This window comes from Erwinia sp. 2186, assembly GCF_057812255.1.
Genome location: NZ_CM173824.1, coordinates 2,067,452 through 2,125,122, shown reverse-complemented (window position 1 = coordinate 2,125,122; position 57,671 = coordinate 2,067,452). Strand labels below are relative to the sequence as shown.

At 55.4% G+C, this 57,671-nt stretch carries 55 protein-coding genes (2 of these 55 running past the window's edge); 21 read left to right on the top strand and 34 right to left on the bottom strand.

Features of this window, described 5'->3' with window-relative positions:
* The 4 genes from ACXKZG_RS09760 to ACXKZG_RS09745 all read left to right on the top strand — a co-directional run.
* Positions 1-556, top strand: the 3' portion of a protein-coding gene (locus tag ACXKZG_RS09760; RefSeq protein ID WP_488876109.1) for a pyridoxal phosphate-dependent decarboxylase family protein. Its footprint begins 998 nt before the window's first position; 556 of the gene's 1,554 nt are visible here — the last part of the coding sequence; the start codon falls outside the window, past its left edge; its stop codon occupies positions 554-556.
* Between the two features lie 10 nt (positions 557-566).
* Positions 567-1,856 carry a lysine N(6)-hydroxylase/L-ornithine N(5)-oxygenase family protein gene (locus ACXKZG_RS09755; RefSeq protein WP_013202517.1) on the top strand — a complete coding sequence of 430 codons (1,290 nt, stop codon included), beginning with the start codon at positions 567-569 and terminating at the stop codon, positions 1,854-1,856.
* A 1-nt stretch (position 1,857) separates the two neighbouring features.
* Positions 1,858-4,209, top strand: a complete 2,352-nt coding sequence (locus tag ACXKZG_RS09750; RefSeq protein WP_488876108.1) for a GNAT family N-acetyltransferase — start codon at positions 1,858-1,860, stop codon at positions 4,207-4,209.
* Between the two features lie 163 nt (positions 4,210-4,372).
* Complete coding sequence (locus ACXKZG_RS09745) at positions 4,373-5,608, top strand: MFS transporter (RefSeq protein ID WP_053142703.1); 1,236 nt, start codon at positions 4,373-4,375, stop codon at positions 5,606-5,608.
* Positions 5,609-5,681: 73 nt separating this feature from the next.
* On the opposite strand, the gene lpxM is transcribed toward ACXKZG_RS09745, so the two are convergent.
* The 3 genes from lpxM to znuA form a co-directional block, all read right to left on the bottom strand.
* Positions 5,682-6,653, bottom strand: coding sequence for a lauroyl-Kdo(2)-lipid IV(A) myristoyltransferase (gene lpxM / locus ACXKZG_RS09740; RefSeq protein WP_134824312.1), 972 nt, complete (start codon positions 6,651-6,653; stop codon positions 5,682-5,684).
* Positions 6,654-6,786: 133 nt separating this feature from the next.
* On the bottom strand, positions 6,787-8,115 hold the full coding sequence (gene mepM, locus ACXKZG_RS09735; RefSeq protein ID WP_013202521.1) for a murein DD-endopeptidase MepM: 1,329 nt from the start codon (positions 8,113-8,115) through the stop codon (positions 6,787-6,789).
* Between the two features lie 13 nt (positions 8,116-8,128).
* On the bottom strand, positions 8,129-9,076 hold the full coding sequence (gene znuA, locus ACXKZG_RS09730) for a zinc ABC transporter substrate-binding protein ZnuA (protein WP_488876246.1): 948 nt from the start codon (positions 9,074-9,076) through the stop codon (positions 8,129-8,131).
* A 77-nt stretch (positions 9,077-9,153) separates the two neighbouring features.
* Here znuA and znuC point away from each other — a divergent pair, with 77 nt between their 5' ends.
* Both znuC and znuB read left to right on the top strand, forming a co-directional pair.
* Complete coding sequence (gene znuC / locus ACXKZG_RS09725; protein WP_134824314.1) at positions 9,154-9,906, top strand: zinc ABC transporter ATP-binding protein ZnuC; 753 nt, start codon at positions 9,154-9,156, stop codon at positions 9,904-9,906.
* On the top strand, positions 9,903-10,688 hold the full coding sequence (gene znuB / locus ACXKZG_RS09720; RefSeq protein WP_013202524.1) for a zinc ABC transporter permease subunit ZnuB: 786 nt from the start codon (positions 9,903-9,905) through the stop codon (positions 10,686-10,688). The genes znuC and znuB overlap by 4 nt, the downstream gene beginning before the upstream one ends.
* 94 nt (positions 10,689-10,782) lie before the next feature.
* Here the strand turns inward: znuB and ruvB are convergent, their stop codons facing one another.
* From ruvB to aspS, 6 genes are all read right to left on the bottom strand, one after another.
* Complete coding sequence (ruvB, locus tag ACXKZG_RS09715; RefSeq protein ID WP_013202525.1) at positions 10,783-11,787, bottom strand: Holliday junction branch migration DNA helicase RuvB; 1,005 nt, start codon at positions 11,785-11,787, stop codon at positions 10,783-10,785.
* 7 nt (positions 11,788-11,794) lie between these two features.
* Positions 11,795-12,412 carry a Holliday junction branch migration protein RuvA gene (ruvA, locus tag ACXKZG_RS09710; protein ID WP_013202526.1) on the bottom strand — a complete coding sequence of 206 codons (618 nt, stop codon included), beginning with the start codon at positions 12,410-12,412 and terminating at the stop codon, positions 11,795-11,797.
* 69 nt (positions 12,413-12,481) lie between these two features.
* On the bottom strand, positions 12,482-13,006 hold the full coding sequence (gene ruvC, locus ACXKZG_RS09705; protein WP_013202527.1) for a crossover junction endodeoxyribonuclease RuvC: 525 nt from the start codon (positions 13,004-13,006) through the stop codon (positions 12,482-12,484).
* Between the two features lie 40 nt (positions 13,007-13,046).
* Positions 13,047-13,790: a YebC/PmpR family DNA-binding transcriptional regulator gene (locus ACXKZG_RS09700; RefSeq protein WP_488876107.1), complete on the bottom strand. Its 744-nt coding sequence runs from the start codon at positions 13,788-13,790 to the stop codon at positions 13,047-13,049.
* A 22-nt stretch (positions 13,791-13,812) separates the two neighbouring features.
* Entirely contained in the window at positions 13,813-14,247 is a 435-nt protein-coding gene (nudB, locus tag ACXKZG_RS09695) for a dihydroneopterin triphosphate diphosphatase (protein ID WP_013202529.1), read from the bottom strand.
* Positions 14,247-16,037 (bottom strand): aspartate--tRNA ligase, encoded by a 1,791-nt coding sequence (gene aspS, locus ACXKZG_RS09690; RefSeq protein ID WP_488876106.1) that lies wholly within the window; start codon positions 16,035-16,037, stop codon positions 14,247-14,249. The genes nudB and aspS overlap by 1 nt, the downstream gene beginning before the upstream one ends.
* A gap of 262 nt (positions 16,038-16,299) precedes the next feature.
* On the opposite strand from aspS, the gene ACXKZG_RS09685 reads away from it, so the two are divergent.
* The 5 genes from ACXKZG_RS09685 (at position 16,300) to cmoB (ending at position 20,130) form a co-directional block, all read left to right on the top strand.
* The gene (locus tag ACXKZG_RS09685) at positions 16,300-16,863 is read left to right on the top strand and encodes a hydrolase (protein WP_053142683.1); all 564 of its coding nucleotides are present in this window, start codon (positions 16,300-16,302) and stop codon (positions 16,861-16,863) included.
* Positions 16,864-16,980: 117 nt separating this feature from the next.
* The gene (locus ACXKZG_RS09680) at positions 16,981-17,805 is read left to right on the top strand and encodes a DUF72 domain-containing protein (protein WP_488876105.1); all 825 of its coding nucleotides are present in this window, start codon (positions 16,981-16,983) and stop codon (positions 17,803-17,805) included.
* A 105-nt stretch (positions 17,806-17,910) separates the two neighbouring features.
* Complete coding sequence (locus ACXKZG_RS09675; RefSeq protein WP_013202533.1) at positions 17,911-18,306, top strand: MAPEG family protein; 396 nt, start codon at positions 17,911-17,913, stop codon at positions 18,304-18,306.
* Positions 18,307-18,421: 115 nt separating this feature from the next.
* Positions 18,422-19,162, top strand: coding sequence for a carboxy-S-adenosyl-L-methionine synthase CmoA (gene cmoA / locus ACXKZG_RS09670; RefSeq protein ID WP_488876104.1), 741 nt, complete (start codon positions 18,422-18,424; stop codon positions 19,160-19,162).
* Positions 19,162-20,130, top strand: a complete 969-nt coding sequence (cmoB, locus tag ACXKZG_RS09665) for a tRNA 5-methoxyuridine(34)/uridine 5-oxyacetic acid(34) synthase CmoB (RefSeq protein WP_488876103.1) — start codon at positions 19,162-19,164, stop codon at positions 20,128-20,130. Before cmoA ends, cmoB begins: the two co-directional genes overlap by 1 nt.
* Positions 20,131-20,208: 78 nt before the next feature.
* On the opposite strand, the gene ACXKZG_RS09660 is transcribed toward cmoB, so the two are convergent.
* On the bottom strand, positions 20,209-20,832 hold the full coding sequence (locus ACXKZG_RS09660) for a LysE family translocator (protein WP_479994811.1): 624 nt from the start codon (positions 20,830-20,832) through the stop codon (positions 20,209-20,211).
* 204 nt (positions 20,833-21,036) lie between these two features.
* Here ACXKZG_RS09660 and ACXKZG_RS09655 point away from each other — a divergent pair, with 204 nt between their 5' ends.
* A complete protein-coding gene (locus ACXKZG_RS09655; RefSeq protein ID WP_134824321.1) occupies positions 21,037-22,134 on the top strand; it encodes a glycerol dehydrogenase in 1,098 nt (365 codons plus the stop codon).
* A 61-nt stretch (positions 22,135-22,195) separates the two neighbouring features.
* On the opposite strand, the gene ACXKZG_RS09650 is transcribed toward ACXKZG_RS09655, so the two are convergent.
* Together ACXKZG_RS09650 and cutC are read right to left on the bottom strand one after the other, a co-directional pair.
* Positions 22,196-23,029: a hypothetical protein gene (locus ACXKZG_RS09650; protein WP_105759801.1), complete on the bottom strand. Its 834-nt coding sequence runs from the start codon at positions 23,027-23,029 to the stop codon at positions 22,196-22,198.
* Between the two features lie 156 nt (positions 23,030-23,185).
* The gene (gene cutC, locus ACXKZG_RS09645) at positions 23,186-23,941 is read right to left on the bottom strand and encodes a copper homeostasis protein CutC (protein ID WP_053142666.1); all 756 of its coding nucleotides are present in this window, start codon (positions 23,939-23,941) and stop codon (positions 23,186-23,188) included.
* Between the two features lie 100 nt (positions 23,942-24,041).
* On the opposite strand from cutC, the gene ACXKZG_RS09640 reads away from it, so the two are divergent.
* Positions 24,042-25,202 (top strand): MalY/PatB family protein, encoded by a 1,161-nt coding sequence (locus ACXKZG_RS09640; protein WP_488876102.1) that lies wholly within the window; start codon positions 24,042-24,044, stop codon positions 25,200-25,202.
* On the opposite strand, the gene ACXKZG_RS09635 is transcribed toward ACXKZG_RS09640, so the two are convergent.
* Positions 25,197-25,763, bottom strand: coding sequence for a VOC family protein (locus tag ACXKZG_RS09635; protein WP_488876101.1), 567 nt, complete (start codon positions 25,761-25,763; stop codon positions 25,197-25,199). The two genes, ACXKZG_RS09640 and ACXKZG_RS09635, sit on opposite strands and share 6 nt — an antisense overlap.
* 304 nt (positions 25,764-26,067) lie before the next feature.
* On the opposite strand from ACXKZG_RS09635, the gene ACXKZG_RS09630 reads away from it, so the two are divergent.
* Both ACXKZG_RS09630 and argS read left to right on the top strand, forming a co-directional pair.
* Positions 26,068-26,205 carry a hypothetical protein gene (locus ACXKZG_RS09630; RefSeq protein ID WP_013202542.1) on the top strand — a complete coding sequence of 46 codons (138 nt, stop codon included), beginning with the start codon at positions 26,068-26,070 and terminating at the stop codon, positions 26,203-26,205.
* 213 nt (positions 26,206-26,418) lie between these two features.
* Positions 26,419-28,149: an arginine--tRNA ligase gene (gene argS / locus ACXKZG_RS09625; protein WP_488876100.1), complete on the top strand. Its 1,731-nt coding sequence runs from the start codon at positions 26,419-26,421 to the stop codon at positions 28,147-28,149.
* A 69-nt stretch (positions 28,150-28,218) separates the two neighbouring features.
* Here argS and flhE read toward each other — a convergent pair whose 3' ends face one another.
* From flhE to ACXKZG_RS09530, 19 genes are all read right to left on the bottom strand, one after another.
* A complete protein-coding gene (flhE, locus tag ACXKZG_RS09620; RefSeq protein WP_013202544.1) occupies positions 28,219-28,608 on the bottom strand; it encodes a flagellar protein FlhE in 390 nt (129 codons plus the stop codon).
* Complete coding sequence (gene flhA, locus ACXKZG_RS09615; RefSeq protein WP_134824325.1) at positions 28,608-30,686, bottom strand: flagellar biosynthesis protein FlhA; 2,079 nt, start codon at positions 30,684-30,686, stop codon at positions 28,608-28,610. Before flhA ends, flhE begins: the two co-directional genes overlap by 1 nt.
* Entirely contained in the window at positions 30,686-31,831 is a 1,146-nt protein-coding gene (gene flhB, locus ACXKZG_RS09610; protein ID WP_013202546.1) for a flagellar biosynthesis protein FlhB, read from the bottom strand. Before flhB ends, flhA begins: the two co-directional genes overlap by 1 nt.
* A 150-nt stretch (positions 31,832-31,981) precedes the next feature.
* On the bottom strand, positions 31,982-32,626 hold the full coding sequence (gene cheZ, locus ACXKZG_RS09605) for a protein phosphatase CheZ (protein ID WP_134824326.1): 645 nt from the start codon (positions 32,624-32,626) through the stop codon (positions 31,982-31,984).
* A 9-nt stretch (positions 32,627-32,635) separates the two neighbouring features.
* Positions 32,636-33,025: a chemotaxis response regulator CheY gene (gene cheY, locus ACXKZG_RS09600; RefSeq protein WP_013202548.1), complete on the bottom strand. Its 390-nt coding sequence runs from the start codon at positions 33,023-33,025 to the stop codon at positions 32,636-32,638.
* A 42-nt stretch (positions 33,026-33,067) separates the two neighbouring features.
* Positions 33,068-34,117 carry a protein-glutamate methylesterase/protein-glutamine glutaminase gene (locus tag ACXKZG_RS09595; protein ID WP_013202549.1) on the bottom strand — a complete coding sequence of 350 codons (1,050 nt, stop codon included), beginning with the start codon at positions 34,115-34,117 and terminating at the stop codon, positions 33,068-33,070.
* Positions 34,117-34,989 carry a protein-glutamate O-methyltransferase CheR gene (cheR, locus tag ACXKZG_RS09590; protein ID WP_134824327.1) on the bottom strand — a complete coding sequence of 291 codons (873 nt, stop codon included), beginning with the start codon at positions 34,987-34,989 and terminating at the stop codon, positions 34,117-34,119. The genes ACXKZG_RS09595 and cheR overlap by 1 nt, the downstream gene beginning before the upstream one ends.
* Positions 34,990-35,033: 44 nt before the next feature.
* A complete protein-coding gene (locus ACXKZG_RS09585) occupies positions 35,034-36,620 on the bottom strand; it encodes a methyl-accepting chemotaxis protein (RefSeq protein WP_455863815.1) in 1,587 nt (528 codons plus the stop codon).
* A 47-nt stretch (positions 36,621-36,667) separates the two neighbouring features.
* Entirely contained in the window at positions 36,668-38,347 is a 1,680-nt protein-coding gene (locus tag ACXKZG_RS09580; protein WP_488876099.1) for a methyl-accepting chemotaxis protein, read from the bottom strand.
* A 124-nt stretch (positions 38,348-38,471) separates the two neighbouring features.
* Positions 38,472-40,142 carry a methyl-accepting chemotaxis protein gene (locus ACXKZG_RS09575; protein WP_488876098.1) on the bottom strand — a complete coding sequence of 557 codons (1,671 nt, stop codon included), beginning with the start codon at positions 40,140-40,142 and terminating at the stop codon, positions 38,472-38,474.
* Between the two features lie 196 nt (positions 40,143-40,338).
* Positions 40,339-40,836 carry a chemotaxis protein CheW gene (gene cheW / locus ACXKZG_RS09570; protein ID WP_013202554.1) on the bottom strand — a complete coding sequence of 166 codons (498 nt, stop codon included), beginning with the start codon at positions 40,834-40,836 and terminating at the stop codon, positions 40,339-40,341.
* Positions 40,837-40,860: 24 nt separating this feature from the next.
* Positions 40,861-42,834, bottom strand: a complete 1,974-nt coding sequence (gene cheA, locus ACXKZG_RS09565) for a chemotaxis protein CheA (RefSeq protein ID WP_209215572.1) — start codon at positions 42,832-42,834, stop codon at positions 40,861-40,863.
* Between the two features lie 10 nt (positions 42,835-42,844).
* Positions 42,845-43,885 carry a flagellar motor protein MotB gene (motB, locus tag ACXKZG_RS09560; protein ID WP_013202556.1) on the bottom strand — a complete coding sequence of 347 codons (1,041 nt, stop codon included), beginning with the start codon at positions 43,883-43,885 and terminating at the stop codon, positions 42,845-42,847.
* A gap of 3 nt (positions 43,886-43,888) precedes the next feature.
* Positions 43,889-44,776, bottom strand: coding sequence for a flagellar motor stator protein MotA (gene motA, locus ACXKZG_RS09555; RefSeq protein WP_013202557.1), 888 nt, complete (start codon positions 44,774-44,776; stop codon positions 43,889-43,891).
* Positions 44,777-44,905: 129 nt separating this feature from the next.
* Positions 44,906-45,484, bottom strand: a complete 579-nt coding sequence (flhC, locus tag ACXKZG_RS09550) for a flagellar transcriptional regulator FlhC (protein ID WP_013202558.1) — start codon at positions 45,482-45,484, stop codon at positions 44,906-44,908.
* Positions 45,484-45,837: a flagellar transcriptional regulator FlhD gene (gene flhD / locus ACXKZG_RS09545; RefSeq protein ID WP_041692028.1), complete on the bottom strand. Its 354-nt coding sequence runs from the start codon at positions 45,835-45,837 to the stop codon at positions 45,484-45,486. The genes flhC and flhD overlap by 1 nt, the downstream gene beginning before the upstream one ends.
* Before the next feature lie 940 nt (positions 45,838-46,777).
* Positions 46,778-48,208 carry an alpha,alpha-trehalose-phosphate synthase gene (gene otsA, locus ACXKZG_RS09540; protein ID WP_041692029.1) on the bottom strand — a complete coding sequence of 477 codons (1,431 nt, stop codon included), beginning with the start codon at positions 48,206-48,208 and terminating at the stop codon, positions 46,778-46,780.
* Positions 48,183-48,992 carry a trehalose-phosphatase gene (otsB, locus tag ACXKZG_RS09535; RefSeq protein ID WP_013202561.1) on the bottom strand — a complete coding sequence of 270 codons (810 nt, stop codon included), beginning with the start codon at positions 48,990-48,992 and terminating at the stop codon, positions 48,183-48,185. The genes otsA and otsB overlap by 26 nt, the downstream gene beginning before the upstream one ends.
* A gap of 323 nt (positions 48,993-49,315) precedes the next feature.
* On the bottom strand, positions 49,316-50,497 hold the full coding sequence (locus ACXKZG_RS09530; protein ID WP_053142637.1) for an HD-GYP domain-containing protein: 1,182 nt from the start codon (positions 50,495-50,497) through the stop codon (positions 49,316-49,318).
* Between the two features lie 257 nt (positions 50,498-50,754).
* Here ACXKZG_RS09530 and umuD point away from each other — a divergent pair, with 257 nt between their 5' ends.
* The gene (umuD, locus tag ACXKZG_RS09525; RefSeq protein WP_013202564.1) at positions 50,755-51,174 is read left to right on the top strand and encodes a translesion error-prone DNA polymerase V autoproteolytic subunit; all 420 of its coding nucleotides are present in this window, start codon (positions 50,755-50,757) and stop codon (positions 51,172-51,174) included.
* A 10-nt stretch (positions 51,175-51,184) separates the two neighbouring features.
* Here umuD and ACXKZG_RS09520 read toward each other — a convergent pair whose 3' ends face one another.
* Positions 51,185-52,141 (bottom strand): D-2-hydroxyacid dehydrogenase family protein, encoded by a 957-nt coding sequence (locus ACXKZG_RS09520; RefSeq protein ID WP_151037190.1) that lies wholly within the window; start codon positions 52,139-52,141, stop codon positions 51,185-51,187.
* Between the two features lie 127 nt (positions 52,142-52,268).
* Here ACXKZG_RS09520 and ACXKZG_RS09515 point away from each other — a divergent pair, with 127 nt between their 5' ends.
* The 3 genes from ACXKZG_RS09515 to cui all read left to right on the top strand — a co-directional run bounded on the left by ACXKZG_RS09515 (position 52,269) and on the right by cui (position 54,760).
* Complete coding sequence (locus ACXKZG_RS09515) at positions 52,269-52,886, top strand: TetR/AcrR family transcriptional regulator (protein WP_488876097.1); 618 nt, start codon at positions 52,269-52,271, stop codon at positions 52,884-52,886.
* A gap of 79 nt (positions 52,887-52,965) precedes the next feature.
* Positions 52,966-53,901 carry an alpha/beta fold hydrolase gene (locus ACXKZG_RS09510; RefSeq protein ID WP_488876096.1) on the top strand — a complete coding sequence of 312 codons (936 nt, stop codon included), beginning with the start codon at positions 52,966-52,968 and terminating at the stop codon, positions 53,899-53,901.
* 325 nt (positions 53,902-54,226) lie between these two features.
* Positions 54,227-54,760: a colicin immunity protein Cui gene (cui, locus tag ACXKZG_RS09505; RefSeq protein ID WP_488876095.1), complete on the top strand. Its 534-nt coding sequence runs from the start codon at positions 54,227-54,229 to the stop codon at positions 54,758-54,760.
* An 18-nt stretch (positions 54,761-54,778) separates the two neighbouring features.
* Here cui and ACXKZG_RS09500 read toward each other — a convergent pair whose 3' ends face one another.
* Positions 54,779-56,353 carry a colicin-like pore-forming protein gene (locus tag ACXKZG_RS09500; RefSeq protein WP_488876094.1) on the bottom strand — a complete coding sequence of 525 codons (1,575 nt, stop codon included), beginning with the start codon at positions 56,351-56,353 and terminating at the stop codon, positions 54,779-54,781.
* Between ACXKZG_RS09500 and ACXKZG_RS09495 the strand changes: the two genes are divergently transcribed.
* Positions 56,291-56,830, top strand: coding sequence for a TetR/AcrR family transcriptional regulator (locus tag ACXKZG_RS09495; protein ID WP_488876093.1), 540 nt, complete (start codon positions 56,291-56,293; stop codon positions 56,828-56,830). The genes ACXKZG_RS09500 and ACXKZG_RS09495 overlap by 63 nt on opposite strands.
* A protein-coding gene (locus tag ACXKZG_RS09490; protein WP_488876092.1) for an MFS transporter crosses the window boundary here: on the top strand, positions 56,827-57,671 show its 5' portion. The gene runs 280 nt beyond the window's last position; 845 of the gene's 1,125 nt are visible here — the first part of the coding sequence; the start codon lies at positions 56,827-56,829; its stop codon lies beyond the right edge, outside the window. Before ACXKZG_RS09495 ends, ACXKZG_RS09490 begins: the two co-directional genes overlap by 4 nt.

Here is a 57,671-nt window from a genome sequence, read left to right as displayed (position 1 = left end):
CGTCAGCTGTGGTGCCTTCTTCGTTCGCGACAAGCAGCACCTGAGCCATGTAACTCACCACGCAGACTACCTGAATCCGCTCAGCGCGCAGCAGGAAGGCACGCCTAACCTGGTGAACAAAAGTATCCAGACCACCCGTCGTTTCGATGCGCTGAAGATGTGGATGACGCTGCGCATTATGGGCCCTGCCGCCCTGGGTGAAGCGTTCGATTCGATCATCGACCTGACGCAAACCGCGCACACCTTGTTGAGCGCTCATCCGGCGATTGAAGTGCTGCATACGCCGGAACTGACCACCCAAATCTTCCGCTATGTGCCACGTCCCGGCATGAGCGAGGCCACCGTCGATGAGATCAACGCCAATATCCGTAAAGCGCTGTTCCGCTCCGGTAATGCGGTGATTGCTGGCACCAAAGTCGACGGCCGCCAGTACCTGAAATTTACCCTGTTGAACCCGACCACCACAGCCGCAGACCTGGAAGATGTTATCGCGCTGATCGTTCATTACGGTCGCGAACAGGTTCGCCATTCTGCGCTGAACGCGGCTAATCAGTGAGATCCCTACTATGACTACGATTTATGATTTTGTTGGTATCGGCATCGGCCCCTTTAACCTTGGTCTGGCCTGCCTGAGCGAACCGGTTGAAGGCCTGAACGGGGTGTTCCTCGACCAGAATCCTGGCTTTGACTGGCACACCGGCATGATGCTGGAAAGCGCCCATCTGCAAACGCCGTTTATGGCCGATCTGGTGACGCTGGCCGATCCGACCAGCCGTTACAGCCTGCTGAATTACATGAAGCAGAAAGGCAAGCTGTACTCTTTTTATATCCGGGAAGACTTTTTCCTGATGCGCAAAGAGTACAACCAGTATTGCCAGTGGGCCTGTTCGCAGCTGAGCAACCTGCGCTGGAACACCCGTGTGGAATACGTCAGTTATGACGACAGCCAGCAGTGCTATCGCATCCGTTCGGTGGATTCGCAAAGCGGAGAGCCGAAGGAGTGGCTGGCACGCCATCTGGTACTGGGCACCGGTCCTGCGGCGTGGATGCCAGACTGCAGCCGCCCGTATCGCGAACGCTTTACGCACTCCAGTGAATACCTGGTGAACAAAGCGGAGTTGCAGAAGAAGAGCTCAATTACCGTCTTGGGCAGCGGCCAGAGCGCGGCAGAGATCTATTACGACCTGCTGACGGATATCGACAGCCACGGCTACCAGCTGAACTGGGTGACGCGCGCCCCGCGCTTTTACCCGCTGGAGTACACCAAGCTGACGCTGGAGATGACCTCGCCAGAGTGGATCGACTACTTCCACGATCTGCCGCCAGAGAAACGTGACGCGCTAAATGCACGCCATAAAAACCTCTATAAAGGCATCAACAGCAGCCTGATCAATGACATCTATGACCTGATGTATGTGAAGCAGCTGGATGGTGAGCTGAACGTCAACCTGTTCACCCATTCCGAACTGAAGGATATGCGCTGGCTGCCGGGCGGTGAGTTTGAGCTTTCCTTGCATCAGCAGGAGCAGGACCGGCCGTTTACCCGCCGGACGGAAGGTCTGGTGATGGCGACCGGGTATCACTACCGTCCGCCGATGTTTATTGAAGGCATTTCCAGCCGCTTACGCTGGGATGAAAAAGGCCGCTACGACGTGCAGCGCAACTACAGCATCGACCACAACAATCAGGTCTTTGTGCAGAACGCCGAGCTGCATACCCACGGATTTGTCACACCAGACCTCGGCATGGCGTGCTACCGCAACTCCGTTTTACTGCGCGAACTGGCTGGCCGGGAAGTCTACCCGGTTGAACGCCAAATCGCTTTCCAGACCTTCCCGGCCAAATCGGAACGTTGATATGTCTCAAATACTGTTTAGCAAAGCCCGTCCGGCGGGCCAGTTCACCCTTCGTCCGATGCAGGCTGACGATGCGTCCTTAATCCACAGCTGGGTCACGCGTGATTATGCGCGCTTCTGGGGAATGCAGAGCGACAGCCTGGAGCAGGTCGCCACCTTCTATCGCAACCTGACCGCCAACAATCCGCGTGCGGCGTTGATCGGCTGCTGTGATGACAAGCCGGTGTTCCTGATGGAGTTCTATCAGGCGGGTGAAGATGAGGTCGGTAAGTTCTATCCGGCGCAGCCGGGTGACTACGGGATGCATATCCTGATCGCGCCGGCTAATCGTCCGGTCCGTCATTTCAGCTGGCAGGTGTTCAGCGTGGTGATGGACTACATGTTCAGCCAGCCGGAAGTGCAGCGCGTGGTGGTCGAGCCTGATGTGCGCAATGACAAAATCCATCCGCTGAACAAGCGTGCCGGCTTCCGCTACCAGCACACCATCGATATGGGCCACAAAACCGCCTGGCTGGCTTTCTGCCAGCGCGATGATTATCAACACGCTTTATTGCAGGAAACCCTGACTATGACCAATGACAACCCGCTTCTCTCAGGATCGCATCTTTCCGGTGACAACTGGTCGCTGGCAAACCGTATGCTGATCCGCAAAGCCATTGCCGAGTTCGCCCATGAGAAAATCATCGCGCCAACCGATCTGGGCAACGGTCGCTTCAGTCTGGCCGTTCCGGGCGGCGAAGCTGACTATCAGTTCAAGGCACGTCGACTGGCGTTAGATCATTGGGAAATCGCCGCCGATTCCCTGATCAAGCAGGAGAACGGACGTCCGCTGACGCTGGATGCGCTGCAATTTATCGTCGAGTTTAATCAGCAGATTGGTATCCCTCCGGCGATGCTGGCCACCTATATGGAAGAGATCACCAGCACACTTTGCAGCAGCGTGTTCAAGCTGCAGAAGAACAACCCTGACAGCATCGCGCTGGTCAGTGCGGATTTCCAGACGGTGGAAGCCTCAATGACCGAAGGCCATCCGTGCTTCGTGGCGAATAACGGCCGTATCGGTTTTGATGCGCGCGATTATCTGGCCTTTGCTCCCGAAGCGGCGACACCGATCAATCTGGTGTGGGTGGCGGTTCATCTGCGCAATGCGCATTTTTCCAGCCTGAGCGATCTGGAGTATGAGCAGCTTATGCGTGATGAGCTGGGTGATTCGGTGATTAACGGCTTTAACCGCCAGCTGACCGAAAAAGGCCTGGCGACCGATGACTATCTGTTTATGCCGGTGCACCCATGGCAGTGGCAGAACAAACTGCTGACCGTCTTCGCGCCGGATATCGCCAATAACGACATCGTTTACCTCGGTACCGGCGACGATCACTATCAGGCCCAGCAGTCGATCCGCACCTTCTTCAACCGCAGCCAGCCGAACAAGCGCTATGTGAAAACCGCGCTGTCGGTATTGAATATGGGCTTTATGCGCGGCCTTTCGCCGTATTACATGGCTACGACGCCGGCGATTAACGAATGGCTGGACGGTCTGGTGGCGAAGGATGAATGGCTGCAACGCTGTGACTTCCGTATTCTGCGCGAGGTGGCTGCGGTCGGTTATCACAACCGTTATTATGAAAAAGCCATCACCGGCGACTCGGCGTATAAAAAGATGTTTGCCGCACTGTGGCGTGACAACCCGGTTGCCCAGCTTCAGGCCAATCAGCGTTTGATGACCATGGCGTCCTTCCTGCATGTCGACCAGCATCAGAAAGCCCTGCTGCCGGCCCTGATTGCGGATTCTGGCTTGCCAGCGGACCAGTGGATTGCCCGCTATCTGACCTGCTACCTCAGCCCGCTGCTGCACTGCTTCTATCAGCACGATCTGGTGTTTATGCCGCACGGCGAAAACCTGATCCTGCTGCTGGAAAATAACGTGCCGGTCAGCGCCTATATGAAAGACATTGGCGAAGAGATTGCGGTGATGAACCCGGACGCGGTATTGCCTGAAAAGGTACAGCGTCTGGCGGTGGACGTGCCGGAAGAGCTGAAGCTGCTGTCGGTCTTTACCGACGTGTTCGACTGCATTTTCCGCTTTATCAGCGCCATCCTCGACGAGTCCGGCACCCTGCCAGAAGAGAAATTCTGGCAGGCGGTGGCTAACTGCGTGAAAGAGTATCAGCAGGCGCATCCGCAGCTGGCCAGCAAGTTCGAGCGTTACGATATGTTCACGCCGGAGTTCACCCGCTCCTGCCTTAACCGTCTGCAGTTGGCGAACAATCAGCAGATGATTAACCTGTCCGATCCGGCGGAAAACCTGAAGTTTGCCGGCACGCTGGTTAACCCGATTGCGGCGTTTCGTTAAGGGTTGCGTGCTTCGGGCAAGTGCAGCGTCAGGCGGTGAGCAACCTGACGCTGCGCCTTGTCCGAGATAATTCATCAATCCGGCATAAAACTGGTGTATGTTGGCGCGGTCGCTTCGGTGACCGCGTCTTTTGTTTTTCTTATCCTTGCTGGAAGGAGCCAGAATGGCCTCATTTATTCCGGTGTCGAGCCTGACACGCCGACATCTGATTTTCCCTCTCTCCCTGGTACTGTTTGAGTTTGCTACCTACATCGCCCACGACATGATCCAACCCGGCATGTTGCTGGTCACCAGCGAATTCAACGTCGGACCCGAATGGGTTTCCGCGTCGCTAACGGCCTATCTGATCGGTGGCATCGTGCTGCAGTGGTTACTGGGCCCGCTTTCCGACAAGCTGGGTCGCCGCCCGGTGATGCTGTCTGGCGTGGCGTTCTTTATGCTGACCTGCTTCGCCACCCACTGGGTGCAAAGCATCGAACAGTTTATCCTGCTGCGATTTTTACAGGGGATAAGCCTGTGCTTTATTGGCGCGGTGGGTTATGCCGCCATCCAGGAAGCCTTTGATGAGTCGCTGAGCGTGAAGATTATGGCGCTGATGGCCAACGTGGCGCTGTTAGCGCCGCTGGCCGGACCGTTGGCCGGCGCGGCGTTTCTGTCGGTGGGCGAATGGCGCACCATGTTCTGGCTGTTTGGTGGCGTAACGGCGGTGGCGTTGATCGGCCTGTGGCGCACCATGCCGGAAACCTCGGGCGATCGGAACACGTCACTTTCGCTGAAATCCCTCGCCAAAGGCTATTACGCGCTGCTGACAGACCGTCAGGTGATGAGCGGATCGCTGGCTATCGGCCTGGTGACCATTCCCTGCCTGGCCTGGGTGGCGCTTTCACCGGTGATCCTGATCCATGACGAAGGGTTAACCCGCATGGATTATGCACTGCTGCAGCTGCCGGTCTTTGTGGCGATGATTGCCGGAAATCTGACGCTCGGTCGGCTTTCTGGCCGCATGGCGATTGAGCAGCCGCTGAAGCTGGGCGCATGGCCGATTGTGATTGGCCTGGCGCTGGCTGCGCTGTGCACCTCCATCAACCCGCACAGCTATCTGTGGCTGACGGCCGGTCTGAGCCTGTATGGCTTTGGCACCGGGCTGGTCAACGCCGGGCTGTATCGCCTGACCTTATTCTCCAGCACCGCCGGAAAAGGCAGCGTGGCGGCAATGCTGGGCATGGTGAGTATTGTGGTGTTTGCGTTGGGGATTGAGCTGGCGAAAAGCGCCTACTTCGGTGGCGGAAGCTTTATGTTCAGCGTGGTGAACCTGGCGTGTGGGCTGGCATGGTTGCTGCTGGTGCGTGCTTTCCTGCGTGAGCGCAAGCGCCGGACAACCATCACTGCGGTGAACTGATACAGCGCCGGGACGTAATAAACAAAAAGAGCGGAGTGTTCATCACCCCGCTCTTTTTTTATGCTGCTCAACCTTACTTTTTACCGTAGAGATCTTTGCGTTTATACGGCTCGATATCGCCCTCTTTACGCGTCTTCAACAGTTTCAGGATCCAGGTGTATTGCTCCGGATTCGGCCGCACCAGCATTTCCACTTCTTCGTTCATCCGGCGCGCCAGCGTATGGTCATCGACATTGACCAAATCATCCATCGGTTCACGCAGATAAATATCCATCTGATGGGTTTTGCTGTTATACACCGGGAACAACGGGATCACGCGCGCGCGGCAGACCTTCATCAGGCGACCCACGGCGGGCAGCGTGGCTTTATAGGTGGCAAAGAAGTCGACAAACTCGCTTTGCTCCGGGCCGTGGTCCTGGTCCGGCAGATAATAGCCCCAGTAACCCTGACGGATTGAACTGATAAACGGCTTGATGCCGTCATTACGCGCGTGCATCCGGCCACCAAAGCGGCGACGGATGGCATTCCACACGTAGTCCATCAACGGATTGCGCTGGTTATGGAACATTGCCGCCATTTTCTGGCCCTGATAAGCCAGCACCATCGCCGGGATATCCACAGCCCAGCCGTGCGGCACCAGGAAGATCACGTTGCCACCCTGCTCACGGATATCGTCGATAATTTCCTGATTGTGCCAGTGGATGCGGCCGATCGCTTTGTCCGGGCGTAACGCCAGCTCGGCCATCATCGCCATTGACTGAGGCGCCGTGGCGAACATCTCATCAATGATCGCTTCCCGCTGTGCTTCAGGCACTTCGGGCATGCAATACAACAGATTAATCTGCGCGCGCCTTCTGGCACTTTTGGCCATCTTTCCTGCCAGACGCCCCAGTGCGCCAAGCAACGGATCGCGCATCCCTGCAGGTAACCATGCCAGTCCGGCAAAGGCGCCAATGGTCAGCCAGTTGCCCCAATATTTCGGCAACAGAAAGGATTTCTGAAAGGTAGGAATGAACTCTATATTACTTTTTTTGCTGTTTTCCATGCACTCGCCTCAAACAATAACGGGCTAATGATAGTGCTGACGGGCAATTTTGCAATCCCCGTATCATTCCGTCGATAAAATGAAAAAGCCGGCGGGAGATCCCGTCGGCTTAAAGATGAACGATTGAACTGACTTAGTTAAAGCGTAACTGCGGCATAACCTCACGCACCTGTTTCAGGTAATCGCTGCGATCTTTGCCACTCAGACCTTCCATCCGCGGCAGTTTCGCCGTCAGTGGGTTAACCGCCTGGTTGTTGATCCAGATTTCAAAGTGCAGGTGCGGCCCGGTGGAACGCCCGGTGCTGCCGGACAAACCAATACGCTCGCCACGCTTCACTTTTTCGCCGGGTTTCACCAACAGCTTCTGCATGTGCATATAGCGGGTCATATACTGACGACCGTGGCGGATTGCCACATAGTTACCCGCACCCCCGCTACGCTTGGAGACGATCACTTCACCGTCGCCGACCGCCAGCACCGGCGTGCCAATCGGCAGGGCAAAATCGACGCCTTTATGCGGCGCAATACGGCCGGTCACCGGGTTAACGCGACGCGGATTAAAGTTGGACGACACGCGATACTGTTTAACGGTCGGGAAGCGCATAAAGCCTTGCGCCAGCCCGGAACCGGTGCGGTCGTAAAACTTACCGTCATTGGCGCGGATAGCGTAATAGTCTTTGCCGCCAGACTGCAAACGAACGCCGGAAAGTTGGCTTTGCTCGCTCTTGCCTTCCAGCATTTCGCGCGACATCAATACCGAGAATTTGTCGCCATTGCGCAATTTTCGGAAATCCATCTGCCACTGCAACGCTTTAATTACCGCGCTGATTTCCCCGCTGGTAAGGCCAGCCTGTTTTGCACTGTTAACAAAACTGCCGTTCACCGTGCCCGACAGAACGGCATCTTTCCACTCGCCCTTCTGCACTTCAGAAGAGGATTTAAAGGTGTCGCCAGAACGATCATAAGTGCGGGTTTCGCGGCGGGAGGCTTCCCAGGTCAGACGTTGCAGCTGACCATCATCAGTCAGCGTCCAGCTCAGCTGTTGGCCCACACCGAGGTTGCGCAGATCCTTATCGACCTTAGCCAGTTGGTTGATATCACTCATATCAATGCCATACTGATTTAAGACGCTGCTTAAGGTATCGCCGGAAGAAACGACATAGTCATGGGTGCCGGTTTCATTCGGCACATCCTCATCTATCTCATCTTTTGGCACATCATCTTCTGGCGCGGGCGTGTCCTGATCGAGCGGTTCGCTGGCATCGGGCGTCACGGTGCGCAACTGGCTCTTGTCGAGGATAATGCTCTTAACGATAGGGTTAGTTTCACCGGTTTGATGATAAACAAATGGCCGCCAGACGGAGACGGCCAGTGTCACTACGGTGAGCGAACCCAGCATGATGCGGTGGGTTCGCGGTAATGTGTTAAACGCCATGCTGACAGCGCGGGCAATCTGCTGCACTTATGAATTTCCTCTAGGCTCCTTTCAGGCAGCTCGTGTACTGGCTGGACAACTGTGAGAGGAATTTCACATAGCTGTCTCTGGCTACAGTAATGTCCGTTCCCAGTGGATCCAGCGTACCTGAACGGACGTTGGTGCCTCTGGCAACCGCATTTATCACGGCCGGCCTGAACTGTGGTTCAGCAAAGACGCAGACGGCCTTCTGCTCAACCAGCTCTGTTCGAATTTGATGTAATCGCTGGGCGCCCGGTTGGATCTCAGGGTTGACGGTAAAATGACCTTTTGGGGTCAAACCGAAGTGTTTTTCAAAGTAGCTATAAGCATCGTGAAAAACGAAATACCCTTTACCTTTAACCGGCGCAAGCTGAGTTCCTATTTGCGTATCGGCCGATGCCAATTCATCCTCAAAATGTTTGAGGTTCGCGTCTAGTTTGTCTCTGCTTTGGGGCATAAGTTCCAATAATTTTGCATGGATTGCAACCGCCGATTGCCTTGCGATCTCTGGGGACATCCACAGGTGCATATTATACTCGCCGTGATGATGGTGATCCTCAGCCGCATCATGGCCCTGAGCGCTTTCCCCATGGGCCTCTTCATCCTCTTCTCCACCCTTGATCAGCAGGGGTTTTACGCCCGGTAATTCGGCTAATTCTATTGATTTTTGGGCCGGTAATTGCGCGACCGCTTTCGGCATAAACGCTTCCATTTCTGGCCCTACCCAGACCACCAGATCCGCGCCCTGCAAGCGTTTAATATCGGATGGACGCAGAGCATAATCATGCTCGGAGGCACCGTCTGGCAACAGCACCTCGACTGGCGTAACGCCATCTGCGATCGCCGCCGCAATAAAGCCCAGAGGCTTAACAGAAGCCACAACGGCAGCATGGGCAGGCGCCGCAAGCGAGGCGGCTAAACCCAGCGCAGAAATGAGGGTAAAAAGCGGGGCTTTATTATGTAACATCATATTTCCATCCATCGTGAGAAGTCGATGGAGTGTGATATTATAACATTCTAAAACTTTGGCAACCTGTAATGATTATGTCCCCACTGATTAGTCTGGAAAAAGTGTCTGTCAGCTTTGGCGTGCGTCGTGTGCTTTCCGACGTCTCGTTAACCCTGCAACCCGGTAAAATTTTGACCCTGCTTGGCCCGAATGGCGCAGGCAAGTCGACGCTTGTTCGCGTGGTGCTGGGCCTGATCCAACCGGACCAGGGCAAATTACTCCGCCCGTCTCAGTTACGCATTGGCTACGTGCCGCAAAAAATTCATCTGGATGCCACCCTGCCCCTCACCGTCGAGCGCTTTATGCTGTTGCGCGGCGGCGTCAAGCGCAGCGATATTCTGCCGGCGTTAAAGCGCGTGCAGGCGGCCCAGCTGCTGAATTACCCGCTGCAGAAACTGTCCGGTGGCGAGATGCAGCGCGTGCTGCTGGCCCGTGCTTTGCTGAATCAGCCACAGGTGCTGGTGCTGGATGAGCCGACGCAAGGCGTGGACGTCAATGGTCAGGTTGCTTTGTATGATTTGATCGACCAGTTGCGAAACGAGCTGAACTGCGCGGTGCTGATGGTTTCCCATGATCTGCATCTGGTCATGGCAAAAACCGACGAGGTACTGTGCCTTAATCAGCATATCTGCTGCTCCGGCACGCCAGAAGTGGTGTCGAAACACCCCGAATTTATCTCGATGTTTGGCTCCCGTGGCGCCGAACAGTTAGCCATCTATCGTCACCACCATAATCACCGTCACGATTTACAGGGACGTATTGTTTTACGCAGAGGACAGAATCAGTGATTGAACTGCTGTTACCCGGCTGGTTTGCCGGTTTTTTACTGGCGCTGGCCGCAGGCCCGCTGGGTTCATTCGTGGTGTGGCGCAGGATGTCTTATTTTGGCGATACGCTGGCGCATGCTTCACTGCTGGGCGTGGCCTTTGGTCTGCTGCTGAATATCAGCCCGTTTTATGCCGTGATTGCTATCACGCTGCTGCTGTCGCTGCTGCTGGTCTGGCTGGAACGCCGGCCGCATCTGGCCATTGATACCCTGCTTGGCATCCTCGCGCACAGCGCGCTGTCGCTGGGTCTGGTGGTAGTCAGCCTGATGTCCAACGTGCGGGTCGATCTGATGGCCTATCTGTTCGGTGACCTGCTGTCGGTGACGCCAACCGATCTGTATACCATCGGCGCGGGCGTGGCGATTGTGTTGGCCGTGCTGGCGTTTTACTGGCGCTCGCTGCTGTCGATGACCATCAGCCCGGAGTTAGCGCAGGTTGATGGCGTTAACATTCAGCGGACCAAAATGGTGCTGATGCTGGTGACCGCGCTAACTATTGGTGTGGCGATGAAATTTGTCGGTGCGTTAATTATCACTTCGCTGCTGATCATTCCTGCCGCCACCGCCAGACGCTTTGCCCGTTCGCCGGAGCAGATGGCGGGGATTGCCATCCTGGTGGGGATTCTAGCGGTGACCGCCGGCCTGACCTTCTCTGCCTGGTACGATACGCCCGCTGGCCCGTCAGTGGTGCTGGGCGCGTCACTGATGTTTATGCTGAGCATGATGAAACGTCCGGCGGTATAACGTTGCCGCAGAGGGCCGTTTTTATCCCGCCCACTTACCGCAGCCATAAAAAAAACCGGGAATTCCCGGTTTTTTTTCGTCTGGACCACGCGGATTACTCTTCCCGCTTGATGCCAAAGTGTTTATACGCGTGATTCGTTGCCATGCGGCCGCGCGGAGTGCGCTGAATAAAGCCCTGCTGGATCAGATAGGGTTCCAGCACGTCCTCAATGGTTTCCCGCTCTTCGCCAATGGCGGCGGCGAGGTTATCCAGTCCGACCGGCCCGCCCATAAACTTATCGATGATCGCCAGCAGCAGCTTGCGGTCCATATAGTCAAAGCCTTCGGTGTCGACGCTGAGCATATCCAGCGCGCGTGACGCCACATCCCCGCTCAGACTGCCGGCAGCACGCACTTCGGAGAAGTCACGCACGCGTCGCAGCAAGCGGTTGGCGATGCGCGGCGTACCACGCGCACGACGGGCGATTTCCAGCGCACCTTCGTCGCTTAACGGCAGCCCAAGACAGGCCGCGCTGCGTGAGACGATGTGGCGCAGATCCTCCACCTTATAAAACTCAAGGCGCTGAACGATGCCAAAACGGTCGCGCAGCGGCGAGGTTAACGAGCCCGCGCGCGTGGTGGCACCAATCAGGGTAAACGGCGGCAAATCGAGTTTAATCGATCGCGCGGCCGGCCCTTCGCCAATCATGATATCCAGCTGATAATCTTCCATCGCCGGATAGAGCACTTCTTCAACCACCGGCGACAAACGGTGGATCTCATCGATAAACAGCACGTCGTGCGGTTCGAGGTTGGTCAGCATCGCCGCCAGATCGCCTGCCTTCTCCAGCACCGGGCCGGAGGTGGTACGCAGGTTCACGCCCATCTCGTTAGCCACGATATTGGCCAGCGTGGTTTTCCCTAAGCCTGGCGGGCCGAAGATCAGGAGATGATCAAGTGCATCACCGCGCATTTTGGCCGCCTGGATAAAGATCTCCATTTGTTCACGCACCACCGGCTGCCCGACATACTCCTGCAGCAGCTTGGGACGAATGGCGCGGTCAATGACCTCTTCTTCGGTGATGGTTCCCGGCGAGACCAGGCGATCGGCTTCTATCATGCTTACCTCAAATTGCGGCGCGGAGTGCTTCGCGGATCAGCGTTTCACAATCAGCGTCCGGACGACCCAGTTTGCTGATCATCCGGCTGGCTTCCTGAGGTTTATACCCCAGCGAGACCAGCGCAGCAACGGCTTCACCTTCGGCATCGTTAGCGGCATCCGCAGGCTGCACTTCGCTGGTCAGCGCAAATGGCGCATCGGCGGCGAACAGGTCGCCATGCATGCCTTTAAAGCGGTCCTTCATTTCGACAACCAGACGCTCGGCGGTTTTCTTGCCCACGCCTGGCAGCTTAACCAGCGCCGCAATCTCTTCGCGCTCGACGGCGGTGACAAACTGTTGCGCCGACATGCCGGACAGAATGGCCAGCGCCAGCTTAGGTCCGACACCGTTCACTTTGATCAGCTCGCGGAACAGCGCACGCTCCTGCTTGCTGTTGAAACCAAACAGCAGCTGCGCATCTTCGCGTACCACAAAGTGGGTGAACAGGATGGCTTCTTGATTCAGTTCAGGCAGCTCATAAAAACAGGTCATCGGCATATGCACTTCGTAGCCTACGCCATTGGCTTCCAGCAGCACTAACGGCGGCTGTTTTTCTAAAATAATGCCTCTAAGACGACCAATCACATTCGCATCCTTCACAAAAGAGTAGTGGGATTTTATACCATAAAAAAAGCTGGATGGATATCCAGCTTATCAGGAACGGAGACGACCCCGTGCCAGGCTTAACGGCCCTTCACCCAGTCGATTGACGTTCTGGCTCACGTGGCAGTGAGTGATCGCAATCGCCAGCGCATCGGCGGCATCCGCCTGAGGATTCGCCGAGAGCTTCAGCAAGGTGCGCACCATATGCTGCACCTGGCTTTTCTCTGCGCTACCGGTGCCGACCACGGTTTGCTTCACCTGACGTGCCGCGTATTCAAAAACCGGCAAATCATGATTCACCGCGGCCACAATCGCCGCGCCGCGCGCCTGCCCCAGCTTTAGTGCCGAGTCGGCATTTTTAGCCATAAAAACCTGCTCAATGGCAAAAAATTCCGGCTGAAACTGGGTAATGATCTCGCTAACGCCCGCGTAAATCAGCTTCAGACGTGAAGGCAGATCGACCACGTTGGTGCGGATACAGCCGCTGCCAAGGTAGGTCAGCTGGCGGCCAACCTGACGAATAACGCCGTAACCGGTGATGCGTGAACCTGGGTCAATACCAAGAATGATCGTCATCACGCACCTCCGGTCAGCGGGCTGTGCAGACACAACCCGATCAAAGGGTTGCCGCCACCTCGTCGGAGATCTCACCGTTATGGTAGACTTCCTGCACATCATCGCAGTCTTCCAGCATATCGATCAGACGCAGCAGTTTTGGTGCCGTCTCTTCATCCATATCCGCTTTGGTAGACGGGATCATGGTCACTTCAGCCGATTCCGCCTTCAGGCCCGCGGCTTCCAGCGTATCCTTCACCTGACCGACGGTTTCCCAGGCGGTTAACACATCAATGGTGCCATCGTCATAGGTCACGATGTCATCCGCGCCCGCTTCCAGTGCCGCATCCATCACGTCATCTTCTGCCAGACCCGGTGCGAAGGTGATGACGCCTTTGCGGGTGAACAGGTAAGCAACAGAACCGTCGGTTCCCAGGTTGCCACCGGTTTTGCTGAAGGCATGACGCACTTCAGACACGGTACGGTTGCGGTTATCACTCAGGCATTCAACCATCACGGCGGTGCCGCCCGGGCCGTAACCTTCATAGATGATGGTTTCCATGTTGCTGTCATCATCGCCACCCACGCCACGTGCAATCGCACGGTTCATGGTGTCACGCGTCATGTTGTTCGACAGCGCTTTGTCCATTGCGGCACGCAAACGTGGGTTGGAGCCGGCATCGCCGCCACCCAGTTTTGCTGCAGTCACCAGCTCACGGATAATCTTGGTAAAGATCTTACCGCGTTTGGAATCCTGCGCCGCTTTACGGTGCTTGGTGTTAGCCCATTTACTGTGGCCTGCCATAAATTCAATTCTCCAGAAAAGACTAAATAACAAATTCTTCAATTGCCTGGCGATTACTCCAGGACTTGGTGAGCACGGCGGCCTCTGCAGGCGGAAGCCACTGTAGGGCGAGATGTTCGCTGAGCGACACCTCCCACTCTTCCGGCAACGCCAGGCTGAACCAGTGCTCACTGTTGTGCGTCACGTCCGGCGCATAGCGATGGCGGAAATGGGCGAAGATCTCGAATTGTATCTGACGCTGGCAGTCGACGACTGTGAGCTGCCTGGCGTTGACGTCAATTCCCAGTTCTTCTTTCACTTCCCGCATCGCGGTTTCTGCCAGCGTTTCGCCTGGCTCCTGGCTGCCGGTTACCGACTGCCAGAAGCCGGGATCGTCCCGACGCTGGAGCATCAGCACCCGGCCGGTATCGCGGGCGTAAATCACCACCAGTACCGACACGGGATGCTTAAACGCCATTACTCGTTCTCTGACGGCTGCTGAGTCTGGTACTTCTTCATCACTTCAATACCCAGCTCGGACAGTGAAGCCGGATTGGCGAAGTTAGGCGCTTCCGTCATCAGACAGGCGGCGGCAGTGGTTTTCGGGAACGCGATCACATCACGGATGTTATCGGTGCCGGTCAACAGCATCACCAGACGGTCCAGACCGAACGCCAGGCCAGCGTGTGGCGGCGTACCGTACTTCAGCGCGTCCAGCAGGAAGCCAAACTTCTCGCGCTGTTCCTGCTCGGTAATGCCGAGGATGCCAAACACGGTCTGCTGCATCTGCGTGTTGTGGATACGGACCGAACCGCCACCCACTTCATAACCGTTGATCACCATATCGTACGCATTGGCGATGGCGGTTTCCGGGATGGACTTCAGTTCTTCCGGCGTCATATCTTTCGGCGCGGTGAACGGATGGTGCATGGCGCTCAGGCCGCCTTCGCCGTCTTCTTCAAACATGGGGAAGTCGACAACCCACAGCGGTGCCCAGGCATTGCCGGTGGTGATATCCAGGTCACGACCCAGCTTCAGGCGCAGCGCACCTAACGCATCGGCCACCACCTTGGCGGAATCCGCGCCGAAAAAGATGCTGTCGCCATCGGCGGCATTGGTGCGGGCCAGAATCGCTTCAACGATATCAGCGGTGAGGAATTTAGCCACCGGGCTGGTGACGCCTTCCAGACCTTTCGCACGCTCGTTGACTTTCATCCACGCCAAGCCTTTCGCCCCGTAGATTTTCACGAAGTCAGTGTACTCATCGATCTGCTTACGGGTCAGCTTTTCGCCGCCCGGCACGCGCAATGCGGCAACACGGCTTTTGGCATCGTTCGCCGGTCCGGAGAAGACGTTAAACTCAACGTCTTTCAGCAGGTCAGCAACGTCCACCAGCTCCATTGGGTTACGCAGGTCTGGCTTATCGGAACCGTAGCGACGCATCGCTTCTGCGAAGGTCATCATTGGGAAGTTGCCCAAATCTACACCCTTCACGTCCTGCCACAGCTCGCGCACCAGCTGCTCCATGATTTCACGCACCTGAGGCGCGGTCATAAAGGAGGTTTCGACGTCGATCTGGGTAAATTCGGGCTGACGGTCCGCACGCAAGTCTTCGTCACGGAAGCACTTAACGATCTGATAGTAGCGATCGAAGCCGGACATCATCAGCAGCTGTTTGAACAGCTGAGGAGACTGTGGCAGCGCATAGAATTTGCCTCTATGCACGCGGCTCGGCACCAGATAGTCACGCGCGCCTTCCGGCGTGGCTTTGGTCAGCATTGGCGTTTCGATGTCGAGGAAGCCGTTGTCATCCATAAAGCGACGGACAAAGCTGCTGATTTTGGCACGGGTCTTCAGGCGCTGCGCCATATCCGGACGACGCAGGTCCAGGTAGCGGTATTTCAGGCGCGCTTCTTCGGTGTTGGCGTGGTTTGAATCCAGCGGCAACGGCTCGGAGCGGTTGATGATGGTCAGATCGGTGGCGAAAATTTCGACTTCACCGGTGGCCATATCGCTGTTTTTATTTTTGTCGTCACGGGCACGGACGGTGCCAGTAAGCTGAATGCAAAATTCGTTACGCAGTTCAGAGGCCAGCTTGAAGGCTTCCTGACGGTCCGGATCGAAAAAGACCTGCACGATGCCTTCACGGTCACGCATATCAATGAAGATCAGGCTACCCAGGTCGCGGCGGCGATTGACCCAACCGCAGAGTGTCACTTGTTGGCCTACGTGAGACAGGTTGATCTGTCCGCAATAATCAGTACGCATAACGATATCCTTTAAACTTCGCCGCATCGCCGCAACATAAAGTCTGCTGCCGCGAAAAAAGGCGGCCATTATAATGGAAAAAGCCCGGCACGATAAGAGCCGTGAGCGCATCAGGCGCGTCGTTTCGCGGCAAATTTGTTCACAATCTGCCGGCTACTCACAAAAGCTAACAAATTTCACCCTTTCCGAACATTGTTGTTGTCGCGTATAAAATCAGATTGCTTGTATTCTCAATGATTTCCCCCCTTTCACCGGAGAGACTATGTTGGAATTAAATGCTGCAAAAACGGCACTGGTACTGATCGATTTGCAGGAAGGTATTCTGCCTTTCGCTGGCGGCCCACATGCAGCGTCTGATGTGGTTGCCCGTTCAGCGGTGCTGGCTGAAAAGTTCCGTGCCGCCAACTCACCCGTCATTCTGGTGCGTGTTGGTTGGGCAAAAGACTTTGGCGATGCGCCAAAGCAACCGGTCGATGCCAGCCACAGCGGCGGACTGCCGGAGAACTGGTGGGTGTATCCGGCAGCGCTGGGCAAGAAAGACAGCGATATCGAAGTGACCAAGCATCAGTGGGGCGCGTTCTACGGTACCGATCTGGAGCTGCAGCTGCGTCGTCGTGGTATCGACACCATCGTACTGGGCGGCATCTCCACCAATATCGGCGTGGAATCCACCGCGCGTAACGCGTGGGAGCTGGGCTTCAACCTGATTGTTGCAGAAGACATCTGCAGCGCCGGCAGCACCGAAGAACACGAAGGTAGCTTCAAAAATATCTTCCCGCGCCTGGGTCGCGTTCGTCAGTCCGCCGAGATCATCTCCGCACTGTAACCCCGTCAGCCCGGCGCTCGCTGATGCGAATGCCGGGTTGGTTCTCCGGCACTTCGCCTTGCACTCCCTCCTTTCGCTCGCTACATTTCAGGCCAGACCGTCAATCAGGGACAGCCGATGAAGCCTTTTTACCTTGGATTGCCACAATGGCAGCATCCTCAGTGGAAAAAACTGGGTATGACCACCCTTGCCGACTACGCACAGCACTTTAACTGCGTTGAGGGCAATACCACGCTTTATGCCCTGCCCCGACCTGAAATCGTGCAGCGCTGGCAGGATATGACCCACGATGCGTTTCGCTTTTGCTTTAAATTCCCGGCGACCATCAGCCACCAGGCTGCCCTGAAGAACTGCGGCGATTTAACGGCCGAGTTTTTTGCTCTGATGGAACCGCTGGCTGCCCGCCTCGGCCAGTACTGGCTTCAGCTTCCGGCCGCGTTCAGCCCCGCCGATTTGCCCACGCTGTGGGCCTTTCTCGATGGCTTGCCGGACAGCTTCAGTTATGGCGTCGAAGTGCGTCATGCGGACTTTTTTGCCAAAGGCGAGGCTGAGCGCGAGCTTAATCGCGGTTTACATCAGCGAGGCGTTAACCGGGTGATCCTTGATACCCGTGGCGTACACTCCGCAAAACCCAGCAATGCCGCGATTATTGACGCGCAGCGCAAAAAGCCTCAGCTGCCGGTGCATGCGGTGATGACTGCGGACCGGCCGATGGTGCGGTTTATCGGCGGTGACGATGCGGACGCCAATCTCAAATGGTTCCAGTCGTGGCTCAGCAAGTTGCCGCAGTGGCAGGAACAGGGCCAACCCTGGCTGTTTATCCATACGCCGGATATCGCGTTTGCACCGGAACTGGTTTTGCATCTGTGGAGTGCGCTACAGCAGGCAATACCCGCCGTTGGCGATCCGCCCAACTGGCCGCAGCAGGACCAGTTATTCTGAGCTAATTCGTAAGATAATTCTTTAACTGTAGGGGTAACGCACTGACAGTCCGGGTTTTCACGGCTATGATGACGCCTTAAAATATTTGTGCCTTTGGGAGTCGGGATGGTCAGCGCCCTGTATGTCGTGCTAGGAGCACTTTTCATTATCAAGTTTTCGCTTGATGTGGTTCGTCTTCGACGCCTGTACCGTGTTTCTCACGGTGACGGCGGTTTTTATGAACTTCAGACCGCCATTCGTATTCACGGCAACGCGGTAGAATATATTCCGCTGGCGGCACTGTTGCTGGTATTGATGGAGATGAACGGCGCCGATATCTGGATGCTGCATCTGGTGGGCTTATTTTTCTTCCTTGGCCGTCTGCTGCATGCCTACGGTATGCGCACCAGCACCATTTTGTGGCGTAAAAACGGCATGATCATCACCCTGTTATCGCTGCTGGGAATGATTATCCTGAATCTGATCTACCTGCCGTGGGACCTGGTTCTGACCCTGCATTAATCTCTCTGCCGCAATTTTTTCGCCTTCCTGCCCGGCAACCGTGGCAGAAAGGGTGCAGCCCGCGCCGCTTTCTGCCAAAATAGCGCCTTTCCGTTTTTCTCCCGGACTGACCACTATGCCTAACCGCGATACGTTGTTCTCCGCGCCAATTGCCAAACTGGGTGACTGGACGTTTGACGAGCGCGTTGCAGAAGTTTTCCCTGATATGATCCAGCGCTCGGTGCCGGGTTATTCAAACATTATTTCGATGATCGGCATGCTGGCCGAGCGTTTTGTGCAGCCCCACACCCAGGTTTACGATCTGGGCTGTTCGCTGGGTGCGGCTACGCTTTCCGTGCGCCGCAACATCAAAGTCGAAGGCTGCAAAATCATCTCGGTGGATAATTCACCGGCGATGGTTGAGCGTTGCCGTCGTCATATTGATGCCTTCCGTGCGGACACGCCGGTAGACGTCATTGAAGCCGATATTCGTGATATCAACATTGAGAATGCCTCAATGGTGGTATTGAATTTCACGCTGCAATTTCTGGAACCCGACGAGCGCCAGCAGCTGCTGAATACCGTCTGGAAAGGGCTTCGTCCTGGCGGCGCATTGGTGTTGTCCGAGAAGTTCAGCTTTGCGGATGCGGATGTCGGTGAGCTGTTGTTCAACATGCACCACGATTTCAAGCGGGCCAATGGCTACAGCGAGCTGGAAATCAGCCAGAAGCGCAGCATGCTGGAAAACGTGATGCTGACGGACAGCGTGGAAACGCACAAAGCGCGCCTGCGCACCGCAGGGTTTGAACACGCTGAGTTATGGTTCCAGTGTTTTAATTTTGGCTCGTTGATAGCGCTTAAAGCAGGTTCGGTCTGATGGATTTCGGTAATTTTTACCAGTTAATAGCAAAACACCCGCTTCTCTCTCCCTGGTTAGAAACCCTGCCCGCGCAGATTGCCACCTGGCAGCGCGAGCAGTTGCATGGCCATTTCAAGAACTGGGATCGTGCCGTTGAGTATCTTCCGGCACTGCAACCGGAGACGCTGGATTTACTGCACAGCGTCACCGCCGATGCCAGCCATCTGACCGATCGTCAGCGCGGCGGTATTGAGAAGCTGTTAAGAAATCTGATGCCGTGGCGCAAAGGGCCGTATTCGTTATACGGCGTGCACATTGACACCGAATGGCGTTCAGACTGGAAGTGGGACCGCGTGTTGCCGCATATTTCGCCGATGGCGGGCAGAACGGTGCTGGATGTCGGTTGCGGCAGCGGCTATCACATGTGGCGGATGCTGGGTGCGGGTGCCAGACTGGTGGTCGGCATCGATCCGATGCAGCTGTTCCTGTGCCAGTTTGAAGCAGTGCGCAAGCTGTTGGGCGACGATCAGCGCGCCCATTTGTTGCCGCTGGGGATTGAGCAACTTCCGGAGCTGAAAGCCTTTGATACCGTGTTTTCGATGGGGGTGCTCTATCACCGCCGTTCGCCGCTCGATCACCTCTACCAGTTAAAAAATCAGCTGGTCAGCGGTGGCGAACTGGTGCTGGAAACGCTGGTGATTGAAGGTGGCGACCAGGAAGTGCTGGTGCCGGGCGAGCGCTATGCGCAGATGCGTAACATCTATTTCCTGCCTACCACCGGTGCCTTAAAAAACTGGCTGGAGAAGTGTGGCTTTGAAGACGTGCGGATTGCGGACTATTCGGTCACCAGCACCGACGAACAGCGCCGCACCGACTGGATGACCAGCGAATCGCTGGCCGAGTTCCTTGACCCCAACGATGCGACGAAAACCATTGAGGGTTATCCGGCGCCACTGCGCGCGGTTCTGGTGGCGCGCAAGCCTTAACCCCCGTCACGCTCAAAGGTCTCAGCAGAGGTCAACACCGCAGCGGTGTTGACCTCTGCGGCTCACTTCGCAGCACCATTACCGCCGCGACATCGCCAGCTTCGCGGCAAAGCCAAGAAACACGCAGCCGGTCAGACGATCCATCATCTTCATCACCGCCGGGCGACGCAGCTTTTCGGCAAAATAGTGCGTTGAGGCAATCAGCACGGCGTTCCACACCGTGCCAACCATCACATGGATAAACGCCAGGCCGATACTCCACAGCGCGACGGAACCCCCCGCGGGAATAAACTGCGGCAGGAAAGAGACGTAAAACACCCCCACCTTCGGGTTCAGCATATTCCCCAGAAAACCACGCATATAGACGGCACCATAGCCGCTCTGCTTTTTGCTTACGGCCACATCAGCATGAAAATGGGAACGCGGCTTCAGCAGTAACCCTACGCCTAACCACAGCAAATAGGCGGCACCCACCAGCTTAAGCATGTTGTAAGCCATCTCCGAGGCCAGCAGCAGCGCCCCTAATCCCAGGCCCACCGCGGCGCCCCACGCCATACAGCCGGTATTGATCCCCATACTGGTGGTAACGGCTTTTTTCCAGCCGTTGGCGGCAGAGGTGCGCAGGATCAGCGCGGTATCGAATCCGGGTGTCAGCGTCAGAATGATGATGGCGAACAGAAAGGTCAGCAGTGAAGCGGTCATGGCAGGGTCCTTAACAGGAAATTCATATTCTAGCGACATCCTCACCACAATCAATCGTTTCGTGCGCGGAAATCAATCATCCGGGGCAACAAATGAGAATGTGAATTTTTTACGTTATGCCGTTTTTTAACAAACCCTGTCCCCCCTTAGGGTTCACACTGGCGCAGTCAGACATCTGTTTCATTTCACTGAAAGGAGTCCCACATGAGTAAATTCGTTTTCTCTTCACCGCGGAAATATGTCCAGGGTGCGGGTGTGTTAGCCCAGCTAGGCGAGTACGTCGCAGAGCTTGGCAATAACGCCTTTGTGGTTGCCGATGAGATTGTCTGGGGGCTGATTGGTAAAGAAGCACAGGCTTCCCTTAACGAACACAATATTGAGTTTCACTATCAGCAGTTTAACGGCGAAGCGTCCAGCAACGAAATCAGCCGGCTGGCGGCACTGGCTAAACAAGGCGGTGCAAGCCTGGTGATTGGTCTGGGCGGCGGCAAAACGCTGGATACCGTCAAAGCCGTGGCCGATGAACTGAAACAGCCGGTGGTGATTGTCCCGACCATCGCCTCAACCGATGCGCCTTGTAGCGCCCTTTCGGTGATCTATTCCGATACCGGCGTATTCGAAAGCTATCGCTTCTACAGCAAAAACCCAGACCTGGTGCTGGTCGATACGCAGGTGTGCGCCCGTGCGCCGGTTCGCCTGTTTGCTTCCGGCATCGCCGACGGCCTGGCCACCTTTGTGGAAGCGCAGGCGGTGAAACGCTCTCACAGCAAATCGATGGTGGGTGGCGATCCGACCATTGCCGGTATGGCGATTGCGGAAGCCTGTGAAAAAACGCTGCTGACCTACGGTTACAGCGCCTATCAGGCGGTGGAGAAAAAAGTGGTAACGCCTGCGGTGGAAGCGGTGGTCGAAGCCAATACCCTGCTGTCAGGACTGGGCTTTGAAAACGCCGGTCTGGCCGGCGCGCACGCGATCCATAATGGCTTCACCGCCATTGACGGCGATATTCACCACCTGACGCACGGCGAGAAAGTGGCCTACGGCACGCTGACGCAGATGGTGCTGGAGCAGCGTCCGGATGAAGAGATCGCGCGCTATATCCGCTTCTACCGCTCGATTAACATGCCAACCACGCTGAAAGAGTTGCATCTGGAGAAGGAGAGCTGGGAAAACCTGGTGAAAGTCGGTGCGCTGGCCAACAGCGAAGGCGATACGCTGAAAAACCTCAACCCGAATCTGAGTGCGGAAGATATTGCCAGTGCCATTCTGGCGGTGGATGCCTTTAGCCTGACGGTGAAATAGTCGCGTCACCCCACCCTGTAACAAGGCGGCGGAATTCTCCCGCCGCCTTTTTTATTACCTGTTACTGCTCCCAGTATTCAAACCGGTAGGCGGCGCTGATATGGCGGTTAATTTCGCCCTGCGGAAACACTTCCTTCTCATGGGCGTAGCTTAAGGTACAGTTCCCCCGATCGTCCCACAGCTGACACTCATCAACCGAGGTCAAATCGCTGTTGGCGGAATGGGTCAGCGTCAGCAAACGCTGCTCGCGATCCTGCTTATCATACGACCAGCTCATTTTGCTGTTGCCGGAGCTGGAGTTGACTAACTGGTTCTTATTGTTCCACTGATAACGAAACACACCGTTAGCCTGCTCGTCGGAGCCTCTGGCCACGCTTTTGATCAACCGCAGACGGGAATCAAAGCTGTTGGTGGTTTCGGTGAACCCCTTCTCGCCCTTCAGTAAAAAGGCATCGGTTGAACTGGTGATAGTACCCTTGTTGCCGATCAGATAGTTCACGGTGCCCTGTTTGCGATTCACTTCCACCGGCTGGCCGTCTTTGATCATGAACACCGACATGTCATACACCGACTGCCAGCCGCTGTTAACCCGGGCGATATTCTGCACCATCCGCAGCATCATGTTGCCTTCGCTCTTGTCATAGCTGATGTCCGCCCTGAGCAACGCGCCACAGCGATCGAACTGGCCCAGAATGCGTTTCTGCTGATTAACGTCCTTACCAAACTCGCCAACCACCACCTGCTTGATCGGCCCTTTGGCGGTGCCACCCAGCAGCACCAGGCTGTTGCTGTCATTGATCTGCTTCGCCTGCGCAGGACAGCTCTCTGCGGCATACGCGGCCGAGACGCCTGCCCACAACATAAAACACCCTGCGCCCAGCATGATGATTTTCATGAACAATCTCGTCAAAGAGGAAAGGAATAGCCTAAGTGTAAGGGGAATTTCTGCCCTGCGGGCAGTTTGGGGTGAAAAAAAGCCCCACCAAAACGATGGGGCTTGGTACTTGCAAACATCACGTCGTTTAGTGGCGTGCTGCGCGGCAAAATCGGGTCAGGCAACTCTCACCGGGGGACTGAGCGACAGCGCGACTTTCATCGCTTCGACCATATCACTGTCCACACAGGTGCGACTGAATTCATCGGTTTCTGCCACAGAACTCATAGAGACACCGGCTTTACGGTAGCGCATCGGCGAGGCCACTCTCTGGCTGGCCGAGCTGTGTATTTCGCTCAGACCTGCATCAATGAACTTCTGCAAATTGCCGAGACGGACGCCCGCCCCAGCCATAATGATTGGACCGCGCGTCATTCGGTTAAGTTCCTTGAGCAGCGATAATCCGCTTTCGGCACTCTGTTGCTGTCCTGATGTCAGGATGCGCGCCACGCCAAGGTCGGTCAGTTGCTGCAGGGCCATAAGCGGGCTGTGGCACAGATCGAAGGCCCGATGGAAGGTGACCGCCATGCCATCGCACAGCGCCATAATCTGTTTCATCCTTGGCAGGTCAATATGGCCATCAACATCCAGCACGCCGACCACCACGCCCGGAAAGCCCAGTTCGCGGATCAGCGCGACGTCTGATTTTATCTCATTAAATTCGTTGGCTGAGAAGCAAAAATCGCCGCCGCGTGGGCGAACAATGGGGTGGACGGGCAGCGTCAGCTTTTCACGCGCCAGTTTAAGGCTGCCGGCGGACGGGGTTAACCCACCCTCGGCCGGTGCAGCACATAATTCAACCCGATCGGCTCCGGCTTGTTCAGCAGTCAAAGCACAATCGACTCCATAGCAGCATACTTCCAGTTTTAGCATCCCATCCTCCTGTTAATGACTGCTGGCTGGTTGTGAAAATCTTTGCAGGTGTTTAGTCTGACTCAATAACTTCGATTTAATATTAACGGGAATCACTAACATGGCATCCAATTTTAATGAACGGATCGATCGCCGTCACAGCGATAGTCTCAAATGGCAAAAATATGGTGATCAGGATATCCTCCCGCTGTGGGTCGCCGACACCGACTTCCGTTCCCCGCAGTGTATTATTGATGCCCTGACGCAGCGCGTTGAGCATGGCGTTTTTGGTTACGGCAATCCGCCCTCCGAACTGATTGACGTGATTATTGCCCGCATGGCTGAAAGGTATCAGTGGGCGATAAAACCTGAGTGGTTGGTGTTCCTGCCCGGCGTGGTCACCGGCTTAAATCTTGCGGTGCGTGCATTTACTGAAGCGCATCAGGGCACCATCGCCCCTACCCCGATCTATCCGCCGTTCCGTTCAGCCGCCTCCAATGCCAGCCGCAGCCAACTCAATGCCCAGCTTCGTCTGGAAGAGGAACGTTGGGTGATGGACCTGGCGGCGTTAGAGCCACAAATGACTGGCAATGAGAAGCTGCTGATGCTGTGTAACCCGCAAAATCCGGGCGGCACGGTGTATCGTCGCGAGGAGTTGCTGGAGCAGTGGCGGTTTGCCCAGCGCCACGATCTGATTGTCTGTTCAGATGAAATCCATTGCGACCTGCTGCTGGAGCCCGGCGTGCAGCATATTCCTTTTGCCTCGCTGAATGAGGATGCCGAACGGCGCTCTGTCACGCTGATTTCCCCGTCCAAGACCTTCAATATTGCCGGATTGGGTGCTTCAGTGGCGATCATTCCGGACAGGGAGTTGCGCAAGCGTTTCACCCGACAACGTCAGGGACTGGTGCCGGGCGTGGATATTCTTTCGTATGTTGCCGCGACGGCGGCCTGGCGTGACGGACAGCCGTGGCTGGATGAGCAGCTGGCCTATCTGCGGGAGACGCGGGACCTGCTGACGCAGCGCGTCATTGCCATACCCGGCCTGTCGATGGTGGCACCGGAAGCCACCTACCTGGCGTGGATTGATGCCAGTCAGCTGAAGGCCGCCAGTCCGGCGCTGTTCTTTGAACGTCACGGACTGGGCTTTTCACCAGGCCGTGACTTTGGCGACGACGGTTACGTGCGCCTGAACTTCGGCTGCCCGCGCGACTTTATCCACGAAGCCCTCCGACGCATGGAAAATGCCGTGCGCACCCTGCCGCGTCTTAACCTGTCATAACTCGCTTTCGACCACCTCTTTCAGGCTCCAGGGATGGAACTTGATGGTGACCGAACCGTCACTGATTGCCAGCGTGGGATTGGGAAGACGTTCCCCTTCGCCCTTTGGCGCGCTGCTTTTGATGGAAATTCCCTGCTGAATCAGCCCTGCATCAGAGCACAGCGCCAGCGCGCGCGACCCCAGTTCGTCAGGATCACCCCGCAACACCACTTCGATATGCTCCCATCCTTCATGGCGATACAGGCGATTTCCTGGCCACGGTAGTTCAACAACGCTTATCTTCCAGGGTCCAACCAACAGCGGCGACTCCAGTTCAAAAAGGGCCACAGGACGTCCGTTGATTTCTTTTTCCGAAAACAGCACGCCATGCTGCATAAAGCCAGATTTCCAGCGCGCTGCGGTGGTGTTCTGGTTACAACGCACGGCAATGTGGTCAACCTCAAGCTGCGCCAAATCCAGTTCTAATCGATCCGCTAATTGGTAAAGAGAGTGTAAAAAACGGGGTAAATCATTAGACAAATCGTTTAATTCTTCTGCATTTTTACCCGAAAACAGCGCCATTTGGCCTCCTTACTGTAGTTTACTTAATCATTTGTTTGCGACGCCGTCTCATTACCGGACCAGCCAATGTTATGAATAGTGCATTTTTATGGATTAATGTACCTATTAATAACGATATTTAACGCAAATACTCAGTTTTAGCTGGTTCAGGACCAGCGTATTATTTAGAAAATGTCTTTTAACTTTCTGTTTTAGTTTAGTTAAATTTATACAATGCGACTATTCCTAAATCCCTGTCGGGACGTTGTAGGGTATTGTGGATTCTTATAGATTTGTTCCCACCCTCACACAAGGAAAAAGCATAATGCTTATGTATATTTTAGTTGCAGTGCTGATTGCGATGATGGGGTTTGCATTGGCCCGCCATTGGAAGGTACGTAACGATAAAAGCACCGTTGCCAGCCCGCATCGCCCTCACCGCGTAGCCCGTCGCCGTTCCTGAATACTTTGGCGGGAAACAGTCACAGCACTGTTTCCCGCCGCCCTCACGTCATCTTCCGATGATCAGGTTCCTGGATAACTCCGCCTGAAATGCAGTATACTTTTCCCCTTCTTTTTTGACGGTGCCAGTGTACAACAGATCGCTCTGTGGCCTGGCGTCGTTCAGCATGATGGCTTGCCCCGACGCAGGCTTTTTAGCATATAAGGTAACCCGGTGAATATTCAGGCTCTTCTCTCAGAAAAAGTCAGTCAGGCGATGATCGCAGCAGGGGCTCCGGCCGACTGCGAACCGCAGGTAAGACAATCAGCCAAAGTGCAGTTTGGTGACTACCAGGCGAACGGCATCATGGCAGTGGCCAAGAAGCTGGATATGGCGCCCCGACAACTGGCGGAAGAAGTCCTTAAGCATCTCGATTTAACCGGAATTGCCAGCAAAGTAGAAATTGCCGGACCCGGCTTTATCAACCTGTTCCTCGACAAGCAGTGGCTGTCCGCGCAGGTGGATGCGGTTACCGCCGCGCCGCGCCTCGGTGTTGCGCCGGTGGCCCCCCAAACCGTGGTGATTGACTACTCCGCGCCAAACGTGGCGAAAGAGATGCACGTCGGTCACGTCCGCTCCACCATCATCGGTGACGCGGCGGTGCGTACGCTGGAATTCCTCGGCCACAACGTGATCCGCGCGAACCACGTCGGTGACTGGGGCACCCAGTTCGGCATGCTGATCGCCTTCCTGGAGAAACAGCAGAACGAGCATCACGAAGAGCACGCGCTGGCGGATCTGGAAGTGTTCTACCGCGAAGCGAAGCGCACCTATGATGAAGATCCGGCCTTCGCCGAGCGCGCGCGTGGCTATGTGGTTAAGCTGCAGGGTGGCGACGAATATTGCCGCACCATGTGGAAGAAGCTGGTCGATATCACCATGGCGCAGAACCAGATCATTTATGACCGCATGAACGTGACGCTGAGCCGCAAAGACGTGATGGGTGAAAGCCTGTACAACGATATGCTGCCGGGCATCGTCGCCGATCTGACGGCCAAAGGTCTGGCGGTGCAAAGTGAAGGCGCCACCGTGGTGTTCCTTGACGAGTACAAGAACAAAGATGGCGACCCGATGGGTGTGATCATCAAGAAAAAGGATGGCGGCTACCTCTATACCACCACCGATATCGCCTGTGCGAAATACCGTTATGAAACCCTCAAGGCGGACCGCGTGCTGTATTACATCGATTCCCGTCAGCATCAGCACCTGATGCAGGCGTGGACCATCGTGCGTAAAGCCGGTTACGTGCCTGAGTCGGTGCCGTTAGAACACCATGCCTTTGGCATGATGCTGGGCAAAGACGGTAAGCCGTTCAAAACTCGCGCGGGCGGCACCATCAAGCTGTCCGACCTGCTGGACGAAGCGGTCGAGCGTGCCACTAAGCTGGTTGGCGAGAAGAACCCGGACATGCCTGCCGACGAGCTGAAGGCGCTGGCGAACAGCGTCGGTATCGGCGCGATCAAGTATGCCGACCTGTCCAAAAGCCGTACCACCGATTACATCTTCGACTGGGACAACATGCTGGCTTTCGAGGGCAACACCGCGCCGTATATGCAGTATGCCTATACACGTGTGCTGTCGGTATTCCGTAAGGCGGGGATTGATGAGACTGGCGTCACCGGCAACGCGCAAATCGTTGAAGATCGTGAAGCGGCGCTGGCGGTGCGTTTGCTGCAGTTCGAAGAAACCATCACCCAGGTTGCCCGTGACGGTACGCCACACGTGATGTGTGCGTATCTGTACGATCTGGCCGGCCTGTTCTCTGGCTTCTACGAGCACTGCCCGATTCTGACCGCCGACGATGAAGCCACCAAACAGAGCCGCCTGAAGCTGGCGCTGTTAACGGCGAAAACCCTGAAACAGGGTCTGGATACGCTGGGTATCGATACGGTAGAAAGAATGTAACCGCCGACGCGGCAATAAAAAAGGGGACGATGCGTAATCGTCCCCTTTTTTGATCCTGCCGTTCAGCAATCAGTGGTAGTTGACCATCACCTGATTGCTGATCACCCGCAGATCCTTGTTTAGTCGCCCTTTCCCCTGCACGCCGTAGACAAAATGCAGGCTCTGGTTAGCGGCAAGATTGCTCAGGCCGCGGGTTGCGCCGCTGGCACCGTCGAGCGCCACACAGCGGGTTTCGGCACACAGGTGCACCATCATGCCTGAAGGCACCGGGCCGTTAACCACATAGCGCCAGGCCACTTCGGTAATCGAACCGTCCACCGCTTCAGAAGCGGTCAGCGCCGGCGATGCCGCCTGCATCCCGCGATTTTGCAGGCCAGGCCCGATCGAGCTGGCCTGCCAGGCACCGCCGGCGGCCAGGACAACGCCCGGGAAACAGAGCAGCAGTAATAGCATTTTCATCAGTGACCTCCAATGGTCGACGTCATGCGGATATTACGGTTATCGCTCAATTCAAGATTCGAGATCACCATCAGCTGCGGCATATTGCGGCGCAGGAAGCGGGCCAGCAATGCACGCAGCGGATGGTTAACCAGCAGCACCGGCGGTGCGCCTAATGATTCCTGATGATCCAGCGCGCCCTGCGCCTGCGCCATCAGACGATCCGCCAGGCCCGGCTCGAGTCCGCCACCGCCCTGCAGCGCCTGCAGCAACAGACGTTCAAGGGTGGTATCCAGCCCAATCACCTGCACTTCACCGGTACCCGGGAACCACTGCTGGGTAATGGCGCGGCCCAGTGCAACGCGAACCACCGACGTCAGCTCATGCGGATCGGTTTGTACCGCAGCATGCTCCGCCAGCGTCTCGATAATGGTGCGCATATCACGGATTGAAACGCGCTCGGCCAGCAGGTTTTGCAGCACCTTATGCAGCGTGGTCAGGGAAATCACCCCTGGGATCAAATCTTCGGTCAGCTTTGGCATCTCCTGGGTCACGCGATCCAGCAGCTGCTGCGATTCCTGACGGCCAAACAGCTCGCTGGCGTACTGACCAATCAGGTGGTTAAGGTGTGTTGCCACCACGGTACTGGCTTCCACCACGGTAAAGCCCTGGATTTGCGCCTGCTCTTTCAGCGCACTGTCAATCCAGGTGGCAGCCAGACCGAACGCCGGATCGACGGTCGGTTCGCCCGGCAGCGTGCCGGCGGCGGTGCCAGGGTTGATCGCCATCCAGCGGCCAGGATAGGCATCACCGCTGCCAATTTCGACGCCTTTCATCAGGATACGGTAGCGCGCAGGCGGCAGATCCATGTTGTCACGGATATGCACCACCGGCGGCAGGAAGCCCATCTCCTGGGCGAATTTTTTGCGGATACTGCGGATACGGCCCAGCAGCTCACCATCCTGCTGATGGTCGACCATCGGGATCAGGCGGTAACCGACTTCCATGCCCAGCGAATCTTCCAGCTGCACATCGCCCCAGGAGGCTTCGGTATTGGAAGAGGCTTCAACCTGTTTGGTTGGCGCCGGGGCTGCCGCTTTCGGTTTGGTCTCTTTACCGCGCAGATACCAGGCGAGGCCCAGCAAGGCGGCGGTGAACATCAGGAACACCAGGTTTGGCATGCCCGGCACCAGGCCTAACAGGCCCAGAACGCCGGCACTCAGCATCATGACGCGCGGGTTTTTGAAAAGCTGGGTGACCATCTGCTCGCCAACATCCTGATCGGTGCCGACGCGGGTGACGATCACACCTGCTGCGGTTGAGATCACCAACGCCGGGATCTGTGCAACCAGGCCATCACCGATGGTCAGCAGCGTGTAGCTTTCCGCCGCGTGCCCCACGTCCATCCCATGCTGGATAACGCCGACTAACAGTCCGCCGACCACGTTAATCACCATGATCATGATACCGGCGATGGCATCACCACGAACGAACTTACTCGCACCGTCCATTGAACCGTAGAAGTCGGCTTCCTGGGTCACATCAGAACGGCGTTTTTTCGCTTCTTCTTCGCCAATCAGGCCGGCGTTAAGGTCGGCGTCGATGGCCATCTGTTTGCCGGGCATGCCGTCAAGCACGAAACGCGCGCCCACTTCGGCGATACGGCCCGCACCCTTGGTGATAACCATAAAGTTGATGATCACCAGGATGATAAACACCACGATACCGATGGCGAAGTTACCGCCCACCAGGAAGTGACCGAAGGCTTCAACCACCTGTCCAGCCGCACCAGCTCCGGTGTGGCCTTCCATCAAAATGATACGGGTTGAGGCAACGTTCAGCGCCAGGCGCAGTAACGTTGAGAACAGCAAAATGGTGGGGAAAGCGGCGAACTCCAGCGTTTTCTGGGTGAACATCGCCACCAGAAGCACCATGATCGACAGCGCAATATTAAAGGTGAACAGCAGATCCAGAATGAAGGGCGGCAGCGGCAGCACCATCATCGACAGGATCATCAGAATCAATACCGGCCCGGCCATCACCTGCCATTGGGTATCTTTAAAATTCGGTAACCGTAATATTGCGGCCAGATTCGCCATTAGTCTTCATCTCTTATGACAATATCCAGTCCTTCCGGGACGGTTAAATTGTCAGGTTTTTTCGGGGCCAGGCCACCCTCCAGCTTCCAGCGACGGAGTTGCCAAACCCAGGCCAACACTTCTGCGACGGCGGCATATAACGTTCCCGGAATATGCTGACCAATCTCACTGTGTCGGTATAAGGCACGCGCCAGCGGCGGTGCTTCTAAAATCGGAATGCGGTGTTCTTTGCCCAACTCACGGATGCGCAGGGCAATCTCGCCGGCCCCTTTCGCCACCACTTTCGGCGCGCTCATCTTGCGTTCGTCGTACTGTAAGGCCACGGAATAGTGCGTCGGGTTGGTGACGATCACGTCGGCCTTTGGCACATCCGCCATCATGCGTCGGCGGGCGGCGGCGCGCATCTGCTGACGAATGCGGCCCTTCACGTGCGGGTCACCTTCCTGCTGCTTGTACTCATCGCGGATATCCTGGCGCGTCATGCGCAGGCCCTTGAAATAACTGTACAGCTGCCAGAACACGTCAAACATCACCATCGGCGACAGCCCAAACACCACCAGCACGCTACACATCGCAATCATATTTAACGAATTGGCTAAGGCGTTATACGGTGATTCGCTGATCAGTCGCAGCATATCGGGCCAGTGATGACGGATATACAGCCAGGTGACGCAGCCGACCAGAATCGCCTTCAGCACCGACTTCAATAGCTCTGCAGCCGTCTGGCCGGAGAACAGTTTGCCGATGCCCTTAATCGGGTTCATCTTGCCAACATCAAACTTAATGGCTTTACCGCTGATGACCACGCCGCCCAGCAGCATCGGTGCGGCAATCGCCACCAGCACTAAACCGGCCATCATCGGGATCAGCGTGAAGATCCCCTGCTGCACCAGGTTGCCCAGTAAATGCAGCATCTGGCTGGTATCGCTGACCACGGAATGGTTGAATTTGAGCCCATCGGCCAGCAGCGCGCCGATCTTTCGTGCCATTGTCGCCCCGGTGATCCACAAAATACTCAGTCCCGCCACCAACATCAGCACGGAGGTCAGCTCGCGCGAACGCGGAATTTGCCCTTCTTCTCGTGCTTTTTCTATTCGGTGGGGGGTTGCGGATTCGGTCTTTTCCTCTTCGCTGTCTCCGGCCACGGAAGCTTACCTTCAATACGGAATTTCAGGTGCCAGCATGCCAAATTGGCGCAGGGATAATGCCGCGAGTAAACGCGTAAAATGGGGGTTATTTGCGGGATGGTAAAAATAGCAGGAGCTGGCGGGCGCCAGCTCCTGTCACAGACAAGCTTAAAACCCGAGGCTGTCCAGTAAATCGTCCACCTGATCCTGATTCGCTACCACGCCAGGCGCGGTACCGTTAATCTGCGGACCATTGAGCAAGCTGTCCACATCCTTCTTCGGACGGGAAGCCTGTTCTGGCATGTTATCCAGCAGCACCATTAACAGCTGGCGCTCGATTTCCTGGATAACGTCCATCATGCGCTTGATCACCTGACCGGTCAGGTCCTGGAAATCCTGTGCCATCATGATTTCCATCAACTGTGCGTTGGTGAAAGCGGTGTGTTCAGGCACAGACTCCAGATAGCCACGGGTATCCGAAACCAGAGAGCGGGCATCCGCCAGTTCGATAGGATTTTCAAACCATTCATCCCAACGGCCTTTCAGCGCCTTCGCTCCATCTTCCATCAGCGTCTGACGTGGCTGTGAAGCTTCCACGCAGTTCAACGCGCGTTCTGCCGCCTGAGCGGTCATTTGCACTACGTAATCCAGGCGGTCGCGGGCATCCGGAATTGCTTCCGCCGCTTCAGCAATAGCTTGATCCAGTCCCAATTCACGCAGGCTGTCGCGCAACATCCGCGTCAGCGAACCAATTCGGGAGATAATGTCGTTGGCAGAAGCCGCATCAACATTTGGTGTCGGAAGTGTGCTCATCTCGGCTCCTTACATACCCAGCTTTTCGAAGATTTTGCCTAACTTCTCTTCAAGGGTCGCTGCTGTAAAAGGTTTAACGACGTAGCCGCTGGCACCAGCCTGAGCAGCCGCAATAATGTTCTCTTTTTTGGCTTCCGCCGTGACCATCAACACCGGTAACTTGGCCATAGCCGCATCGGCACGGATGGTCTTCAGCAGTTCCAGACCGTCCATGTTGGGCATGTTCCAGTCAGACACCACGAAATCAAATCCACCGGCACGCAGCTTGTGCAGCGCATCCACACCATCTTCAGCTTCTTCAACGTTGTTGAAGCCGAGTTCTTTTAACAGGTTACGGACGATACGACGCATCGTGTTGAAGTCGTCGACCACCAGAAACCGCATATTTTTATCAACCATACCCACTCCCGTTTTTTTGTAGCCCGCTGGACGGGCGCTGCGTTAAATACGTAATGCCTGTCCGGCGCTAATTTTGGCCAGCATGTGCTGACTGATTTGGTGAAGATCCACCACTTCACTGGCTCCCCCGAGGGCGATTGCCTCTCTTGGCATGCCAAATACCACACAACTTGCTTCGTTCTGGGCGATGGTCCAGGCACCTGCCTTGTTCATCGCCAGCAATCCGGCGGCACCGTCGTTACCCATACCGGTCAGGATCACCCCGACGGCGTTACGACCGGCATACTGCGCCACCGACTTAAATAAGACGTCCACCGACGGTTTATGACGATTTACCGGCGGTCCTTCGTTCAGTTTGACCTGATAGTTCGCCCCGCTGCGCACCAGCTCAAGGTGCATGGCACCCGGCGCGATGTACGCGTGGCCTGGCAGAATACGCTCACCGTCTTCCGCTTCTTTCACCGTGATCTGACAGAGCTTGTTCAGGCGCTCGGCAAATGAACGGGTGAAGCCAGGTGGCATATGCTGAGTAATCAACAGTGCCGGGCTGGTCGCCGGTAACGGCTGCAGCACATGGCGAATCGCTTCGGTTCCGCCGGTTGAAGCGCCAATGGCGATCAGCTTTTCACTGCTCAGCAACGGCCCCGCTTTCAGCATCACCGGCGCAGGCTGCGCGCCACGCGCATGCAGTTTTGCTCGGGAGGCCGCGCGGACCTTATCGGCAATCATCTGGCTGTAGGCCAGCATCCCTTCACGGATCCCCAGCGATGGCTTGGTAACGAAGTCCACGGCACCCAGCTCCAGCGCACGCAGCGTCACTTCCGATCCCTTCCCGGTCAGCGACGACACCATCACCACCGGCATCGGCCGCAGGCGCATCAGCTTTTCCAGAAAATCCAGTCCGTCCATGCGTGGCATTTCCACATCCAGCGTCAGCACGTCCGGGTTAAATTCTTTGATCATGTCCCTTGCCACTAAAGGATCCGGTGCCGAGGCGACCATCTCCATATCTGCATGGCTGTTAATGATTTCTGTCATCAGCTGTCGCATCAATGCAGAGTCATCAACACATAACACTCTGATTTTTCCCATTATCTTTCCTTAGTCAGTCCGTAGACTGTCTGGCCGCGCAGATAGAACTCTTTACTGATCTGGCTAAAGTTCTCGGAGTGACCGGCGAACAGGATCCCGCCGGGTTTCAACATCGAGACAAAACGCCGTAAGATCTTTTCCTGTGTTTCTTTATCGAAATAGATCATCACATTACGGCAAAAAATGGCGTCGAACGGGCCCGGTAGCGCCCACTCGCTGCCCAGCAGATTCAGCTGAGCAAAATTAATGGTGTTGGCCAGCTCGGGACGGACTCTTACCATCCCGGAATGCGGGCCGGTGCCCCGGAAGAAGAAACGTTGCAGCTGCTGTGGAGACAGCGTGCGTAACTCTTCCTGGCGATAAACACCGCTCAGCGCCTTCTCCAGCACCTGCGTATCAATGTCGCTGGCATGGACCTGGAATTTCCCTGGCCCTGCGCCCAGCGTTTCCGCCAGCGTCATGGCGATGGAGTACGGCTCTTCACCCGTGGAGGCCGCCGCACACCAGACGTTAAAACTGCCCGCCCGGCGTTTGGCGTGTTCGGCCAGAATCGGGAAGTGGTGCGCCTCACGGAAAAATGCCGTCAGGTTAGTGGTCAGCGAGTTAATAAACGCCTGCCACTCCGGGCTGTTGGAATCACTCTCAAGCAGCGCAAGGTAACGACCAAAATCATCGATACCCAACATCCGCAACCGCCGGACCAGCCGGTTGTAAACCATCTCCCGCTTGTGATCGGCGAGAACGATGCCAGCACGCTGGTAGATCAACTGACTGATACGCTTAAAGTGCGTATCCGATAACGGCAGGCGCTGAACCATCTGGGACAGCAGCGTGGCGTTCTCCTGCGGGGCTAACAACGTCGATTTTTTCATGTAGGGCTACCCTGCAACGTACTGATTAAGGGGGTAAAACACAGCTATATTCCCTGTATGCCGTCCGGATAACCTGGCTGGCCTTCTGCGTCCAGTGTAAATCTGGTCACCGTGCCCGTCAGATGGTCGGCTTGAGCTTCAAGGGCTTCTGTGGCTGCTGCCGCTTCCTCTACCAGCGCGGCGTTCTGTTGTGTTACCTGATCCATCTGGCTGACTGCCTGTGCAACCTGCTCAATGCCGCGACGCTGTTCATCAGAGGCTGAAGCTATTTCGCCCATGATGTCGTTGACGCGCGTGACCGACTGCACAATCTCGTCCATGGTTTCGCCCGCAGAAGCCACCAGCACCGCGCCCTGATCGACGCGATCCACCGACGCTTCAATCAGCGCTTTAATCTCTTTTGCCGCCTGCGCGCTACGTTGCGCCAGGTTGCGGACTTCGCCGGCGACCACCGCAAAGCCTCTGCCCTGCTCGCCGGCGCGTGCCGCTTCCACCGCGGCATTCAGCGCCAGGATGTTGGTCTGGAACGCGATACCGTCAATCACCCCGGTGATATCGCCAATTTTCTTCGAGCTGCTGGCAATCTCACTCATGGTGGTGACCACTTTGCCGGTCAACTGGCCGCCTTTATGGGCGGTGGTTGAGGCCTCTTTTGCCAGCTGAGAAGCCTGGCGGGCATTTTCGGCATTGCCGGTCACGGTAGCGGTCAGCTGCTCCATACTGGCGGCGGTTTCGGCCAGTGACGCGGCCTGCTGCTCGGTACGGGCAGACAAATCGTTGTTGCCTGACGCAATCTCACGGATGCCGGTGTGCATGGCGTGCGTGCCATCACGTACGCTGCTGACCGTCTCTGCCAAGGATTTCTGCATGGCGTTGAGGCTGATAAACAGCTGGCTGAGCTCATTACGCCCTTCCGTTTCGATGGTGCCGCCCAGGTTGCCCGAGGCGATACGTTCAAAGTGGCCACGCATTCTGGACAGTGGCGCGATAACCGCACGGCGCACCCACCAGATACCGCTGAAGGTCACTAACAGGCAGAGCACCACCGCCACGATAAAGATAATTTTCGACTGGGCATAAAAGCCTTTCCCGGCCTGGTTAGCGTGTTCGCGCAGCAGATCGATGTGCTTCATCCACTGGTTGTACTGAACCTGAAATTTGTCCTGCTTGCCCTGCGTCGGCGAGTCCAGGAAGTCCTGTAACTGATAATTCTGTAAATAGGCAATCAGCTGAGAAAGTTCGTGGGCATAAACGTCATAGGCCTCATTCATCGACTTTTTCAGCGCGCCACCCGCCGGTGTGGTTTCCGGGATCGCATTGAAGCGCTTAAAAGCATTATCGGCAGCATTCAGATCTTCCTGAGCCTTTGCCATCAAACTTGTTACCTGATCGCGCGGTAAACTCAGTGCGGCACGCGTTCCGGCACGGCTCAGCGTGACGCGAGCGCTCAGTAAGGCCGCCCAGGTTTCGCCCAGCGCTTCACGCTGATTACTGCTGACTTCGACGTCCTGCAAGTTGCGGGCATCAAGGCGGAAAGAATTAAAAGACAAACCGTTACCGACAATCTGCATCACGCAGAACAACCCCAACAGCAGGAAAATTGCGCTAGAAATACGTATACGACTCACCATCAAAGCCTCCAGGTTTTGCCGCCCAAGATGAGCGGCAAAAAAGTCTGTTAGAAAGTTTCCCAATTATCGTTGGATGTCGGTGCGGCCAGCGCTTTACGCGGTGCGGCTGCCGGCATTAACAGTGGGTTTTTATTTGCCTTACTGGTATTAACGGCCTGGATGACATTTTCTTTACGGATTCTGAATACGGCGACCGCCTGAGTCAGTCTGCTGGCCTGTTCTTCCAGCGCGGCGGCGGCTGCCGCAGACTCTTCCACCAGCGAGGCGTTCTGCTGGGTGACGCGATCCATCTCGGTCACAGCGGTGCCCACCTGGTCGATGCCCTTGCTCTGCTCGTCCGACGCCGAGGCGATTTCGCCCATGATGTCGGTGACGCGGGTCACCGCGCTGACGATATCGGCCATGGTCTCTCCGGCGCTTTCCACCAGCACCGAGCCGGTATCGACGCGGGCCACGGAGTCTTCAATCAGCCCTTTAATCTCTTTTGCCGCCTGCGCGCTGCGCTGGGCCAGGTTACGTACTTCGCCTGCCACTACCGCGAAGCCACGTCCCTGCTCACCGGCACGGGCCGCTTCCACCGCGGCGTTCAGCGCCAGGATATTGGTCTGGAAGGCAATGCCGTCGATGACGCTGGTAATGTCAGCAATCTTCTTCGAGCTTCCGGCGATGTCGTTCATGGTTTTCACCACGCCATCCACCACCTTGCCGCCTTTCTGCGCGGTTTCTGAGGCGCTGAGCGCCAGCTGAGAGGCCTGACGGGCGTTCTCGGCGTTCTGTTTCACCGTGGCGGTCAGCTGCTCCATACTGGCAGCAGTTTGCTCCAGCGAGGCCGCCTGCTGTTCGGTGCGCGAGGAGAGATCGTTGTTGCCGGCGGAGATTTCGCTGGCGCCGGTATAAATCGCATCGGAACCGTCGCGGACATCGCTGACAGTGCGGACCAGCGACTGCTGCATTTCACGCAGGCTGTCGGCCAACTGGGTCATTTCGTTGCGCCCTTCTGACTCAATTGACTGGGTCAGATCGCCGCTGGCGATATGGCGGATATGTTCGATATTGGTGCGTAACGGACGCAGCAGGATTTTATAGATGCCGCTCCAGGCCAGCGCGATCACCAGCAGGGAGATCACCAGCACCGCTAACAGCAGCCACAGGGTATGCTCGTAAGCGCGACTGTTGGCCTCAACGCCCTCAGCGGTCAGCCGGTTATTGGTTTCCAGCCAGTCGTTATAGGTTTTTTCAAACTGATTCTGGTAGCTCTGGGTTGGCTGCGCGATAAAGTCGGTGAACTTGCCGGTCTGCATCATCACAATCAGGTCGGCCAGCGCATCGTGCAGCTGCTTATAATTGGCATGCAGTTGCTTGATGTTCTCGGCGGTTTTGCCCTTTTCGGACAGGTTGGCGTCAAATACCGCCATCGACTTGTCAGCGATATCCAGCTCTTGCTGTACCAGCACCAGCAGTTCCTTCACCGTGGCACCCGAACCCATTTGATTCGCATCCTGCAGGTAGCGGATCCCGGCGCGGTTCAGGGTATTACGCGCCTGAACCAGAGAGACCCAGGAGGTGCCCATTGACTGCTGTAACACACGCAGACGCTGGTTAAACGCAAAATTATCTTTGTCATTCTTGACCGTATGGAAAAACAATCCGCCGGTGCCAAACTGCAGCAACGCAAACAGCACCAGTACGCTGACCAGGCCGGTAACAACCTTTATCCGTTTGAACATGACTACCTCAGGAAGGGGAAACAACTGGCACTGTTATCGGCAAAGGGAATGGGATCTTTATGCAGATATCCGCCGATCGCTCAGCGGATAATCTTATGACGGCATTTTTACTGCGGAGATCGGATTAAAAGGTTTCCCAGTTGCTGTCAGAGGCAAACGGCGCAGTGGCTTTGCGCGCCACCGGCGATGCTGCCCGTTTCACGGTGCTGGCTTTCGCCGCCGGTGTGAAACCGGACTCTTTGCGCACGCGGAATACCGCGACGGCCTGCGTCAGACGGCTGGCCTGATCTTCCAGCGCGGCGGCCGCCGTGGCGGATTCTTCCACCAGCGAGGCGTTCTGCTGCGTCACGCGGTCCATTTCGGTCACGGCGGTGCCCACCTGGTCGATGCCTTTGCTCTGCTCATCAGAGGCAGAGGCAATCTCGCCCATAATGTCGGTCACGCGGGTCACGGCGCTGACGATATCCGCCATGGTTTCGCCTGCGGTACCCACCAGCACGGTGCCGCTGTCGACGCGCGCCACGGAGTCTTCAATCAGCCCTTTGATCTCTTTCGCCGCCTGCGCACTGCGCTGGGCAAGGTTACGCACTTCCCCGGCAACCACCGCGAAGCCTCGTCCCTGCTCGCCGGCACGCGCCGCTTCCACCGCGGCGTTCAGCGCCAGGATGTTGGTCTGGAACGCAATCCCGTCGATCACGCTGGTAATGTCAGCAATTTTCTTCGAACTGCCGGCAATGTCGCTCATGGTTTTCACCACGCCATCCACCACCTTGCCGCCTTTCAGCGCGGTTTCAGACGCGCTAAGCGCCAGCTGAGAGGCCTGACGGGCGTTTTCGGCGTTCTGCTTCACGGTGGCGGTTAACTGCTCCATGCTGGCCGCGGTTTCTTCCAGCGAGGCAGCCTGCTGCTCGGTACGGGCAGACAGATCGTTATTGCCGGCGGCAATTTCACTGGCACCGGTATAGATCGCATCGGAACCGTCGCGTACGTCGCTAACGGTACGCACCAGCGACTGCTGCATCTCCAGCAAACTGTTTGCCAGTTGGGCCATTTCATTACGGCCTTCTACTTCGATGGTATGCGTCAGGTCGCCGCCCGCAATGTGGCTGATGTGGGCAATGTTGTTCTGTAATGGCGTAATCAGGATCTTGCGCAGGCCCACCCAGCACAGGGCGATCAGCGCGACGACCAGTACCATGATGGTGCCAATCACCCACAGCATTTTGCTGTACGCCGCTTCGTTGGCCTTCACGCCCTGCACGGTGATTTCATTCAGGGCCGTACGCCACAGGGTATAGGCCTGCTGCATATCATTCTGCTTCTGCTCGATGTTCAGTTTGAACATCTCAGGCAGCTGCTTGCTCTGCATCAAATCCAGCATGGTCGACAGCGCTTTGGAATAGCTGACGTAGTTCTGCTCAAGGTCATCAACCACTTTCGGGTCAACACCCTTGGTGTTCGGGATGGCTTGATAGCGCGCGTAAGATTTGTCGGCATCAGCCAGCAGTTTCTTACCCTGATCGGAAATCGCGGTCAGCGACGCGCTGTTGATGCTGTTGGCCGTTTCACTCTGCAGACGCAGCATGCCGCGGTTCAGGGTGATGCGGGTCTGGTTCAGTGCAATCCACGCGTCGGTGAAGGACGCCACGTTGTCACTGGAATTTTGCGCAATGGAAAAACTGTCTTTATCGCTGGTCAGCGCGCCAATAAATATGCCGCCAGAGATCAGCTGTAATGAGCCAAAAACGAGCAGGACCAGCAGCAGGCTGGTGACCACTTTGATGCGTGTGAACATAGAGAACCCTTGGTGTGTAAAAGTAAAAAACAACACCGGATCTATCGGCTTTTCAGGGCCATACTTTATGTTGTGAGAGAGATATTTTGCGGAGATTTATTTTGCTATATAAAACAAAGACGAAATAATATTGTAACTAAAAAAAGGGCCCTGCGTGTTGCGCAAGGCCCTTTTTCAACAGGAAAAACAACGGTTATCAGGCGCTACGCAGCACGTCGACTAACGCCATTTCTTCGCTGTTCAGCAGCTTCTCAATATCGACCAGAATCAACATGCGATCGCCCAGTGCACCCAGGCCGGTCAGATATTCGGTCGACATGGTCACGGCGAATTCCGGGGAAGGACGGATCTGATCCTGGGTCAGTGACAGCACGTCAGACACGCCGTCAACCACGATACCGACCACGCGCTGTTCCAGATTCAACACGATCACCACGGTGTTTTCGTTATACCCGACATCGGACTGCGCGAACTTAATGCGCAGGTCGATGATTGGCACGATAACGCCGCGCAGGTTGGTCACGCCTTTGATAAAGGAAGGCGTGTTGGCGATGCGGGTAACCTGATCGTAACCGCGGATCTCCTGCACTTTCAAAATATCGATGCCGTATTCTTCGTCACCCAGCGTAAACACCAGGAACTCCTGACCTACGGTTTCGCCAGTGAGTTTAGAGACAGTTGCCATTCCATTCATAATTCTACCCTTAATCGGTTAAAGTCAGGCTGCGGCTCCCGCCACACGCTTTTCACGGTTGAGAGACTGCAGAGCCGATACGTCGACAATCAGCGCCACGCTGCCATCACCGAGGATGGTTGCTGCCGAGATACCCGGCACTTTGCGATAGTTGCTTTCCAGATTTTTAACCACCACCTGGTGCTGGCCAATCAGCTGATCGACCAGCATCGCATAGCGTTTACCGGCGCTTTGCAGGATCACCACGATGCCCTGCGTTGCTTCGGTTTTTGCGCCCTGCACATCGAACACGTTCCACAGCTCAACCAGCGGCAGGTATTCACCCCGCACTTCCAGCACGCGCTCGCCACCGGCCAGCGGATGCAGATCGTCTGCCAGCGGTTGCAGCGATTCCATCACCGCGTTCAGCGGCAGAATGAACACTTCGTTAGCCACGCGAACGGACATGCCGTCGAGGATGGCCAGCGTCAGTGGCAGCAGAATACGAATGGTGGTGCCTTTACCCTGCTTCGAGGAGATTTCGACGTGACCGCCCATCTCCTGGATATTTCGTTTCACCACGTCCATGCCGACACCGCGACCCGAGACGTCAGTCACCTGCTCCGCCGTGGAGAAGCCAGGGGCGAAGATCAGCATGCCCACTTCTTCATCGCTCATCGATTCGCTGACCGGCAGGCCAGACGACAGCGCTTTCGCCAGGATACGTTCACGGTTCAGACCGGCACCGTCATCAACCACTTCGATGCAGATGTTGCCGCCCTGATGTTCCGCGGACAGGATCAGGTTACCGATGGCGTCTTTGCCGGCGGCCAGACGTTTTTCCGGGGTTTCGATACCGTGATCCAGACTGTTACGCACCAGGTGCGTTAACGGGTCAATAATGCGTTCGATCAGGCTCTTATCCAGCTCGGTCGAGCTGCCTTGCAGGGTCAGCTCCACTTCTTTACCCAGCTTGCTGGCCAAATCGCGCACCAGACGTGGGAAGCGGCTGAAGACATATTCCATCGGCATCATACGGATGGACATCACCGATTCCTGCAGGTCACGGGCGTTACGTTCTAACTGTCCCATGCTGTTCAGCAGGTCGCCGTGGGCAACCGGATCCAGTTCACCGGAACGCTGCGCCAGCATCGACTGGGTGATAACCAGTTCGCCAACCAGGTTAATCAGCTGGTCCACTTTCTCTACCGCAACGCGGATACTGGTGGATTCGCTGGCTTTGGCAGCCGCTTTTTTCGGTGCTTCACGTTTCGCCGGCGTAATGTCGGTGACCGTGGCCAGCGGTGCGGCCGGCTCTTCAGCCACCGCTTCAACGATTGGCTCAACCGCTGTTGCTGCTGACGACGCCGTCAGGAACTGGATCTGCGCTTCTTCAATCACAAAGCACAGCACCGCCACGATGTCATCCTGATCGACGGTAGAGTCAAGGGTCACTTCAACCGAGGTTTCGCCTTTCACCACGTCAGAAACGGTGCCCAGATTCCCCAGTTCTTCCAGCATTAATGGAATTTCTGCCGGTTTCAGGTCCACCAGCGCCAGTCTCAGACCGGCGGCCGCCACAGGCGCGTTCGCCGCGGCTGCCAGCGTTTTAGGCGGTTCAATCACTTCACCCTTGGCTTCTAACGCTAACTGGCGCAGCGCCTGACAGATGTATTCAAACGTCGCGGCATTCGGTTCCGTGGCGGTTTTATAGGCATCCAGCTGTTCTTGCATAATATCTTTGGTTTCCAAAAACAGGTTGATGATATCGGTGCTCAGCTGCATTTCGCCGCGACGAGCGCCGTCGAGAATATTTTCCAGAATATGCGTGGTTTCCTGTAACACAGTGAAACCAAAGGTACCCGCCCCGCCTTTAATCGAGTGGGCCGCACGGAAGATAGCGTTAAGCTGTTCCGAATCCGGTTCCTGTGGGTCTAACCCCAGCAGGTGTTGTTCCATATCGGCCAACAGTTCGTCGGCTTCATCGAAAAACGTTTGATAAAAATCGCTAATATCCATGCTCACGGGATCACCTCTGCTGTGAGTCGCGATCGGTCTGGGCCGCCGGTACCGGGTTAGCCGGAGCGGATGCTGTCGGTTTTACCTGATCGCCTGCTGGCTCAGCCACTGGGGGTTGAGGGTCTGGTTTTTTTGTGGCATCGGCAGGGAGTGCCGGTGCGACGATTTCTTTAAGACTGCCCGCATTGCTGTCGCTGATTTGCGTCGCGTCGCTCTCCGAGTTTTCTTTCTCAATCTGCAGCTCCGTGTCGTGGTTCAACACCAGCAGACTGATTCGACGGTTTACAGCATCATCCGCGCCGCGGTTTTTTAAACTCATGGTGTCGGCCATCCCGACCACGCGCAGCATCTTGCCGCTATCCAGTCCGCCGGTGACCAGCTCACGCCGTGAGGCGTTCGCGCGGTCGGCAGACAGTTCCCAGTTACTGTATCCGCGGTCGCCGTTGGCATACTGAAAATCATCGGTATGGCCGGCAAGGCTGATTTTGTTCGGTATATCGTTCAGGATCGGTGCAATTGCCCGCAAAATATCGCGCATATACGGCTCAACTTCCGCGCGACCGGTTTTAAACATCGGCCGGTTCTCGCTGTCGATAATCTGAATACGCAGCCCCTCTTCCACCATATTGATGATCAAATGGGGACGCAGGGCCTTCAACCGTGGATCCGATTCGATCAGCTGGTCGAGCTTTTCACGCAGACGGTTAAGACGGATTTCATCCAGCTTGCGTTTCTGCGCATCCATATCCACCACCTTGTGGACCTCGCCCGATTTCTGGGTTGGGTCCTCGCCACCGCCGGGGATCACGCTGATGCTTTCGCTACTTTTTGAACCGCCGGTCAGTGCCACTTTCAATGGCGTCTTAAAGTAATCGGCAATCTGCACCAATTCCTGAGGGTTCGCGATCGACAACAGCCACATCACCATAAAGAAAGCCATCATCGCGGTCATAAAGTCGGCATAGGCAATCTTCCATGAGCCGTGACCGCCCTCATGTCTTTTATGCTTCTTTTTCTTAACCAGAATAATGGGGTGATTGTTATGCTTCATGCGTCATGCGTCCTGGTCTGAAGTCTGTTTCGCTGGTGATTTTGCGTTACGGACATGCTCCTCCAGCTCGGTAAACGACGGTCGGTCGGTTGAGTACAGCGTCTTACGACCAAACTCAACCGCGATTTGCGGCGCATAGCCATTCAGGCTGGAGAGCAACGTCACTTTGATGCACTGCATCATCTTGGTGGTTTCTGCACATTTCTGGCGTAACACCCCGGCCAACGGAGAGATAAATCCGTAGGCCAACAAAATGCCGAGGAAGGTTCCCACCATCGCGTGTGCGACCGATGCCCCTAACTCTGCTGCCGGGCGATCGGCGGATGCCAGCGTATGTACCACCCCCATTACCGCCGCCACGATGCCGAAAGCCGGGAGAGAATCGCCTACCGTTTGCAGCGCCGTTGCCGGCACTTCGCATTCGTGTTCGTAGGTTTCAATCTCTTCGTCCATCAGCGCTTCGATTTCAAAGGCGTTCATATTGCCGCTGACCATCAGACGCAAATAGTCGGTAATGAAGTCCACTAATCTTTTATCGGCAAGGATGCGCGGGTAATTAGCAAAAATTTCACTTTCCTGCGGACTTTCAATATCCGCTTCCAGCGATAACATGCCCTGCTGGCGGGATTTGGCCATAATGCGGTACAGCAAGGCCATCAGATCCATATAGACGGCTTTGTTATATTTTGAGCCGCGCATTAATAATGGCAGTGCCTTCATGGTGGCTTTAATGGCTTTGCCATTATTCCCCACGATAAATGCGCCAATACCGGCGCCGCCGATGATCAACAATTCTGAAGGTTGATAGAGAGCGCCAAGGTGGCCACCGACCATCGCGTAGCCCCCCAACACCGACCCGAGTACCAGGATATACCCAATAATAATTAACACACTAAATCCTTACGTCTGGTGACGTGTGGGTTGAAGAAGAGCGCTTCAGGATGTTTCTACCCGCCGCAGGCAAAAAAAAAGCAGCGGTTAAATAACCGCTGCTGGATGCATTCCACGTTGTGAGGAGAATTAAACGGCTTGTTTAATCTCTTCCTCCAGCAGTTGTGAAATGTTATCGGCAGATTCCCCGATAAGTTTACGTCTTTTTACCGCACGGGATGGCGGCTGGCACAGGCTGCAGACAAAGCTGCCAACTGGCTGGTGTGCGTGGTTGATGAAACTGCCGTTGCAGCTTTTGCAATCGGACAGTTCGAGCATTCCGCTCTCAACAAACCGGACTAAGGTCCAGGCGCGGGTCAGCGCCAACAGCGGGCCTTCGTCCTGTTGCGGGCACTGTTCGAGATAGAGTCGGTACGCTTTGATTACCGCGTCCACACCCTTGCTCAACCCGCTTTTGAGAAGGAACTGCCAGGCGTTACAGAACATAGAAGAGTGAATGTTCTGTTCCCAGGTCATAAACCAATCGGTTGAGAACGGCAGCATGCCTTTCGGCGGTGGGCTACCGCGCAGTTCTTTATATAATTTAATTAAACGGCCACGACTCAGCTGCGTTTCGCTTTCTAACATTTGCAGACGCGCGCCCAGCGAGATCAACTCCATCGCTAATTGAATATCGCGCGCTTCCTGGACAATACTTTTTTCACTCATTAGCTCGCTCTCTTTTTAGGCAACTCGTCGCTTTTACCCGACACGGTGCGTAATAAACGGCTGGATAACAGAATACCGGTGTGGATTTGCTGTAAATCGTCCACGCGTGATTCCTGCGTTAAGCGAGTAATTGTATTGTGGTCGTTAAAACGAAACTGACAAACAAGCTGATTCGTTTCAGCTAACTTCACCATTTCAGGCAGAGTTAATTGAGAAAGTGTATCTGCCATCGCTTCATCGATACCGAGACGAAACATCGCAGAGGCTTTTTCCTGGTTAATGAGGCGTTGTGCAAGCAATAAATAAGACAAGTTGATGTCGTAAATATGTTTGAGTAATTCTGATGTACCCATTTTTTTTTTCCATCCTGACTGACACTACTTAAACGTTTGCGGATTACGCCGCTACCTTGGTTGCTGATTTGTAGAGCTAAGTTGGCAAATAATTTAGTGGCAGAAGCCAAACGTTTGCGAAGCTGTAAGGTGCCAAATAGCGCCTGTCCAGAAAGTAGTCATTAACTCATTTTGCCAGTACTGCTTCCCTGTTTTCCGTCCGCTTTATCTGACCTTAGAGTCAGACTTTTCTTACTACCTTTTAGGACTATTCCGAAAACAAGGCAACTCTATCCCCTCTGATTTAGACATACAACGAGGGCCAGGCCAAATTTTAGATAAAGTGTGACACAGATCACGCTTTTGGGGTAATTTAACTAAAATAACCCTTCAGCGATACTGTTGATTAGTTCACTAACTAATCAATTTACCCCCTTTTTGTCAGTTTTTAACATGTTTGGAACATTTCCAAATGAAAACGATTCTGGTTACGAGTATTAAACGGAACGGGTGCGTGATTTAGATCAATATCAGCTCAACAATCTGCGTTGACAAAAATAATCAGAATTTAATGCTGGATATGCGAGGTAAGTAGCGATCACAAAATAGTCACGAAAGGTGACTGTCAGGGATGTGTATGATGACTGAAATGTGACATAGCGCAGGTTTCTATCAGTAAGCGATAGCGTTTCGTAAGCCTTATCCGGCTTGTGTTTAGGGCGTGTAAAGGGATGTAATCGGCAGTTACATTAGTGATATGAATGTTTTAGCGGAATTGTGAGCTATCAGGGTAAGTATCGGCACTCTGCAGACAATCTTTAGTGAAAAGGGTCAATTTTCGTTATTTTTCTTATAAATGGCTCTTTTTTGAGGAAAACTTAGACCCCTGTCTCATTTATGGTGCTGATTTTGGTCGAAAAAAAGGGCGATCTGAGATCGCCCTTTTGGTTACTGGCACAGATTATGCTAGTCGCGGAAAGGTGGCGACCTTATTGGCCTCCCCCTGCTCCGGTGTGCGCAGCTTTACAGCCTGCAAATCCTTCAGGTAGGTTTTACGCCAGTTACTGATATCGTTGCGGCGCAGCACGGCCATCATGTCGTTATAACGAGAGATACGCTCGTTCAACGGCATGGTCGCTGCCTGGTTCAACGCGGCGGCCACTTCATCACGATCGTAAGGGTTCACAATCAGTGCGGAGGTGAGCTCGTTGGCGGCACCGGCAAAGCGAGACAGCACCAGCACACCCGGATCGTTCGGGTCCTGTGCGGCGACATATTCTTTCGCCACCAGGTTCATGCCATCACGCAGCGGCGTCACCAGACCAATATCGGTCAGGCGGAAGATTTTCATCAGCAGACGGCGATCGAAGTGCTGATTAAGGTAATACAGCGGCGTCCAGCCCAGCGTGCCGTATTTACCGTTAATGCGACCGGCTTCCGTTTCCAGCTGATGGCGAATGTCCTGATAGGCCTGCACGTCACCGCGCGAGGTCGGGGCAATCTGCGAATAACGGATCTTGCCGTGATGCTCAGGATAGTTCTCCAGCAGCGCTTCATAAGCGAGGAAACGCTCAGGCAGCCCTTTGGAATAATCCAGACGCTCACAGGCAATGATGTTTTTCGCATCGCCCAGATCTTTTTTCATTGCAGCCATCTTCGGCGGCAATGGCCCTTCCGCCATCTCTTTAATGCTGTCTGGCTCGATGCCGATCGGGTAGACCTCAGTGGCGAAGGTGTTGCCAAAGGCGCGATGCTGCTTACCGTCAGTCTGCAACTGCGTCATCAGCGACAGGCATTCGAGGAACGCCGTGCGGTCACTTTCTGTCTGGAAGCCCAGCAGATCGTAATCACACATCATTTCCAGCAGCTCATTGTGCGGCGGCAGCGCATTGAAGATTTCCGGCGTTGGGAACGGAATATGCAGGAAGAATCCGATGCGGTTATTCACGCCCAGCTTACGCAGCGCGGCCGCAAATGGCAGCAGGTGATAATCGTGGATCCACAGCACATCATCCGGCTTCAGCAGCGGCAGCAGGCGGTTAGCCAACAGCGTGTTGACGTTGCAGTAGCCTTCCCACGCTTCACGCTGGAAGTTAACCAGGTCAAGCCGGTAGTGGAAAGCGGGCCACAGCACGGCATTGGAGAACTGCAGATAATACAGGTCGTAATCGTTTTGATTCAGCCCGAAAGAGGCGTAGGTGACGTTGTCCTGTTCGAACAGGTCCATATCTTCGTCATCTTCACCGATTTCATTGATTTCGCCGTTCCAGCCAAACCACAGTCCACCGGTGGTTTTCAGGGCATCCACGATCCCGACAGTCAGACCGCCTGCGCTGGCCTTGGTCCCATCAGGTACAGCGATGCGGTTAGATACGACTACTAAGCGACTCATAACCTTGACTCCTTACCGACGTTGTTTCGTCTTGATCTAGTTGTAATAGTGTTTGTTCAAGCCAGTGGTAAACCGCAGCGACGTCCGGTAACCGGTAGCCGGCCTCCGTTGGTCCCTCGCCCACTTTAATGGCGATGCCGTCCATAGCATTGATAACCTTAAATCCGGCTTCATCTGTCACATCGTCGCCGATGAACACAGGCGTTCTGCCGGCGAACGGGGCCTGCTGCATGATCGCGTCAATCGCAGCCCCTTTACTGACGCCTTTCGGTTTCAGCTCAACCACACATTTGCCCGGTTGCAGAGCCAGCACCGGGAAACGTTCGACCATCGCCTCGGCCAGCGCCAGCACGTCCTGCTGATAGTGTTCCGCACGCCGGTAGTGCAGCGCGAAGGCCATTCCTTTGGTTTCAAGTTGGGTATCCGGCATTTTTGCCATCGCGTCGCCCAGTAAAGCAGAGAGCGAACGGGCGACGTCATCCGGCAGGGACAGGCGTTCAATGTTGTCCTGGCCGTCGCGTCGTTCAGCACCGTGAACGCCAGCCAGTGGGAGGTGTAAGGGTGCGACTAACGCGTCCAGCTCAGACATCGGCCGGCCCGAAACCAGTGCCAGCGCGCCATCGGTCAGGCGGCTGAGGCGGTCCAGGTGAGAAATCACTTCTCCGGGGATAAACACTTCATCCGGACGGGACTGAATGGCAGCCAGAGTACCATCGACATCGAAGAAAAAAGCATACCGGCCGCTGGCGGATAACGGGGGCGCGGATTCATTCTGGGTGTTCAAAGTATTCCTCCTGATTGAGTGTGTTACGGCGATACGTTCATCAGGCTGTGTTACGGCCCAACTCACGGGGGAGGGTCAGATGGCGTATCTGATCACCCACAACGCACGAGGAAAACGCAGCAATATCAGCATTCAGTATAGACGCTGATCCCGACTCTGCCAGACAATACGCGGCTTTGAGCCCGGATCGATGCATCCAGCCTGCCAAATTACTGGGGAAAAAGACATAGGAGAAAGGCGAAATGTTTAGCGGGAATGACTCGGAAAAACTGTGAGTGAAACGGGTAATTGTTCAGGCGGAACGATCCGCCTTTACTCGACCTTCAGGCTACCGGCTTCATCCACAGCGCGTCAACATTGATGCCGTGCCAGTTCGTGGACTCTTCCGGGCCGGTGATGCTGTCCCAGCAGAAGCGATCGGCGAGGTCGACGATCTCCGGTGACAGCCTCTGGTTGGTGACCAGGGAATAGAAGACGCAGACTTTGGGTTGCAGCAGTGAGCCTCCGCCCGGCTCGGCGACCACCGCAATGCGTCCTGAGGCGAGACGCACGGTGGAGCCCACCGGATAGATGCCCACCGCCTTCACAAAGGCGAAGAACACCTTGCGGTCGAAGTGCCCTTCCCAGCTGGCCATTTGGTGCATGGCGCTGGCCGGATTCCAGCCTGCCTTATAAGGCCGGTTAGAGGTCACCGCATCATAGACGTCGCAGACCGCCGCCATCCGCGCCAGCAGCGAGATTTTTTCACCGGCCAGGCCATGCGGATAGCCACGGCCATCGAATTTTTCATGGTGGTGTAACGCCACGTCCAGCAGATCTTCGCCGCCGCCGCTTTTTCGCAGCAGCGCTTCGCCAATCACCGGATGCTGTTTCATGATGTCGAACTCGGCGTCGGTCAGCTTGCCGGGCTTGTTGAGGATGTCCAGTGAGATCCCGGCTTTTCCCACGTCATGCAGCAGCCCGGCGGTTCCCGCCCGCCGCACCTGCTCTTCTTCCAGCTGCAGCTGCCTGGCCAGCGACACCATCAGCGCGCAGACGGCGACCGAATGCAGATAGGTGTAATCATCATGGGTTTTCAGCCGCACCACGCTCAGCAGCGCGGCAGGATGCCGGCTGATCGATCCGCCGATTTCATCCACCAGCGGCAGCGTGCTGACAGTGTCAATGGTACGTCCCAGCCGGGCATCGCTGAACATATCCATTACCTGCCCTTTGGCATTCAGGCAAATCGCCTGCGCCTGCTCAACTTCTTGATGCATGCTGATGGGACCACGCGGCACGTCCGCCTGGTCTTCTTCAATCTCTGATTCTGTTTCGTCCGGCGCCCGCCCTTTAGACAGATCGATCCAGACTTCTTTAATGCCGTTTTCTGCAATCACCTGGATCTGCAGATCGGTGGTCAGCAGCATGTCGTTGTGGACGAGCGGATGCTTGAGCCAGAAAACCTCCAGCTTATGCACATACATCCCAACGCGCAGCGCCTGTACCTGAATTCGCCTGATCATCCTGTGCCTCTTTGCCAGTTCCTCCATTCAGCACAGGTATCGGCCTTGCCTGAAAAAGCTTCAGTGAATGCGGCCAGGGACCGCATCTTTTACTTAATTTTTACATTTACGCAGGCCGCAATTCCGCCCCGTTTTTTCAGGCAGAAACTAAATTCCTCAGCAGAACAAGCGCGTAGGTTTTTCCGCAGATTCAGCGGTTGATTGCCAGCGCGGATTGATAATACTGTATATAAAAACAGTAACATTGAGTCATCATTATGCACATGCACCAACTTGTTGTTTCTCCGCGTCCTCTCACCATCCCGTTGTTCGTTGAACGGGTCGCCTGCGGGTTTCCCTCGCCAGCGGCCGATTACGTGGAATCGCGGATAGACCTGAATGAACTGCTGGTCAGCCATCCCAGCGCGACCTACTTTATCCGCGCGGCGGGAAATTCGATGATCGAGGGCAATATTAACGACGGCGATATGCTGGTAGTAGACAGCTCGTTAAAGCCACAGCATGGCGATCGGGTGATTGCCGCCATTGATGGCGAATTCACCCTGAAGAAATTGCAGCTGACCCCTTCGGTGAAGCTGCTGCCGATGAATCCCAGCTACGCCGCCATCGATATTGACGACGAAGCCGGGCTGAGCGTGTTCGGCGTGGTGACCTTTATTATTTATGCGGCGCGCTGAGTGAGTGAACTCAGGGGTTGATCACCTGTGACCGATCGCCGGCAAAAAAGCGGGTGAGGTTGTCGAACGCCACGCGAAAATAGGCCTCGTAGCTGGCCTGCTCGACGTAACCGAGGTGCGGCGTACAGAGCACATTTGGCATCTGCAACAGCGGCGAGGCAGGATCGTACACCGGCTCCTGCTCGTAGACATCCAGCGCGGCAAAGCCCGGACGTCCCTGACCCAGGGCATGCAGTAGCGCGCCCGGCGCGACCAGCTCGGCCCGGCTGGTATTCACAAACAGCGCATCTGGTTTCATCGCCAGCAGATCGGCCTGGGTGATGCTGGCTGCGGTGGCCTCGACCAGTCGCAGGTGGACAGAGAGGATATCGCTGGTGGCAAACAAGGCGGTGCGATCGGTAGGCACGCTGTGACCATCGCGCCGCGCTTCCTCGCGGGCGCGTTCGCTGCCCCATACCTGCACCTGCATATTGAAAGCGCGGGCATAACCGGCAATCAGCTTGCCAATTTTGCCGTAGCCAAGAATGCCGAGAGTTTGCCGGTTAACCGCCCTGCCGATCTCGGTTTGCCAGCGTCCGGCGGCCATAGCATTCACCGAGGACACCAGCTTACGGCGGGAAGCCATGATCAGCAGCCAGGTCAGTTCTGCAGGCGCCACCGGCGAGCCGCTTCCTTCCACCACCGCCACGCCAGCCCGCTGGCAGGCGGCCAGATCGATATTACGCGCCACTTTGCCCGTCTGGCTGATCGCTTTAAGTTGCGGAGTTCGCCGCAGAAACGCAGCATCGATCTGCGTTCGCTCGCGGATCAAAATCAGCGCCTGTGCCGTCGCCAGCACCTCGCTGGCATGCGGATCGTCCGCCAGGTCGCCCAGCGCGCGGCACTGAAAGGCCGGATTATCGTGCAGGAAATCAAGCTGAGCAGTTGCCCGCTGGTAATCATCCGGTATCGCAATAGGTATAACCACGAGCTTCTCCTGAGACTGACGAGGTGAATATCAGAATAATGCGCGATGGGCTGCTGAGCGAGAACTCTCTTGCCAGTTATCCCGCTTTCTGGCATTTTGGAAACAATCATTCCCTTATTGGATTATTATGAACAACGCATCCCTTCTGCCGCAGCACAGCAAAGAGCGCGGCCGCCCACGAGAATTTGATACCGACCTGGCGCTGGATAACGCCATGCTGGTGTTCCGGGAAAAAGGCTTCCACGCCGCCTCGATTGCGGAATTGGGCGAGGCGATGAACCTGACCGCAGGCAGCATTTATAAGGCGTTTAAGGATAAACGTACGCTCTTCCTGCAGGTCTTTGAACGTTACACCTCATTGCGTAACGGTGCGCTGCGCGAGCGTCTGGCGCTGTTTACCACCGGCCGCGAGAAACTGGCTGAGCTACTGCGCTTCTATCTGGAATCGGCTCAGGATGTTGAAGGAAGACGTGGCTGCCTGGTGGTCGGCAGCGCCACCGAATTGCAGGTACTGGACGAGGCGTTGTCAGCGCTGGTTCGTCAGGCGGTGATGCGTAATAAAAGCCTGCTGACCTCACTGTTATCCCAGGGACAGCAGGATGGCTCGGTATCCAGTAGCCTGGCGGTGGAGACCGCAGCAGAACTGATTTTATGCCTGATTTTTGGCATGCGTATCGTCGGTAAGATGCAAAATATTACCGACCGCGAAGCCACCATCACGCTGGCGATGAAGCTGCTCGATTAAAAATTTACCCATTTAGGAAGTATTCATTTCCTAATCAACCTGCCTGCCAGCCCGCAGGCAATCACTGAAGAGGTCCACGATGAAACAGCCAACAACAGAAAGCGTCCTGCCCCGCCGCACCGAGGCGGAACCCACGACTTTTGCTGACAGCGCCCTTCCCGGTTTTGTGCATCGCTATGCCAGCGTTGAGGGGGTCAGACTGCATTATGTCAGCGGCGGCAATCCGCAGGGCGAAACCCTGGTGCTGCTGGCGGGCTTCCCGCAAAGCTGGTTTGCATGGCGACAGGTAATGGCGCGACTCGCATCGACCTACCGCATTATTGCGCCGGATCTGCCGGGCCAGGGCGATTCGGATCGACCGGAAACGGGTTATGACACCCGATCGCTGGCGACAAAGGTGCACGGACTGCTCAGCTCACTGGCTATCACCCGCTATTACCTGGCCGCGCACGATGTGGGTGCCTGGGTAGCCTGGCCTTATGCCGCCTTATACGGCGACGAGGTTAAGCGCCTGGCCTTGCTGGATGCCGGTATTCCGGGGATCACCCTGCCGGATGCCTTGCCCGTGACGCCGGATGCCGCCTGGAAAACCTGGCACTTCGCCTTTCACGTTATTCCGGACCTGCCCGAAGCGCTGATCGCAGGAAATGAGCGCGTCTACCTGGAGTGGTTCCTGAAGCGCAAAACCGCCTGCCCTGACGTCTTCTCAGAAACTGACATGGATGAGTATTTGCGCATCCTGATGAAAAGCGGTGGATTACGCGCGGGCCTCGCCTACTACCGTTCCGCCGCCCTGTCCGCGCAGCAAAACCGGGAATTACAGGCTAACGGCAAGTTAAGCATGCCAATCCTCGCCATCAGTGCCGAACAGGGTTCGATCCCCGATATGGCAGCACCGTTGCGCCCGTTTGCAGCAGATGTCACCGGCGTCGTGGTCCCATATTGCGGCCATTTCCTGCCGGAAGAACAGCCCGAAGCGATTGCCCGCGAGCTGAGTGGCTTTTTCCAAGGCTGATTTGCAAAAGTAAAACGATCTGGCAAGGCGCTGCTGAGTGAGAATGCTTTCCCAGCAACGCCGCTTTCTGGCTTTTTTGAAGAGGATCAAAGTTAAGGCGATTCATCTGGGAAATGCCAGGAATCGCGGTCCCCTACTGATGAATGGTAGAGATGAATCTGGTATAAATAGCGGGTTCAAACAGACAGTTGGATGACGTTAAAAATAAAAGGAGATGTAATTATTATGGATGACATTAAAATAAAATATCAAATGCCTCATAAATCTGTTAGCAGGATTGGCGCCTCAATGTTTTTCAATTGTTATGTTAACGTTGAGATGAAATATGAACACCACGCCTGAAATGGATGAAACTAATAAAGCAGTAATAAAAATGCTTTGGTTTTTATCGCTAGCGATCATACCTTTATTCGTAGTTTTTGTTATTTATATAAATAACTCGCACGTAGAGATACTGAACTTTATCGCGAGCAGTACAATTAACCTCCCTGCTGTTATGTCTGCAAAAAGCCCATTATTAAGCAAAGTGATGGATGTTTATGTAAAAACGGCTCCGGTTTTTGCTTTTTTGGTTTTTTTGATGACCCATGAATTTTTGCGGCTTAAGCGAGAGAAGTCCGTTTGGAAGGCATTGAAGATATATGTATGCTTCACGATATTTTATACCATATATATTTATACCTTCCTGTTTGCAAATACTGAGCTCACCACGTCCGCAAAACTACTTAAGCTAGCATCGATGAATAACTTTTTCCTATTAATTTTTTATATTTGTTTGTACGCTGCAATTTATTCACTTACTTATTTATATTTATGGATGGGTATTGGTATTTATAGAAAATTCAAAGAGAGGCGATAGTCGCCTCTCTTTAACGGGCTATTTGACCATTTTGATGACTTGATTATTTATCCTCTCAGCCATTTCAGCATCAATTTTCGATGCTAATATACTAATAAGCATGATTAAAACTATAGTTACGGCCGTTATTGGTACTCCAACGGGAGAAAATAAGCTAAGGACACCCCCCAACAAGGCCATAGCAACAGAAGCGGCCATGCCACTTAGCACCCAGGACTCTACCTCCAGCATGAGCGGTGCCCAGTTTCCGGTGGTATATCCCTCAATACTCTTTTCCCTGAACTTCTCTATTTTCATTGCCACATCGGCAACCTTAAATGCTTTACCCATACTGCCGATTTTATTGGCCATATCTTGCGCATCCAGACTCCTCCATGCATTAACAATCGCTTCCTTGTCAGCTTTGTTGATTTTCATCGCGGGATTGGCGGTAATCTTGTTGAGAGAGTCCACCGCATCATCATAACTGCGGAGGGTTTTCCCCTGGAAGTTCTTGATGTCATCCGCAATCTCTTTCGCTATTGCTTTGAATTTATCCCCAAGATACTCGCCCAACTTGTCGCCCATATCCGCAACCATCTCACTGGCTTTGATCAGTACTTCTTTTTCATTACTTGATTTTTCTTCTGCCTCCTTCTCACGCTGACGCGCCATGTTTTCCTGCTCTTTTCTGGCCTTTTCTTCTGCCGCACGCCTGGCCGCATTTTCCCTCTCAGTGGCATCTCTTCTTGCTGTGGCATCGGCGAGGGTATTATCGGCATGAATCTGGTTGTGTTGTGCCGTTGCCAATGCTGAATTGGCATTATTTAAATTTTCATTAGCCGCATTGAGTTGGCTTTTCGCTGCATCAAGCTGTTCTTTTCTGGCATTCATGTCATTCCTGTCTCTTAAGGCAATATTACCTAATTCCAGGAATGTACGATAACCAGGCATAGCTGGTTGGTTTGCAAAGACGGAGAATCGCTTCACATTCTGCATTGTTATTTCATACTTCTCACGGGCAGCATTATATTCTGCCGTTTTCGGCGCAATATTAGCATTTGCTGCATTGACTGCATTTTGAGCATTATTGACATCATTTCGGGTTTTGTTCAGATTTGCTAGTGCAGCCTCCGCATTTCTCTGTGCAGCCTCCACCTGATGTGTTGCATCCCATTCGGCCTGCTTACGTTGAGCTTCCGCTTCAGCTTTTGCTCTGGCTTCAGCAGCCTGTTTTTCCCGCACGTTATTAATTAGCGCCAACTCAGCCTGTGCCGCCCGCGTTGCCTGTTTAGCATGGGTAATCCTTTGGCCTGCCTGGCCGCTGCTCACCATCCATGCATTCTCGGCAATAATCTTAGTTTCGCCATTGTTTAAATATAAAGGCGCACCTGTTTTTAACGTGTTAATTTTCATTTTGAACAAGGCGTAACCTATGCCGCAATTACATACCCCATTTGCAAATCTCAGAACAGGGAAGCGTTCAAGGTCGCTGGCCGATTTTTCCAAGGCTGATTTGCAAAAGTAAAACGATCGGTTTACTTTTAGAGGATGAAAAAGAAACAGGACATCCTGAACGCCGCTGAGCGGCTGTTCTACAGCAACGGTTTTCATGCCACCAGCACCGACAGAATATGCCGCGAAGCCAGCGTCTCCACCCGCACGCTGTATCGCTACTTTCCTTCGCGGGAACGGCTGACCGAGGCGGTGATGAATGCCCGGAAAGATCGCTTCTCTGCGGCGCTGCTTCCAGCGGAGGATCCGGCGGCCATCGCGCAGCTGTTTAGCGTGCTCGGCAGCTGGATGCAGGATTACGGCACGTCCGGCTGTTTCTTCCTGAAGGCGTGGGGAGAATATGCCGAACAGGACGTCTGGCTGTCGGCGCTGGCACTGGACTATCGCTACGAGATGCGTGAATACATCACGGCCTGCGTGCGCAATATGCCCGGCCAGCATCGCGAAGTGCTGGCGGATGCCATCTGGATGCTGTTTGAAGGGGCGATTACCGCGGCGCTGGTCACCGGGCCTGAAGCCGCCTTTCGCGCCGGTGAGGCGGCAGCGCTGCTTACCGCCAGCGGTACCCGCCGATGAAAACGATCGCGCTGGGCATCGCCGGCACCTCGCTGATTGCCGTCACTTACGGCATGGCGCGCTTCTCCTGGGGGCTGATGCTGCCCGAGGTCATTGTTGATATCCCCTTCAGCCCGCAAATGGCGGGCGTTATCTCGGCCTGTAGCTTTGCCGCGTATTGCCTGGCCATTGTGGCTTCGTCTGTGCTGGACGATCGGTTTGGCCCGCGACTGATGGCAGCGGCCGCCGCCTGCTGTGCCGCGTCAGGACTGGCGTTGATTGCCGTCGCCGGATCCCCCGCGATGCTGGCAGCCGGGCTGTTTATCGCCGGCCTGAGTCCGGGTTTAGCTTCGCCTTCGCTGGCCGCCGCGGTGGACCAGGTGGTTGATCCTGAGACGCAGCCAATGATGAATACCATCATTAATTCCGGCACCAGCGCCGGGATTATCCTGTCAGTGCCGGTACTGTACTTTCTGCCGGGAGGCTGGCGCGCGGCCTGTCTTGTCTTCACCGTTTTCGCTCTCGGTTGCCTGCCGGCGATCCTGCGCTACGTGCCGCGTGGGCAAACTACGGCCCGCGAAACTAAGCCCGGCTGGCGTGAAACGCTTCTGCAACGCGCCATGCTAAACCTGATGCTGATCGCCTTCTTCAGCGGCATAGCCAGCGCCGCCTGGTGGAATTTTGGCCCGGATGTATTGCGTCATCATATTCATGTCGAAGCCGGTACCGTCAATCTGCTGTGGCTGGTCGGAGGTGGTGCGGGAGTGATGGGGGCGCTAACCGGTCCGCTGGCTGAGCGCATTGGCATGAGGCAGGTTTACCGTCTTTCGCAACTGGCGATGGCCGTACCGCTGGTATTGCT

Coding starts and splice junctions, on each gene's coding strand:
- ACXKZG_RS09755 (WP_013202517.1), top strand. CDS start 567: ATGACTACGATTTATGATTTTGTTGGTATCGGCATCGGCCCCTTTAAC.
- ACXKZG_RS09750 (WP_488876108.1), top strand. CDS start 1,858: ATGTCTCAAATACTGTTTAGCAAAGCCCGTCCGGCGGGCCAGTTCACC.
- ACXKZG_RS09745 (WP_053142703.1), top strand. CDS start 4,373: ATGGCCTCATTTATTCCGGTGTCGAGCCTGACACGCCGACATCTGATT.
- lpxM (WP_134824312.1), bottom strand. CDS start 6,653: ATGGAAAACAGCAAAAAAAGTAATATAGAGTTCATTCCTACCTTTCAG.
- znuA (WP_488876246.1), bottom strand. CDS start 9,076: ATGTTACATAATAAAGCCCCGCTTTTTACCCTCATTTCTGCGCTGGGT.
- znuC (WP_134824314.1), top strand. CDS start 9,154: ATGTCCCCACTGATTAGTCTGGAAAAAGTGTCTGTCAGCTTTGGCGTG.
- ruvB (WP_013202525.1), bottom strand. CDS start 11,787: ATGATAGAAGCCGATCGCCTGGTCTCGCCGGGAACCATCACCGAAGAA.
- ruvC (WP_013202527.1), bottom strand. CDS start 13,006: ATGACGATCATTCTTGGTATTGACCCAGGTTCACGCATCACCGGTTAC.
- ACXKZG_RS09700 (WP_488876107.1), bottom strand. CDS start 13,790: ATGGCAGGCCACAGTAAATGGGCTAACACCAAGCACCGTAAAGCGGCG.
- nudB (WP_013202529.1), bottom strand. CDS start 14,247: ATGGCGTTTAAGCATCCCGTGTCGGTACTGGTGGTGATTTACGCCCGC.
- aspS (WP_488876106.1), bottom strand. CDS start 16,037: ATGCGTACTGATTATTGCGGACAGATCAACCTGTCTCACGTAGGCCAA.
- ACXKZG_RS09685 (WP_053142683.1), top strand. CDS start 16,300: ATGTTGGAATTAAATGCTGCAAAAACGGCACTGGTACTGATCGATTTG.
- ACXKZG_RS09680 (WP_488876105.1), top strand. CDS start 16,981: ATGAAGCCTTTTTACCTTGGATTGCCACAATGGCAGCATCCTCAGTGG.
- ACXKZG_RS09675 (WP_013202533.1), top strand. CDS start 17,911: ATGGTCAGCGCCCTGTATGTCGTGCTAGGAGCACTTTTCATTATCAAG.
- cmoA (WP_488876104.1), top strand. CDS start 18,422: ATGCCTAACCGCGATACGTTGTTCTCCGCGCCAATTGCCAAACTGGGT.
- cmoB (WP_488876103.1), top strand. CDS start 19,162: ATGGATTTCGGTAATTTTTACCAGTTAATAGCAAAACACCCGCTTCTC.
- ACXKZG_RS09660 (WP_479994811.1), bottom strand. CDS start 20,832: ATGACCGCTTCACTGCTGACCTTTCTGTTCGCCATCATCATTCTGACG.
- ACXKZG_RS09655 (WP_134824321.1), top strand. CDS start 21,037: ATGAGTAAATTCGTTTTCTCTTCACCGCGGAAATATGTCCAGGGTGCG.
- ACXKZG_RS09650 (WP_105759801.1), bottom strand. CDS start 23,029: ATGAAAATCATCATGCTGGGCGCAGGGTGTTTTATGTTGTGGGCAGGC.
- cutC (WP_053142666.1), bottom strand. CDS start 23,941: ATGCTAAAACTGGAAGTATGCTGCTATGGAGTCGATTGTGCTTTGACT.
- ACXKZG_RS09640 (WP_488876102.1), top strand. CDS start 24,042: ATGGCATCCAATTTTAATGAACGGATCGATCGCCGTCACAGCGATAGT.
- ACXKZG_RS09635 (WP_488876101.1), bottom strand. CDS start 25,763: ATGGCGCTGTTTTCGGGTAAAAATGCAGAAGAATTAAACGATTTGTCT.
- ACXKZG_RS09630 (WP_013202542.1), top strand. CDS start 26,068: ATGCTTATGTATATTTTAGTTGCAGTGCTGATTGCGATGATGGGGTTT.
- flhE (WP_013202544.1), bottom strand. CDS start 28,608: ATGAAAATGCTATTACTGCTGCTCTGTTTCCCGGGCGTTGTCCTGGCC.
- flhA (WP_134824325.1), bottom strand. CDS start 30,686: ATGGCGAATCTGGCCGCAATATTACGGTTACCGAATTTTAAAGATACC.
- cheZ (WP_134824326.1), bottom strand. CDS start 32,626: ATGAGCACACTTCCGACACCAAATGTTGATGCGGCTTCTGCCAACGAC.
- cheY (WP_013202548.1), bottom strand. CDS start 33,025: ATGGTTGATAAAAATATGCGGTTTCTGGTGGTCGACGACTTCAACACG.
- ACXKZG_RS09595 (WP_013202549.1), bottom strand. CDS start 34,117: ATGGGAAAAATCAGAGTGTTATGTGTTGATGACTCTGCATTGATGCGA.
- cheR (WP_134824327.1), bottom strand. CDS start 34,989: ATGAAAAAATCGACGTTGTTAGCCCCGCAGGAGAACGCCACGCTGCTG.
- ACXKZG_RS09585 (WP_455863815.1), bottom strand. CDS start 36,620: ATGGTGAGTCGTATACGTATTTCTAGCGCAATTTTCCTGCTGTTGGGG.
- ACXKZG_RS09580 (WP_488876099.1), bottom strand. CDS start 38,347: ATGTTCAAACGGATAAAGGTTGTTACCGGCCTGGTCAGCGTACTGGTG.
- ACXKZG_RS09575 (WP_488876098.1), bottom strand. CDS start 40,142: ATGTTCACACGCATCAAAGTGGTCACCAGCCTGCTGCTGGTCCTGCTC.
- cheW (WP_013202554.1), bottom strand. CDS start 40,836: ATGAATGGAATGGCAACTGTCTCTAAACTCACTGGCGAAACCGTAGGT.
- cheA (WP_209215572.1), bottom strand. CDS start 42,834: ATGGATATTAGCGATTTTTATCAAACGTTTTTCGATGAAGCCGACGAA.
- motB (WP_013202556.1), bottom strand. CDS start 43,885: ATGAAGCATAACAATCACCCCATTATTCTGGTTAAGAAAAAGAAGCAT.
- flhC (WP_013202558.1), bottom strand. CDS start 45,484: ATGAGTGAAAAAAGTATTGTCCAGGAAGCGCGCGATATTCAATTAGCG.
- flhD (WP_041692028.1), bottom strand. CDS start 45,837: ATGGGTACATCAGAATTACTCAAACATATTTACGACATCAACTTGTCT.
- otsA (WP_041692029.1), bottom strand. CDS start 48,208: ATGAGTCGCTTAGTAGTCGTATCTAACCGCATCGCTGTACCTGATGGG.
- ACXKZG_RS09530 (WP_053142637.1), bottom strand. CDS start 50,497: ATGATCAGGCGAATTCAGGTACAGGCGCTGCGCGTTGGGATGTATGTG.
- umuD (WP_013202564.1), top strand. CDS start 50,755: ATGCACATGCACCAACTTGTTGTTTCTCCGCGTCCTCTCACCATCCCG.
- ACXKZG_RS09515 (WP_488876097.1), top strand. CDS start 52,269: ATGAACAACGCATCCCTTCTGCCGCAGCACAGCAAAGAGCGCGGCCGC.
- ACXKZG_RS09510 (WP_488876096.1), top strand. CDS start 52,966: ATGAAACAGCCAACAACAGAAAGCGTCCTGCCCCGCCGCACCGAGGCG.
- cui (WP_488876095.1), top strand. CDS start 54,227: ATGAACACCACGCCTGAAATGGATGAAACTAATAAAGCAGTAATAAAA.
- ACXKZG_RS09495 (WP_488876093.1), top strand. CDS start 56,291: ATGAAAAAGAAACAGGACATCCTGAACGCCGCTGAGCGGCTGTTCTAC.
- ACXKZG_RS09500 (WP_488876094.1), bottom strand. CDS start 56,353: ATGAAAACCGTTGCTGTAGAACAGCCGCTCAGCGGCGTTCAGGATGTC.